The 53,418-nt window shown below is 62.2% G+C and carries 44 protein-coding genes, 1 tRNA gene and 1 pseudogene (1 of these 46 cut by a window edge); 24 read left to right on the top strand and 22 right to left on the bottom strand.

The features are described 5' to 3' along the window. Positions 1-113: 113 nt before the first annotated feature. Positions 114-1,568: a glutamate synthase subunit beta gene (locus FJ934_RS11390; RefSeq protein WP_140609735.1), complete on the bottom strand. Its 1,455-nt coding sequence runs from the start codon at positions 1,566-1,568 to the stop codon at positions 114-116. A gap of 141 nt (positions 1,569-1,709) precedes the next feature. Beyond that, entirely contained in the window at positions 1,710-6,446 is a 4,737-nt protein-coding gene (gltB, locus tag FJ934_RS11385) for a glutamate synthase large subunit (protein WP_140609734.1), read from the bottom strand. Positions 6,447-6,910: 464 nt separating this feature from the next. Between gltB and FJ934_RS11380 the strand changes: the two genes are divergently transcribed. Then, positions 6,911-7,963 carry a low specificity L-threonine aldolase gene (locus tag FJ934_RS11380; RefSeq protein ID WP_140609733.1) on the top strand — a complete coding sequence of 351 codons (1,053 nt, stop codon included), beginning with the start codon at positions 6,911-6,913 and terminating at the stop codon, positions 7,961-7,963. A gap of 123 nt (positions 7,964-8,086) precedes the next feature. Here FJ934_RS11380 and FJ934_RS11375 read toward each other — a convergent pair whose 3' ends face one another. Beyond that, positions 8,087-8,554 (bottom strand): Hsp20 family protein, encoded by a 468-nt coding sequence (locus tag FJ934_RS11375; RefSeq protein ID WP_140609732.1) that lies wholly within the window; start codon positions 8,552-8,554, stop codon positions 8,087-8,089. A gap of 480 nt (positions 8,555-9,034) precedes the next feature. Between FJ934_RS11375 and FJ934_RS11370 the strand changes: the two genes are divergently transcribed. Beyond that, on the top strand, positions 9,035-10,012 hold the full coding sequence (locus FJ934_RS11370) for an alpha/beta hydrolase (protein ID WP_140609731.1): 978 nt from the start codon (positions 9,035-9,037) through the stop codon (positions 10,010-10,012). A gap of 84 nt (positions 10,013-10,096) precedes the next feature. On the opposite strand, the gene hisN is transcribed toward FJ934_RS11370, so the two are convergent. Further along, positions 10,097-10,870, bottom strand: coding sequence for a histidinol-phosphatase (gene hisN, locus FJ934_RS11365; RefSeq protein ID WP_140609730.1), 774 nt, complete (start codon positions 10,868-10,870; stop codon positions 10,097-10,099). 311 nt (positions 10,871-11,181) lie between these two features. Continuing rightward, entirely contained in the window at positions 11,182-12,123 is a 942-nt protein-coding gene (locus FJ934_RS11360; RefSeq protein WP_140609729.1) for an N-formylglutamate amidohydrolase, read from the bottom strand. A 163-nt stretch (positions 12,124-12,286) separates the two neighbouring features. Between FJ934_RS11360 and FJ934_RS11355 the strand changes: the two genes are divergently transcribed. From FJ934_RS11355 to FJ934_RS28215, 3 genes are all read left to right on the top strand, one after another. Next, complete coding sequence (locus FJ934_RS11355) at positions 12,287-12,649, top strand: response regulator (RefSeq protein WP_006199474.1); 363 nt, start codon at positions 12,287-12,289, stop codon at positions 12,647-12,649. Between the two features lie 116 nt (positions 12,650-12,765). Further along, positions 12,766-12,840: transfer RNA gene (locus tag FJ934_RS11350), tRNA-Val, on the top strand. A gap of 213 nt (positions 12,841-13,053) precedes the next feature. Beyond that, the gene (locus tag FJ934_RS28215; RefSeq protein WP_140609728.1) at positions 13,054-13,254 is read left to right on the top strand and encodes a hypothetical protein; all 201 of its coding nucleotides are present in this window, start codon (positions 13,054-13,056) and stop codon (positions 13,252-13,254) included. Positions 13,255-13,299: 45 nt separating this feature from the next. Here the strand turns inward: FJ934_RS28215 and FJ934_RS11340 are convergent. Together FJ934_RS11340 and FJ934_RS11335 are read right to left on the bottom strand one after the other, a co-directional pair. Continuing rightward, positions 13,300-13,467: pseudogene (locus FJ934_RS11340) on the bottom strand (helix-turn-helix transcriptional regulator); the annotation flags it as partial. Between the two features lie 177 nt (positions 13,468-13,644). Continuing rightward, positions 13,645-15,537 carry a tetratricopeptide repeat protein gene (locus FJ934_RS11335; RefSeq protein WP_140609726.1) on the bottom strand — a complete coding sequence of 631 codons (1,893 nt, stop codon included), beginning with the start codon at positions 15,535-15,537 and terminating at the stop codon, positions 13,645-13,647. 791 nt (positions 15,538-16,328) lie between these two features. Between FJ934_RS11335 and FJ934_RS11330 the strand changes: the two genes are divergently transcribed. The 3 genes from FJ934_RS11330 to FJ934_RS11320 all read left to right on the top strand — a co-directional run bounded on the left by FJ934_RS11330 (position 16,329) and on the right by FJ934_RS11320 (position 18,414). Next, entirely contained in the window at positions 16,329-16,526 is a 198-nt protein-coding gene (locus tag FJ934_RS11330) for a hypothetical protein (protein WP_140609725.1), read from the top strand. A 78-nt stretch (positions 16,527-16,604) separates the two neighbouring features. Continuing rightward, positions 16,605-17,423, top strand: coding sequence for a sterol desaturase family protein (locus FJ934_RS11325; RefSeq protein WP_140609724.1), 819 nt, complete (start codon positions 16,605-16,607; stop codon positions 17,421-17,423). Between the two features lie 643 nt (positions 17,424-18,066). After that, positions 18,067-18,414 carry a hypothetical protein gene (locus tag FJ934_RS11320; protein ID WP_140609723.1) on the top strand — a complete coding sequence of 116 codons (348 nt, stop codon included), beginning with the start codon at positions 18,067-18,069 and terminating at the stop codon, positions 18,412-18,414. Between the two features lie 453 nt (positions 18,415-18,867). Here FJ934_RS11320 and FJ934_RS11315 read toward each other — a convergent pair whose 3' ends face one another. Then, the gene (locus FJ934_RS11315) at positions 18,868-20,025 is read right to left on the bottom strand and encodes a dihydrodipicolinate synthase family protein (protein ID WP_140609722.1); all 1,158 of its coding nucleotides are present in this window, start codon (positions 20,023-20,025) and stop codon (positions 18,868-18,870) included. A 237-nt stretch (positions 20,026-20,262) separates the two neighbouring features. Here FJ934_RS11315 and FJ934_RS11310 point away from each other — a divergent pair, with 237 nt between their 5' ends. The 14 genes from FJ934_RS11310 (at position 20,263) to FJ934_RS11245 (ending at position 36,458) form a co-directional block, all read left to right on the top strand. Further along, complete coding sequence (locus tag FJ934_RS11310) at positions 20,263-21,321, top strand: LacI family DNA-binding transcriptional regulator (RefSeq protein WP_140609721.1); 1,059 nt, start codon at positions 20,263-20,265, stop codon at positions 21,319-21,321. Beyond that, entirely contained in the window at positions 21,318-22,334 is a 1,017-nt protein-coding gene (locus tag FJ934_RS11305) for a Gfo/Idh/MocA family oxidoreductase (RefSeq protein WP_140609720.1), read from the top strand. Before FJ934_RS11310 ends, FJ934_RS11305 begins: the two co-directional genes overlap by 4 nt. Continuing rightward, positions 22,331-23,932 (top strand): acyl CoA:acetate/3-ketoacid CoA transferase, encoded by a 1,602-nt coding sequence (locus FJ934_RS11300; RefSeq protein WP_140609718.1) that lies wholly within the window; start codon positions 22,331-22,333, stop codon positions 23,930-23,932. The genes FJ934_RS11305 and FJ934_RS11300 overlap by 4 nt, the downstream gene beginning before the upstream one ends. Then, a complete protein-coding gene (locus tag FJ934_RS11295) occupies positions 23,925-24,701 on the top strand; it encodes an enoyl-CoA hydratase/isomerase family protein (protein ID WP_140609716.1) in 777 nt (258 codons plus the stop codon). The genes FJ934_RS11300 and FJ934_RS11295 overlap by 8 nt, the downstream gene beginning before the upstream one ends. 15 nt (positions 24,702-24,716) lie before the next feature. Continuing rightward, positions 24,717-26,228 (top strand): aldehyde dehydrogenase family protein, encoded by a 1,512-nt coding sequence (locus tag FJ934_RS11290; protein WP_140609714.1) that lies wholly within the window; start codon positions 24,717-24,719, stop codon positions 26,226-26,228. Positions 26,229-26,287: 59 nt separating this feature from the next. Beyond that, a complete protein-coding gene (locus tag FJ934_RS11285) occupies positions 26,288-27,541 on the top strand; it encodes an ABC transporter substrate-binding protein (RefSeq protein ID WP_140609712.1) in 1,254 nt (417 codons plus the stop codon). Positions 27,542-27,615: 74 nt separating this feature from the next. Continuing rightward, positions 27,616-28,572: a sugar ABC transporter permease gene (locus tag FJ934_RS11280; protein ID WP_140609710.1), complete on the top strand. Its 957-nt coding sequence runs from the start codon at positions 27,616-27,618 to the stop codon at positions 28,570-28,572. Next, positions 28,569-29,513: a carbohydrate ABC transporter permease gene (locus tag FJ934_RS11275; RefSeq protein WP_140609708.1), complete on the top strand. Its 945-nt coding sequence runs from the start codon at positions 28,569-28,571 to the stop codon at positions 29,511-29,513. The genes FJ934_RS11280 and FJ934_RS11275 overlap by 4 nt, the downstream gene beginning before the upstream one ends. A 4-nt stretch (positions 29,514-29,517) precedes the next feature. Continuing rightward, complete coding sequence (locus FJ934_RS11270) at positions 29,518-30,633, top strand: ABC transporter ATP-binding protein (protein ID WP_140609706.1); 1,116 nt, start codon at positions 29,518-29,520, stop codon at positions 30,631-30,633. A 4-nt stretch (positions 30,634-30,637) separates the two neighbouring features. Continuing rightward, positions 30,638-32,149 carry a GMC family oxidoreductase gene (locus tag FJ934_RS11265; RefSeq protein ID WP_140609704.1) on the top strand — a complete coding sequence of 504 codons (1,512 nt, stop codon included), beginning with the start codon at positions 30,638-30,640 and terminating at the stop codon, positions 32,147-32,149. 268 nt (positions 32,150-32,417) lie between these two features. Then, positions 32,418-33,179: a 3-ketoacyl-ACP reductase gene (locus tag FJ934_RS11260; RefSeq protein ID WP_140609702.1), complete on the top strand. Its 762-nt coding sequence runs from the start codon at positions 32,418-32,420 to the stop codon at positions 33,177-33,179. Positions 33,180-33,191: 12 nt separating this feature from the next. After that, entirely contained in the window at positions 33,192-34,820 is a 1,629-nt protein-coding gene (locus tag FJ934_RS11255) for a choline dehydrogenase (RefSeq protein ID WP_140609700.1), read from the top strand. A 12-nt stretch (positions 34,821-34,832) separates the two neighbouring features. Next, on the top strand, positions 34,833-35,150 hold the full coding sequence (locus FJ934_RS11250; protein WP_140609698.1) for a Dabb family protein: 318 nt from the start codon (positions 34,833-34,835) through the stop codon (positions 35,148-35,150). A gap of 90 nt (positions 35,151-35,240) precedes the next feature. Next, positions 35,241-36,458: an MFS transporter gene (locus FJ934_RS11245; protein ID WP_181165584.1), complete on the top strand. Its 1,218-nt coding sequence runs from the start codon at positions 35,241-35,243 to the stop codon at positions 36,456-36,458. Positions 36,459-36,465: 7 nt separating this feature from the next. On the opposite strand, the gene FJ934_RS11240 is transcribed toward FJ934_RS11245, so the two are convergent. From FJ934_RS11240 to FJ934_RS11175, 14 genes are all read right to left on the bottom strand, one after another. After that, complete coding sequence (locus FJ934_RS11240) at positions 36,466-37,311, bottom strand: EamA family transporter (protein ID WP_140609695.1); 846 nt, start codon at positions 37,309-37,311, stop codon at positions 36,466-36,468. Position 37,312: 1 nt separating this feature from the next. After that, positions 37,313-38,227, bottom strand: a complete 915-nt coding sequence (locus FJ934_RS11235; RefSeq protein ID WP_140609693.1) for an endonuclease/exonuclease/phosphatase family protein — start codon at positions 38,225-38,227, stop codon at positions 37,313-37,315. Between the two features lie 188 nt (positions 38,228-38,415). Next, positions 38,416-39,969 (bottom strand): sodium:proton antiporter, encoded by a 1,554-nt coding sequence (locus FJ934_RS11230; protein ID WP_140609691.1) that lies wholly within the window; start codon positions 39,967-39,969, stop codon positions 38,416-38,418. Between the two features lie 342 nt (positions 39,970-40,311). Further along, complete coding sequence (locus tag FJ934_RS11225) at positions 40,312-41,376, bottom strand: ABC transporter ATP-binding protein (RefSeq protein WP_140609689.1); 1,065 nt, start codon at positions 41,374-41,376, stop codon at positions 40,312-40,314. Positions 41,377-41,406: 30 nt separating this feature from the next. Beyond that, positions 41,407-42,198 carry an ABC transporter permease gene (locus FJ934_RS11220; protein WP_140609687.1) on the bottom strand — a complete coding sequence of 264 codons (792 nt, stop codon included), beginning with the start codon at positions 42,196-42,198 and terminating at the stop codon, positions 41,407-41,409. After that, on the bottom strand, positions 42,195-42,989 hold the full coding sequence (locus FJ934_RS11215) for an ABC transporter permease subunit (RefSeq protein WP_226890706.1): 795 nt from the start codon (positions 42,987-42,989) through the stop codon (positions 42,195-42,197). The genes FJ934_RS11220 and FJ934_RS11215 overlap by 4 nt, the downstream gene beginning before the upstream one ends. Before the next feature lie 187 nt (positions 42,990-43,176). Beyond that, positions 43,177-44,283, bottom strand: a complete 1,107-nt coding sequence (locus tag FJ934_RS11210) for an ABC transporter substrate-binding protein (protein WP_140609683.1) — start codon at positions 44,281-44,283, stop codon at positions 43,177-43,179. 243 nt (positions 44,284-44,526) lie between these two features. Beyond that, positions 44,527-45,699 (bottom strand): iron-containing alcohol dehydrogenase, encoded by a 1,173-nt coding sequence (locus FJ934_RS11205; protein ID WP_140609681.1) that lies wholly within the window; start codon positions 45,697-45,699, stop codon positions 44,527-44,529. Between the two features lie 18 nt (positions 45,700-45,717). After that, positions 45,718-47,103: an aldehyde dehydrogenase family protein gene (locus FJ934_RS11200; protein WP_140609679.1), complete on the bottom strand. Its 1,386-nt coding sequence runs from the start codon at positions 47,101-47,103 to the stop codon at positions 45,718-45,720. 13 nt (positions 47,104-47,116) lie between these two features. Beyond that, positions 47,117-47,536: a type II toxin-antitoxin system VapC family toxin gene (locus FJ934_RS11195; protein ID WP_140609677.1), complete on the bottom strand. Its 420-nt coding sequence runs from the start codon at positions 47,534-47,536 to the stop codon at positions 47,117-47,119. After that, a complete protein-coding gene (locus FJ934_RS11190; protein WP_140609675.1) occupies positions 47,533-47,985 on the bottom strand; it encodes a hypothetical protein in 453 nt (150 codons plus the stop codon). The genes FJ934_RS11195 and FJ934_RS11190 overlap by 4 nt, the downstream gene beginning before the upstream one ends. Positions 47,986-48,076: 91 nt before the next feature. Then, positions 48,077-49,447 carry a glutamine synthetase family protein gene (locus FJ934_RS11185; RefSeq protein ID WP_140609673.1) on the bottom strand — a complete coding sequence of 457 codons (1,371 nt, stop codon included), beginning with the start codon at positions 49,445-49,447 and terminating at the stop codon, positions 48,077-48,079. Between the two features lie 88 nt (positions 49,448-49,535). Next, positions 49,536-51,077 (bottom strand): amino acid permease, encoded by a 1,542-nt coding sequence (locus FJ934_RS11180; RefSeq protein ID WP_140609671.1) that lies wholly within the window; start codon positions 51,075-51,077, stop codon positions 49,536-49,538. A 20-nt stretch (positions 51,078-51,097) separates the two neighbouring features. Next, a complete protein-coding gene (locus FJ934_RS11175; RefSeq protein WP_140609669.1) occupies positions 51,098-51,916 on the bottom strand; it encodes an N-formylglutamate amidohydrolase in 819 nt (272 codons plus the stop codon). Positions 51,917-52,052: 136 nt separating this feature from the next. Between FJ934_RS11175 and FJ934_RS11170 the strand changes: the two genes are divergently transcribed. Together FJ934_RS11170 and FJ934_RS11165 are read left to right on the top strand one after the other, a co-directional pair. Next, a complete protein-coding gene (locus FJ934_RS11170; RefSeq protein WP_140609667.1) occupies positions 52,053-52,880 on the top strand; it encodes a MurR/RpiR family transcriptional regulator in 828 nt (275 codons plus the stop codon). 272 nt (positions 52,881-53,152) lie between these two features. Next, on the top strand, positions 53,153-53,418 hold the 5' portion of the coding sequence (locus tag FJ934_RS11165; protein ID WP_140609738.1) for an efflux RND transporter periplasmic adaptor subunit. The gene runs 895 nt beyond the window's last position; the window shows 266 of its 1,161 coding nt (coding positions 1-266); its start codon is at positions 53,153-53,155; the stop codon falls past the right edge of the window.

Here is a 53,418-nt window from a genome sequence, read left to right as displayed (position 1 = left end):
ACCAATTTACAAAGCTCAATCAACGCGCAAAACAAAACCCCGCCGAAAATCGACGGGGTTCGTCAGCAGTCTGAGGCGCCGGATCGGCGCCTTTTCCATTCGAAGCAGACGCCTCAGCGAGGCAGGACGCTCGACCCCATCAGCGCTTCGTCGATCGAGCGCGCCGCCTGACGGCCTTCGCGGATTGCCCAGACGACCAGCGACTGGCCACGGCGCACGTCGCCCGCCGCGTAGAGCCGGTCGACACTGGTCCTGTAGTCGCGGTCATTGGCTTCGACATTCCTGGAGCGGCGGCTGTCGGTGACGATCTTCATCTCACCCTCCAGTTCCTTCGCCACGCCGGCCGCCGCCGGGCCGGCAAAGCCGATGGCGATGAAGGCGAGATCAGCGCGGATGACGAATTCGGTGCCGGGGATCGGCTTGCGCTTCTCGTCGACCTCGCAGCACTTGACGCCCGTGAGTTGGCCTTCCTCACCGATGAATTCGAGCGTTGCCACCTGGAACTCGCGCTCGGCGCCCTCCGCCTGCGAAGACGAGGTGCGCATCTTGGTCGCCCAGTAGGGCCAGACCGCGAGCTTGTCTTCCTTCTCGGGCGGCTGTGGGCGGATGTCGAGCTGGGTGACGCGCACCGCGCCCTGGCGGAAAGCGGTGCCGACGCAGTCGGAGGCGGTATCGCCGCCACCGACGACAACGACATGCTGACCGCCGGCGATGATCGGATGCGACGGCCACGCAACCGACTGGATCGGCTCGCCGCCGACGCGGCGGTTCTGCTGCACCAGATAGGGCATCGCGTCGTGCACGCCGCCGAGATCGTCGCCCGGAATATTGGCCGCGCGCGGCGTTTCCGATCCGCCGCAATAGAGCACGGCGTCATGCTCGGCCAGCAGTTCGGCGACGGGCTTGTCGACACCGACATTGACACCGCAATGGAAGGTCACGCCCTCGCCCTGCATCTGTTCGATACGCCGGTCGATATAGTGCTTCTCGATCTTGAAGTCGGGAATGCCATAGCGCATCAGCCCGCCCGGCCGGCTCTCGCGCTCATAGACATGCACGTCGTGGCCGGCCCGGCCCAACTGCTGGGCGGCCGCCATGCCGGCGGGGCCGGAGCCGATGATGGCGACCCGCTTGCCGGTCTTTTTTTCCGGCGGATAGGGCCTGATATGGCCGGTCTCATAGGCCTTGTCGGCGATCGCCTGTTCCACCGTCTTGATGGCGACCGGAATGTCCTCGAGGTTCAGCGTGCAGGCTTCCTCGCAGGGCGCAGGGCAGATGCGGCCGGTGAACTCGGGGAAATTGTTCGTCGAATGCAGGTTGCGGATCGCGTTGTCCCAATCCCTGTTATAGACGAGATCGTTCCAATCGGGGATCTGGTTGTGGATCGGGCAGCCGGTCGGTCCGTGACAGTACGGAATGCCGCAATCCATGCAGCGCGCGGCCTGTTTCTCGACCTCCTTGTCCGACATCGGCAGCGTGAATTCACGGAAATGCCGGATGCGGTCGGAGGCAGGCTGGTACTTGTGCACCTGCCGGTCGATTTCGAGAAAGCCTGTTACCTTGCCCATAGTCCAGTTCCTGCTGTCCAGATGGTGCGGTTTTCGCCGCACCCGTTAACCTCTTGAGGCAGCCATGGCAACCTTGCGCCAGAGGTCAAACTGTCGATGAAGGTGGCCGGGAAGCCTGAGCTCCCCGGCAATTGCAAAAGTCTATTCCGCCGCGACGCCCATGCGCATGCGTTCCATCTCGATCAGCGCGCGGCGGTATTCGACCGGCATGATCTTGCGGAATTTCGGCCGGAACGTCGCCCAGTCGTCGAGGATCTCACGGCCGCGCACCGAACCCGTAAAGTGGACGTGGTTCGAGATCAGCTGATAGAGCCGCTCCTCGTCATGGCTGGTCATGTCGCCGGAGACGTCGACGCGCCCCTTGTGGTCGAGGTCGCCGCCATGGTGCAGCAGCTTCTCCATCAGGTCGTCTTCTTCCGGAACCGGCTCCAGCTCGACCATCGCCATGTTGCAGCGCTCGGCGAAATCGCCTGCCTCGTCCAGCACATAGGCGACGCCGCCCGACATGCCAGCGGCGAAGTTGCGGCCGGTCTTGCCGATGACGACGACGACACCGCCGGTCATGTATTCGCAGCCATGGTCGCCGACGCCCTCAACGACGGCGGCGACGCCCGAATTGCGCACCGCGAAACGCTCGCCTGCGACGCCGGCGAAATAGGCCTCACCCTCGGTCGCGCCATAGAGCACCGTATTGCCGACGATAATGGAGTCCGCCGCGACGATCTTGGCCTCTTCGGGCGGGCGGATGACGATGCGTCCACCCGACAGGCCCTTGCCGACATAGTCGTTGCCGGCGCCGACGAGCTCGAACGAGATGCCGCGCGCCAGGAAGGCGCCGAACGACTGGCCGGCGGTGCCGGTCAGCTTCACCTGGATCGTGTCCTCGCGCAGGCCCTTGTGCTTGAAACGCTTGGCGACTTCACCCGACAGCATGGCGCCAGTCGAACGGTCGACATTGCGGATGTCCACCTCGATCTTGACCGGCTGCTTGGCCTCCAGCGCCGGCTTGGCGAGTTCGATCAGCTTGCGGTCGAGCACGTCATGGATCGGGTGCTTCTGCCGTTCGGTCCAATGCACCGCCTCATGCGGCGCATCGGGCTTGTAGAACATCTTCGAGAAGTCGAGCCCGCGCGCCTTCCAATGCTGGATCACGTCGCGCTTTTCCAGAAGGTCGCTGTCGCCGATGATCTGGTCGAGATGGGTGTAGCCCATTTCGGCGAGCAGCCCCCTCACCTCTTCCGCCACATAGAAGAAGAAGTTGATGACGTGCTCTGGCGTGCCCTTGAAGCGCTTGCGCAGCACCGGGTCCTGCGTCGCCACGCCCACCGGGCAGGTGTTGAGATGGCACTTGCGCATCATGATGCAGCCCGCCGCGATCAAAGGCGCAGTCGAGAAGCCGAACTCGTCGGCGCCGAGCAGCGCGCCGATGATGACGTCGCGCCCGGTGCGCAGGCCACCGTCGACCTGCAGGGCCACGCGCGAACGCAGACCGTTCAGCACCAGCGTCTGGTGCGTCTCGGCCAGGCCCATTTCCCACGGGCTGCCGGCATGCTTGAGCGAGGTCAGTGGCGACGCTCCCGTGCCGCCATCATAGCCGGAGATGGTGATGTGATCGGCACGCGCCTTGGCGACGCCCGCCGCGACCGTGCCGACGCCGACTTCCGACACCAGCTTGACCGACACGTCAGCCGCCGGATTGACGTTCTTCAGATCGTAGATCAGCTGCGCCAGGTCCTCGATCGAATAGATGTCGTGATGCGGCGGCGGCGAGATCAGGCCGACGCCCGGCGTCGAATGCCGGACCTTGGCGATGGTCGCGTCGACCTTGTGGCCGGGCAATTGCCCGCCCTCGCCGGGCTTGGCGCCCTGTGCGACCTTGATCTGCATCACATCCGAGTTGACCAGATACTCCGCGGTCACGCCGAACCGGCCGGAAGCGACCTGCTTGATCGCCGAGCGCTCCGGGTTCTTGCCGCCGCCGGGCAGCGGCAGGTAGCGATCCGCCTCTTCTCCGCCCTCGCCGGTGTTCGACTTGCCGCCAATCTGGTTCATGGCGCGCGCCAGGGTGGTGTGCGCTTCCCTGGAAATCGAGCCGAACGACATCGCTCCGGTGGAGAAGCGCTTGACGATCTCGGCCGCCGGCATGACGTAGTCGAGCGCGGGCTTCTTGCGCCCCGTCTCGTCGGCCAGCTTGATCTTGAACAGGCCACGGATGGTCTGCGCGCGCGCCGTCTCGCTGTCGATCTGCGCCGAATAGTCCTTGAACGTCTCCCATGAACCCTGGCGCACGGCATGCTGCAGGGTGGCCACCGCGTCGGGCGACCACATATGCGCCTCGCCGCGCATGCGGAACATATATTCGCCGCCGACCTCCAGGCTGTTGCGCAGCACCGGATCGTTGCCGAAACCATCGGCGTGACGGCTGAGCGTCTCGGCCGAAATCTCGTCCAGCCCGACGCCTTCGATCAGGGTCGCCGTACCGGTGAAATACTGCCGCACGAAGTCCGACTTCAGCCCGATGGCGTCGAAGATCTGCGCGCCGCAATAGGACTGGTAGGTCGAAATGCCCATCTTGGACATCACCTTGAGGATGCCCTTGCCGATCGACTTGATGTAGCGCGACACGACCTCGTATTCGTCGACTTCTTCCGGCAGCTCGCCGCGCTTGTGCATGTCGAGCAGTGTGTCGAAGGCGAGATAGGGATTGATCGCCTCGGCGCCATAGCCGGCGAGACAGCAGAAATGATGCACTTCGCGCGGTTCGCCGGATTCCACGACGAGACCGACCGCGGTACGCAGCCCCTTGCGGATCAGGTGGTGGTGCACCGCGGCCGTCGCCAGCAATGCCGGAATGGCGATGCGGTCCGGCCCGACCTGGCGGTCGGACAGGATGATGATGTTGTAGCCGCCGGCGACAGCCGCTTCCGCCCGTTCGCACAGGCGGTCGATGGCGCCCTGCATGCCGGCCGCGCCTTCGCTCGACCCGTAGGTGATGTCGATCGTCTTGGTGTCGAAACGGTCCTCGGTGTGGCCGATGGAACGGATCTTTTCCAGATCGCCATTGGTCAGGATCGGCTGGCGCACTTCGAGCCGCTTGCGGCGCGAATTGCCGACCAGGTCGAAGATGTTCGGCCGTGGCCCGATGAAGGACACCAGGCTCATCACCAGTTCCTCGCGGATCGGGTCGATCGGCGGATTGGTCACCTGGGCGAAGTTCTGCTTGAAATAGGTGTAGAGCAGCTTCGACTTGTCCGACATCGCCGAGATCGGCGTGTCCGTGCCCATCGATCCCACCGCTTCCTGGCCGGTGGTGGCCATCGGCGACATCAGCAGCTTGGTGTCTTCCTGGGTGTAACCGAACGCCTGCTGGCGATCGAGCAGGCTGACATCCTTGCGCAGCGCGCGCGGCTCGACCGGCTTCAAATCTTCCAGGATGAGCTGCGTGTTGGCGAGCCAGGTCTTGTAGGGGTGCTTGGTCGCGATCTCGGACTTGATCTCCTCGTCGGGGACGATGCGGCCCTTGGCAAGGTCGATCAAAAGCATGCGGCCGGGCTGCAGCCGCCACTTCTGGACGATCTTCTCCTCCGGCACCGGCAGCACGCCGGCTTCCGAGGCCATGATGACGCGGTCATCGTCGGTGACGATGTAGCGTGCGGGGCGCAATCCGTTACGGTCGAGCGTGGCGCCGATCTGGCGGCCATCGGTGAAGGCCACCGCCGCCGGCCCGTCCCATGGCTCCATCAATGCGGCATGGTATTCGTAGAAAGCCTTGCGGTCGGCGTCCATGAGCTTGTTGCCGGCCCAGGCCTCGGGGATCAGCATCATCATGGCGTGGCTGAGGCTATAGCCGCCCTGGAACAGAAACTCGAGCGCATTGTCGAAGCACGCGGTGTCCGACTGGCCTTCATAGGAGATCGGCCAGAGCTTCGAGATGTTGTTGCCGAACAGTTCGGAATCGACCGATGCCTGTCTGGCCGCCATCCAATTGTTGTTGCCGCGCACCGTGTTGATCTCGCCATTGTGCGCGACCATGCGGTAGGGATGTGCCAGCTTCCACGACGGGAAGGTGTTGGTCGAAAAACGCTGGTGAACGAGGATCAGCGCCGTTTCGAAGCGCGGATCGGTCAGGTCCCTGTAGTAGGCGCCGACCTGATAGGCCAGGAACATGCCCTTGTAGACGATGGTGCGTGCCGACAGCGACACGCAATAGGCGCCAATATCCTTATTGTCGTTCTCGGCGTAGATGCGGCCCGAAATGACCTTGCGCAGCAGGTAAAGCCGGGCCTCGTATTCCTCGTCGTCGGGAATGTCCGCTGTACGGCCGATGAAGACTTGCCTATGGAATGGCTCGGACGCCGCGATGTCGGGCGCCTTCGACAGCGATGAGTTGTCGACGGGCACATCGCGGAAGCCGATGAGCGGCAGCCCTTCCGACTGCGCCGATTCCGCGATGATGTCCTCGATATGGGCGCGAAGGGCCGGGTCCTGCGGCATGAACCAGTGTCCGACGCCGTACTGACCGGCCGGCGGCAGTTCGATGCCTTGGGCCGCCATCTCCTCGCGGAAGAACTGGTCAGGCAGTTGCACCAGCACGCCGGCGCCGTCGCCGACCAGAGGATCGGCGCCGACGGCGCCGCGATGCGTCAGGTTCTCGAGCACGGCAAGCCCGTCCTCGACGATCTGGTGCGACTTCACGCCCTTCATGTTGACGATGAATCCGACGCCACAGGCGTCATGCTCGTTGCGCGGATCGTAAAGACCCTGGGCGGCAAGACCGTTGGTGGTTCGGCCAATGTCGGTTCGGGAGATATTTTTGACGGCAGCCGCTTTCGTCTGCGCGGCCTGGCCGTTCGTCGCAGAGAGCGTCATATCCGTCATCGTCCTGTCTCCATTTCAGCCCTGCAGGCGCTGGTTTGCCTCGGCAAGCGCTTGGCTCACCCTGATCCTTGCGGCACGTCTTGCGAAATCCTTGCCGAACCAGACGGCATGCCGCATGGTTCGCATTCGTACAGGCCAGCGTCCGGCCGTCCACCTGTCGCGGCAACAGCCGGAGAGGCCAATATGTTACGCCAATCCGGCCAGTTTTGTGCGACAAAATAAGACAGCACTACTGTCCTAAATTTTTATGGCAGAATTCCCCGATGCACACAAGACCGATTCACAAAAAACTTGGAGCTTCCACGACATAAAATTACGTGAAGCCGGAAGGAAACGTAAGCTTCAGTCGCCAATCCCCGCCAGTCGGCCTGGCTGGGTTTAATGGTTTTCCAGCCTCTGGCCCCTTGCGGTCGGCTCCCGAAACCGGTCAACTCGACGCTGATTTCCCCAACACAGGCAGATGCATGTTCTTCGCTTCCGACAATTGGGCAGGCGCCCATCCCGATATCGCTGCCGGCCTGTCGGCCGCTTCAGGCGGCTTCGCCACGGCCTATGGCGACGGCGCGCTCGACCAGGCGGTCTACCAGCGTTTTAGCGAGATTTTCGAACGCGAGGTCGCCGTGTTCTTCGTGGCGACCGGCACGGCCGCCAATTCGTTGTCGCTGACCACCTTCAACAAGCCCGGCGGCATTTCTTTCGCCCACCGCGAATCGCATGTCATCGAAGACGAGTGCGGCGCGCCGGAATATTTTTCGGGCGGTTCGCGGCTGCATGCCGTCGATGGCTCCCTGGGTAGGATGGACCCGCACAATCTGGAAAGGGCGATCGGCCGTTTCGCCGGCGAGGTGGTCCATTGGGGCCGGCCGATGGCTGTTTCGATCACCCAGTCGACGGAGGTCGGCACTGTTTATGGCCTGAACGATATCGCCGCGATCTCATCCATCGCCAGGCAGCATTCCGTGCCGCTGCATATGGACGGCGCCCGCTTTGCCAATGCGCTGGCCGCGCTCGACACCACGCCGGCCGGGATGACCTGGAAGCGCGGCGTCGACATCCTGTCCTTCGGCGGCACCAAGAATGGCTGCTGGTGCGCCGAGGCGATCGTGCTGTTCGATCTCGACCGCGCCAAGGAACTGTCCTTTCTGCGCAAGCGTGCCGCGCAGCTGTTTTCGAAGTCGCGTTTCATCGCGGCGCAGTTCGAAGCCTATTTCAAGGACGGACTGTGGCTCGACACCGCCAGGCATGCCAACGCCATGGCGGCGCGCCTGGCCGCGGCGATCGAGGATTCGCAGACGGCGAAGTTGGCCTGGCTGCCGCAAGCCAACGAGGTGTTCGCCGTGATCAAGAAGGCCGAGGCCGACAAATTGCAGGCGGCGGGCGCGGTCTTCTACGACTGGCATAAGCCGCACGGCTTCGACGGCCATATCGGCGAGGACGAGCTGCTCTATCGCTTCGTGACCAGCTTTGCCACGACTTCAGAGGAAGTCGATCGCTTCGGCCAGTTGATCGCCGGATAAATCAATCTCCCGGAATAAAAAAGCGGCGCCTTTCGGCGCCGCTCCGTCTCGGGAGGAGAGTTCGGAGCAATTCCAGGAAAAGTGTGAAGCGGTTTTCCGTCCGGAATTGCGTTACCACCGATATTAGGCAGCAGTCTTGGCCTCGATCTGCTTGGCGTTGGCCGGAGCCGAAGTGATCGCGATCTTGCGCGGCTTCAACTCCTCCGGAATATTGCGCTTCAGCTCCACGAAGAGAAGGCCGTTCTTCAGCGTGGCGCCGACGACGTCGACATGGTCGGCAAGCTGGAAGCGGCGCTCGAAGGCCCTGGAGGCAATGCCGCGATAAAGCAGTTCGGATCCTTCACCGGTACCCTCGTCCTTGCGCTCGCCTTTCACGGTCAGCACGTTGCGGTGAGCCTCGATCGAGATTTCCTCATCCGAGAATCCGGCAACAGCCATCGAAATCCGGTAGGAATCCTCGCCGGTGCGCTCGATGTTGTAGGGCGGATAAGTCTGCGCGCCATCGGGCTGCGCAAGCGAATCGAGCATCGTGAAGAGACGGTCGAAGCCGACGGTCGAACGGTAAAGCGGGGAAAAGTCAACGTGACGCATGATGTGTTCTCCTGTTGAGCAACATGGTTTGCGTATGGCCGGTACGGAACCCTTGGTTTTGGCGTCCCGGATGGACCAGCGGTCCCAATCTTGGCGACCGCTCCAGACATTTGGGAAGCGTCCCAAGGCATTTCAAGATTTTTGCCGGTCGGAAAAAAGCGGGCCTTTGCGCTTGATGAACGGCAGATGAACCGGCGCTTCGGCGCGCGTTCAGACAGCCGCCGCTAAGGTGATTTCAAGATCGAGGACTGGCGGCGCCGAATTTGAATGGCAGATACCGCAACGAAGCCGAACCGGGTGTCAACGTCCCTTCCTCCCGGATCGACAGGGGCCGGAAGCACGCTCTGAGCGGCTTCCGGCCTTCCCCATTGGGGTCCTGCATAACCTGGATTTGCTTTGCTTTTGATGTATTGGCGTCTATCACCTTGACGAGGCCAGCCGTGACAGGCTGGCGCGAAGACGCCGAGCACAAAGCGCCGCATGACGGACATTTTCGACGACACCCCCCTCTTTCACGCAACGCCGGACAATCCGCGGCCGGAAAACGCCACCGGTGGCTTCTTCACCACGCGCGATCGCAAGAAGATACGCTACGGCCTGTTCGCGGCGGTGGCGCGTCCGATGCGGGGCACCGTGGTGCTGCTGTCCGGCCGCAACGAATGCATTGAGAAATATTTCGAGACCATCCGCGACCTTGCGGCGCGAGGCTTTGGCGTCGCCACCTTCGATTGGCGCGGCCAAGGCGGTTCCGACCGGCTGATCCGTGATCGCCAGCGCGGCTATGTCAGATCCTTCCGCAACTATACGGCCGATCTGGAGCAGTTCTTCGAGGAGATCGTGCTACCCGATTGCCGCGGGCCGTATTACATCCTCGCCCATTCCGCGGGCGCCGTGATCACGCTGCTTGCGGCGCCGTCCATGGTGAACCGCGTGCGCCGCATGGTGCTGATCGCGCCGTTCCTGACACTGCCGGATCTGCCGGTCTCGATATCGACCGTCCGCCGCGTCTGTTCGTTCTTTTGTTTGCTGGGTCTTGGCCGGCTCTACGCCGCCTGGGGTCCGCGGCCCAAGGTAACGGCGCCCTTCGAAACCAACAAGGTGACGTCCGATCCAAAGCGCTATCGCCGCAACACGGGGATCTACGAGGCGTTCCCGCAACTGGCGCTTGGCGGCCCGACGATCCGCTGGCTGCAGGCAGCTGCGAAGGCATCGGAAGCCATCAGCGACCCCGACTTCATGGCCCGCATTCAGGTGCCCCTGCTGATCATCGCCGCCGGCGCCGACCAGGTCGTTTCGACCAAGGCGGTGGAGGCATACGCCAGAAGTCTGAGGCTCGGTTCGCTGCTGATGATCGACGGCGCCAAGCACGAAATCCTGCAGGAAGTCGATCTGTACCGCGAACAATTCCTCGCCGTCTTCGACGCCTTCATTCCCGGCTCGGACGACCCCACGGCCTGAGCGGCACCGCGGCTCGGTGGCCAACTCCGCGAGGGCTGAGCGATGCGCCCCGGCTCAGCCAGCGGGCACCAACAAGGAAGCCAATCAGCCGTGCAAGGCGGCCATGGCGGCGGCGTGAAGCTCCGGCGTCGCCGCCGCCAGCACATCGCCGCCCTTTTCCGCCGGCCTGCCGTCGAAAGTGGTGACGACGCCGCCCGCCTTTTCGATGATCGGGATCAGCGCCACGATGTCGTAGGGCTTCAATCCGGGATCGGCAACGATGTCGACGCTTCCCGAGGCGATCATGGCGAAGGCATAGCAATCGGTGCCGTAGCGGGCGAGTTGCACCTGCTTCTCGAATGCGTCATAGCGCGTGCGCGCCTCGCCCGTGAACAGCGCCGGCGTGGTGGTGAACAGCGTTGCATCCGCCAGGCTGGTCGTCTTGCGGGTCGAAAGCTTGCGCGGCCCGCCCGGCCCCTCATAGTGCGAGCCGGCGGCATTGGCGTAGAACAGTTCGCCGGTGAAGGGCTGCGACATCATGCCGGCCACGGCGTCGCCGTCGACCGTCAGCCCGACCAGCGTCCCCCATACCGGGAGGCCGGAGATGAAGGCCCGTGTCCCGTCGATCGGATCGATCACCCAGACGTGCCTGCTGGCGGTGTTCTCGCTGCCGTGCTCCTCGCCAAGAATGCCATGGTCGGGATACTGCGCCGAGATCAGCGCCCGGATGGCGCGCTCGGCCTCGCGGTCGGCTTCCGTGACCGGATCGAAACTGCCCGTTTCCTTGTTGGCGACCGCACCCTGGCTGCGGAACCTCGGCAAAGTCTCGGCCGCTGCAGCTTGCGCGATACGGCGCATGAAATCGATGCTGATGTCCAACTGATTCTCCCGCCTTGCGGCATGCCCTAACCCGGCTCTGCCGCGACTTTTCCGCCAAAACAAGGGTGTTTATCGATTATTCCTGCGTTCACTGTTGCCCAAATGTCACATGGGCATCATCGAAACGCAATTTCCACATCACTCTGAATTAAAAAAGCCTGAAGGTCGCTTGACATTTGTGCACCGCACAATACCCTTGATGATGGATAGGTTTTCCTGTCCATGCCCTCCTTGGGCGTTTCCTCCCTAGACTTCGACCGTATCGTGAAAACGATGCGGTCTTTTTTTAAGCCGCGATCCGGCTGCGAGTCTCATTCCGCGGCCAGCGGCAGGTCGATAAAGTGATGGTCGGGCATCGCCATCAGATCCGCTGAAAATCGCGTCAGATCGTCGGCCAGCGCGTCAAAGCCGGCGACCTTCTCGAATGTCCGCTCATTCATGTAGAGCCCGCGATTGATCTCGATCTGCAGCGCATGCAGATGACGCGCCGGGCGGCCATAATGTTCCGTGATGAAGCCGCCGGCATAAGGCTTGTTGTGGGCGACGGTATAGCCCATGGCGGTCAGCAGGCCGATCGCGGTTTCGGTCAGGGCGGCGGTGGCCGAGATACCGAAACGGTCGCCGATGATGAAGTCGGGCCGCACGCCGCTCTCGCCGACACGGATGCTCGCCGGCATCGAATGGCAATCGATCAGCACGGCAAAGCCGAACCGGGCATGGGTCCTGGTCAAAAGCCGCTTCAGCGTTTCGTGATAAGGCTTGTAGACGGCCTCGATGCGGGCAACGGCTTCGGCCAGCGGCAGGCGGCCCGAATAGATATCGAGGCCCTCGCCGACCAGCTTCGGCACGGTGCCAAGTCCGCCCGCGACCCGCGCCGACCGGATGTTGCAGAAGGACGGCACCGGCTCGGCGAACATGCGCGGGTCGAGTTCCCATGGCTCGCGATTGACGTCGAGATAGGCGCGCGGGAAATTCGCCGCCAGCATCGGCGCGCCCAGCGCCACGGCGCCGCCGAACAACTCGTCGACATAGCAATCCTCCGAACGGCGGATGGCGTTGCGATCGAGCTTTGCCATGGCAAGGAAGCGTTCCGGGTAGTAGCGGCCGCTATGCGGTGAGTTGAAGAGGAAAGGGACGCGCTGCTCGGCGCCCGACCGGATTTCGAAGGGTGGAAAGACCGAAAAATCCTCGGCTGCCGTCTTCAATTTGAATGTACCCGAAAACACCAGTGCATCATGACACGAAACTGCCACCTTGCAGGCCGCGTGTCCAGCATTTCAGCGGTCGCGCCGCCCGGCAAATATGGGGTCATCCCTCTGCGCGTTCACTTGATGTTTACCCTCGCCTCCTCATATAGAGGATGGTTAACGGGCCTGCCCCACGGCAGTCTCGGGCGGGTGATTCGGACGGGATATCATGGCACGCATTCTTCTGGCGGAAGACGACGACGATATGCGTCGTTTCCTCGTCAAGGCGCTGGAACGCGCCGGTTATCAGGTCAGCGATTTCGACAACGGCGCCAGCGCCTATGAGCGTCTGCGCGAGGAACCGTTCTCGCTGCTCTTGACCGATATCGTCATGCCGGAGATGGACGGTATCGAACTGGCACGCCGCGCCACGGAGATCGATCCCGACCTCAAGGTCATGTTCATCACCGGTTTCGCCGCCGTCGCGCTGAACCCGGATTCCAAGGCGCCGAAAGACGCCAAGGTGCTGTCGAAGCCCTTCCACCTGCGCGATCTCGTCAACGAGGTCGAGAAGATGCTGCAGGCGGCCTGAGCCGCCTTCCGCTGAGGCATCGGCACTTGTTTGCCGGTGCGGCGAGACGACGCCGTCTTTCCTTTTTCCTGCTATTGACGCGCCGGATCAAAAATGGTGTATGCGCGTCGTCGGATGGGCGTGTAGCTCAGCGGGAGAGCACTGCATTGACATTGCAGGGGTCACAAGTTCAATCCTTGTCACGCCCACCATCCAACCCCTTGGTTTCGTTGAATAAACAAGCCTAGGCTGTCCTCCGAAGAACCATCAATTGGCTACTGGCTCCACTCTGGCTCCAGGAAAGCGCTAATTATGGCTTCGATCCGCAAACACCGAGACAATATCAGGCCCGCATTCGCAGGCAGGGCTATTCCCTGACCAAGACGTTCCATCGCCTGTCTGACGCGAGGGAATGGGCAAGGCTGATGGAGACCCAGGCTGACAGGCAAGAGCTTGCACCAAGCCGAAAGGCATTACAGACAACTACCCTGTCCGATCTGGTCATCCATTACCGCAATGAAGTGGTGCCAACAAAGAAAGGGGGTGACGTCGAAACCATCGTGTTGAATGCCTTTCTGCGTCATCCGATCTGCAAACAGGCCCAAAACACATGCATAGAGCATTAGCTACGGGACCGCTTGGCTAGGCCGAGCTACAAGGCTTATCGGCCCTTACGAGGCCCTTTTCAGCTCGTCGATGATCGCGTGAACGTCAAAGCCGATGATCGCGGCCATATCGATCAGTTCTACTAGATCGACGCGCCGATCACCGTTTTCGATGTTTGCGACGAATGGCTGATGTCGTCCCATTGCCCTAGCCACTTCGGCTTGAGTCATGCCAGCGGCCTGGCGCCCTACATGCGGACGGAGTGTCGGCCTACCCCGTCATTGCAGGCGAAATGTTTGAGCGCCCAATCAGACGCGAAGAGCCATGACCCGACTTTGCCTTCAACCAACTCATTTTCTGGGTTTCATATTCCACGTGAATGCTTCATTGGCCTCGCAGCCTACTGATACTCAAGCCCCAGTCGCGGCTATTTGGGCCTCCATCCGATTGACGAGCGCGACATAACGGGGATGAGCGCGGAGCGAGTCGAGGTCGCTATCCTGACGCATCCAAGGCATGCGCAAAATGAGGTAGGCATGTGATGCAGTTAGCTGACGTTCCAGGCAATCGATAGCCTGTTCCGCCTTGCCCAGCCTCGCATAAAAACAGCCTATGTTGTACTGAACCGCAATGTTGTCTCCGGCGAACATTTCAGCACGGGAGACCCACGACAGCGCGCGTTCAATCTCGCCAATTTCCGCCAGCATTGAGGCGCCGTAACATAGCGCGGTGGCATTGTCGGGATGCGCTTTGACTTCCTTTTCCACTGCCAGCACACCTTGCCTTGCAGCTTCCTTGGCGTCGTCGCTGCGGCCAAGTGAAACATAGACCATATTTAGATTGGTCCAGACCCGATAGTCATCGGGTGACAACGATACGGCACGCTGGTACAGCGCGGCAGCTTTCTCGTATTGACCTTGAATGAAACAATTCCGGCCGTAAGAGAAATAGGTATCGGAAGAACTGGCGTCTAACTCTAAAGCTCGCTCGAACTCCACTTCCGCCTCGGCATACCGGCCATTTACGAACAAGGCTCCGCCACGTGATGCGTGGGCGTCGGCGAGACCTGGCTCAAGTTCCAGCGCCCGTGTGCTGTTGGAAAGGACTGCCTCGAAGCTGGCGTCGGGATCGTTGCAAGTCAACAGAAGCCACTCACAATCAGCCAAAGCGGCATAAGCGCGCGCATAATTTGGGTCAATTTCAACAGCTCTGGCAAACAGTCGCTGCGCTGTTTTGATAAACTTGGTCTCGACTCCCCTATTGAGGAACGACCTGCCCATCAACAGCGTCTCGTAAGCCTCTGGGTTGTCGGTCGAGCGGTTTGTAATTGTCGCCAGTTCTTCGGGCAGCAGCTTCACTTTGAGCACGTCGACAATGCTTTTGGATATCTCGTCCTGAAGGGCAAAGATATCGTCTAACGTCCGGTCATACCGCTCGGCCCAGATATGGTCACCGCCACGACCATTGATTAGCTGAGCCGTGATACGCACTCGCCCTCCAGCCTTGCGTACACTTCCTTCCAGGACGTAGGCGACGTTCAGCTTCTTCGCCACCTCCTCGATCAATACCGCCTTGCCCTTGAAGGTAAAGACTGTATTGCGCGCGACGACGGAGAGTCCGGACACTTGCGAAAGGTCGGTGATAATGTCCTCGGTGATGCCGTCGGAAAAATACTCCTGCTCGGGATCACCGCTCATATTGGCGAAGGGTAGGACGGCGATCGACGGTTTGTCGGGCAGAGTCACAGCCAAGTGTTCCCCACTTTTGCCGCTCACGTTCATTCCAACGCAGTAGACCCGCACTGGCTTCACGATGTTTTTGAGCGTGTGTTCGCCGAGATCGTCGAACGCCAATGCTAGCTTGCTGGTAACATGTTCGTGCACGGTGGAGGAGACGTAGATACCACCGGGCTCAGCCAAACCCTCCAACCGCGCTGCTACGTTTACGCCGTCGCCATAAATATCGGAGCCTTCGACGATCACATCGCCCAGATTGACACCTATTCGGAGGATGATGCGACTCGTCTCTGGTGCGCCCAGATTGGCATTATTGAAACCTTTCTGCAGTTCGACCGCACACTGTACGGCATCCACGGCACTGCCAAATTCTACCAGAACACCGTCCCCCATTACCTTGACGACGCGGCCATGGTGTTGGGCAACCGTGGGAGATAGCACCTCGTTCCGACGTGCCTTGAGTGCGGCCAATGTGCCCGCCTCGTCGTGTTCCATCAGGCGCGAATAACCCACGACATCGGCGGCCAGGATCGCGGCAAGGCGGCGTTGGGCGCGAATTTCGGCCATGTGGGGTGAATACCTTCAGGAAGCCGAGCGCATATAATTGTATAGGTACTCTGGCCGCGAGTCTATTCGGCCCGACTTCTGTTGTGGGTCAGGATCGACGGACTGGCCATGTCCCCGGCATGCCCGGTTATTGGGTAATTCTTGCGGACGGATCATAAGGCGATTGGCGCCGCGCGGGTCTTAGCGTCAGGTTTTCATCACTGCGGAGTCCGGTCTAAATCAGTCCGGGCATCTAATCGTTATGGTTGATGGGCAATACCGAGAATGTTGGCGTACGGGCAGCAGCATCAATCGCTTCTGATCCAAACAGTACGCTTTGAGTTCCTTCCTTTGGCCTTTGGGTTCCGGGAATTTCTGGTAGCGATTTGCGATGGGTCCCGCTCCGCGTCTCCAAGGTGCCCCCTGTCAACCCCCTTGTAGGGGTGCATTGAACATTGCAGGGGTCACAAGTTCAATCCTTGTCACGCCCACCATCCTTTCAATAACTTAGCCGTTTCCCTTAGTCGGCTGGCACAGAAACGGCACAGAAATGCCGCTCGATGACGCGGCGTCGCGGGCGGGACGTGTAGCGCGCAAGATCGCTTGGCACCTGTGCGTAACTTCATTGGCAACAGATTGCATACCCTCTAATGGCCTTTTAACGTGCCTGGACGATCGCATCGACGAACGCCCGTCCAGCTCGAACACTGCGATCGTCCTTGGTCTCTACCGTGCCGCTGAGGCCATTCATCCTTTCTTGGCAGTATTAGATCATCGTCATAGGCAGACATGGCCGACAAAAGGGGAAGCCGATGGAACGGTTATCGTTCGCGCAAATCTGCGGATTGATGTCCGTCGCGCTGGTAGCTCTATGGGGCGCCCAGCAGGCACGTGACTACTTTTTACCAAAGCAAACCACGGTCGAAAATCCGGTGCTGGTCCCCGAGTATGAGCTGAGGCGGCAAAGAGACGAGGCGTGGACCAACAAGTACGCTTACGCGCTGGTCTAAATGCCGGTCCCCGGCCCTGCGCTTGCGTGCCGCGCGGCCCGGTGCTTCACTGGCGCCGGATTTACCGGGGAGTAGAAGGTGGACGTCTTTGGGCTCAAACCGCTGTTGATTTGGGCGCTGATCTTCATTCCACTGGAGAGGATCCTTGCCCTTCGACCGCAGCAAAAGATATTTCGAAAGGGGGTTTTCAACGACCTTTCCTATTACGTCTTCAATGGCATCGCGGTCAATTTCATCGGCGGCGTGCTCTTTGTGCCGGTCATCAGCGCCGCCGCTCTGCTCGTTCCGACAGGCCTGACGGAGGCCGTGGCCCAGCAGGCGACATGGCTTCAGGTCATCGAGATCGTCGTCATGACCGATCTTGGCGTGTATGCCGCACATCGTGCGTTTCACGCTGTGCCGATCCTCTGGCGCTTCCATTCCATCCATCATGGCGTCGAGGAGATGGACTACCTTGCTGCCTTTCACGTCCATCCGATCGATCAGATCCTCACAAAGGCAGCCGCGCTGGTGCCGGTGTTTCTCCTCGGCTTCGACGGCGAGGCGCTCGGCATCTATTTCCTCATCTATGCAGGGCACGCCATGCTGATCCATGCCAACCTTCGCATCAGCTTCGGCCCCCTCAAATGGCTGATCGCCAGTCCTCAGTTTCATCACTGGCACCACGCCGGCGAGCGATCAGCCTATGACAAGAATTTCGCCGGCCAGCTTTCAATCATCGACCTCATATTCGGCACGTTCCGCATTCCCGGCGCATCGATGCCGGCCAAGTACGGCGTTGACGACCCGATTCCCACGAACTTCTTTGGCCAGATCGGCTATCCGTTGACGCCGCACAAGGCGGGATCGCCTGCCAAGCCGGTTACGACCTCGGATAGGCCGCAGTCGGAACTGTGAAGCCGCCATCCGACCCGTAGCGCGCCACACCGTTGGTGAAGCGGATTTCGTCTACCCAACCATTGAGATCGTAGCCGCCAAAAATAGGGATTGAGGCTGCCGTTTTTCAGCAGGCTGCTGGCAAAAGTTCGCGTTATACGCCCAACAGGTCCATATGCCCTCAATGTTTTAGTGCCATCCGATCTTGCGCGGGCTCAGCCAGCCGGCCGGTTTGGTGCCAAATGAAGTTGCGCGGCCGGTTTCTGGCTTTCTGGCTTTCCGGCCCCGCCGTCTCCCGTCAAACCCCTTGGTTTCCGGGCTTCTGGCGGCTCTTCCCGCCGATTATCACCTTTTCCCGGCTATCCCCGGCTGATGCCATCCGATCTTGCGCGGTACACGTCGCGGGCGGGGCGCCGGTTCACGCTATGCCCATCAGCGGCACCCACAATGAGATTGATGGCACATGGGGAATGGGGCGTATTATCCGCACACTCCTCCCTCGCCCGGGGAGGGATAAAGCAAATGCTCGTCTGCCCGGCGATCGTATCTTTCCGGCTTAGCTTTGTACCAAACCGACGTTTGAATCCCTTGGATATCCCCCGCTGAAGGAGTAAATACTTCCTTAGGCATAAGGGAGGTGGCGGTGTCTCTAGGCGATACAGACATGGCGCGGGTGACGATCGACGCCATCTTTCTGTCGCAGCACCGCGCTAGGGCTGACATTGCCTCGCTACGCGCCGATATAGCTCAAACCCGGCGTGCAATCGCGGCATCACGCGAGCTTCTCAAGCGGTTTCGCCAACGCAAGATAGACGAGGCGCGATGGGAGGTTGAGCACCCCTCGGTATCAGCGTTCGATGCAGACATTCTCCGGTCTGTTTTTCGAGATTTGGTCTTGGAAATGAAGGCACCGGAGTGTCAATGGCGTAATCTAGCTCAGAGCCTGGTTTACGAGTTTTGCCACTGCGAGCGGGTTGAGCCCGGCTTGGTGGATTGGATCATCGGTAAGTAAATCCGCCTCTCAGATTTGAAATCTGATGGACCACCCCTACTTTCATAGTCCATATCGGAAATGTCGCATGATTCGTGACATGGGCAGGAAGGCAAAGCGCAAGGCAAAGCAGGCGATTATTGCACTACCGTTGGATGACGGGATTCAACCTACTAGGCCCGCAAGTGCGGAATTACCACAGAAGAAGCCTTGCGCATCATCGAAGCGGCCAACCGTCCAAAGTCGACAAGGGCGCTACGGCAGAGGCCCGGTTCCGTTCCACCGGACGAATAGCGCAAGGTCGCGGCGTGCCTGAATCACCAAGCGTCTTTGGGCGACATGCGCGAAACCGGGACGGTCCGGCAATTGTCGCGGGGCGGATGCATGGGTACAGACGTGCTCAGCCGGCCCCAACGCCGCTCCATCTCGCAAATCCCCCACTTGGGGGATTCTTATTGCCCGATTTCGTTCAGCTCAGACGCCTGCGACGGCGCACAGGCTCTTCATCCTGGATATGGCAAGGTCCGGATCGGCCAGCAATCCTGCCTGGTCGGCAAGGCGGAAAATATCGGCATAGTGGCGGATGCCGCGCGCCGACTGCATGCCGCCGACCATCGTGAAATGATCCTGGTGGCCGTTCAGCCAGGCCATGAAGACGATGCCGGCCTTGTAGTATTCGGTCGGCGCCTCGAAGATTTTTTGCGATAGCGGCACCGTCGGCGCCATCAGCGCGTCATAGCCGGCACGGTCGCCATCCGCCAGTTTCGCCAAGGCCGCGTTGGCGACCGGCGCGATGGCATCGAAAATGCCAAGCAGCGCGTGCGAGTGCCTCTTGCCGTCGCCGGCGATCAGTTCGGGATAGTTGAAGTCGTCGCCGGTGAACATCACGACGTCGTCCGGCAGCCGGTCGCGCAGTGCAACCTCCTTGCCTGCATCGAGCAACGATATCTTGATGCCTTCGACCTTGCCGGCATGGCGTTCGATGATGGCCACCACCGTATCGAGCGCGGTCTCGAAATCGTCGCAGCCCCAATAGCCCTTCAAGGCCGGGTCGAACATCTCACCCAGCCAGTGCAGAATGACCTTGCCGGAGGCCTGGCTCAGAATACGGTCATAGACGGCGGCGTAGTCGTCCGGCCCCTTCGCTACTGCCGCCAGGGCGCGGCTGGCCATCATGATCGCCTTGCCGCCCTGCCCTTCGATGAAGGCGAACTGCTCCTCATAGGCGCCGATCACGTCGTCCAGCGTCTTGGCCGACCCCGGCGCCAGATGGTCGGTACCGGCACCCGAGGCGAGATCGGCGCCGTCGACGGTGCGTGCCTCGGCGATAGAGCGGCGGATCAATTCCTGCGCGCTTGCCCAATCGAAGCCCATGCCGCGCTGCGACGTGTCCATCGCCTCGGCGATGCGGAAGCCGAGCCGCCACAAATGATGACGAAACGCCATCGTCCTGTCCCAGTCGACCACGGGCCGGGACCACGGATCGGTCACTCCAAGGGGATCGGCGACGACATGCGCGGCGGCATAGGCGACGCGCGGAAACCGCGCGCCCATCACCGGCTGCACCGGCTGGCCGACAAGCGCGTAACGGGTGCTGCGGCCACCACTCTCACCAGGCAAGGCAATATCCATCGATTTCTCCCTTTATTGCGCCTATAAATGGAACGTTCCAATAAATCAAGAACCTTTAGGAATTTCCAGGCGACTTCCCTAAAATGCTGCGTCGCAGCACGCAATGCCTTCCGGCGCACGTCCTGCAGCATCGAATTACCGATTTTTCGCGCCTGGAAGAATTCCCGATTGACTCTCGGCTGGAGCAATGATTAGAACGTTCCAATAAACTTGACCTGAACCGGAGGAGACATCTGAATGGCCAGCCGGGCCAAGGTGACGATCTTCGACATCGCCCGCGAGGCGGGCGTGTCCAAATCGACGGTGTCGCTCGTGCTCCAGGGCAGCGGGCTGATCCGGCCTGAGACCGCGGTCAAGGTTCGCAAGGCGATCGAGGATGTCGGCTATGTCTACAACCGAGGCGCCGCCAATCTACGCAAGGCCCATTCCAATGTCATCGGCATGGTCATTAACGACCTCACCAATCCGTTCTTCGCCGAACTGGCGGTCGGCATGGAGCGCGTCTTCCAGTCGGCCGGCATCGTGCCCTTCATCGCCAACACCGCGGAGAATCCGGTGCGTCAGGAAGAGGTGCTCAAGTCGCTGATGGAACAAGGCGTCGCCGGCCTCATCGTGTCGCCGGCGCGCGGCACCACGCCGGGCGCGTTCCGGCGGCTGGAGACGGCGGGCGTGCCGATCGTCTTCGCCATGCGCCGCTTGCCAGAAAGCCGTATCCCGGTGATCGCTCCGGACAATCATCGCGGCGCCTACCTGGCCACGGCCCATCTTATCGGCAAGGGGCATCGCCGGCTGGTCTTCTTCGGCGGCTCGCCCGACCTGGTGGTCTACCATGAGCGCCTGGGCGGCTTTCGCGAGGCCTGCGAGACGCTTGGCATAGGCGCCCGTGATATCCTTGTCATCGAGGGCGAGACGAGCCGTCGTGGCGGTATTGCCTGCCTGGAGACTGCCCTTGCGATGGCTGAATCGCCGACCGCCGCACTCTGCTTCAATGATGCTGTCGCCTTTGGTGCCCTGCTGGCGCTGCGCAAGCGCGGCCTTGAACCCGGCGCGGATTTCGCCGTCGTCGGCTTCGACGACGTGGCCGAGGCAGAACATTATATGCCGGCGCTGACCAGCGTCGCGGTGGACTCAGCCGGTCTCGGCGAACGCGCCGCCCATGTCATGATCAAGATGATCCAGTCGCGCACCACCCGTGCGGAGGATCATATAGGCGCGGTCAATCTCGTGGTCAGGGAAAGCTGCGGCCCGGATCGTCGCACGCGAAACAGGCCGGCAGGGACAGGAGTGACCGTATGAGCGTCAAATGGGGACTGATCGGCGCCAGCACGATCGCCAGGCAATTCATGATCAATGCCATTCGCGCGCAAGCCGATGGCGAGATCGTCGCGGTGATGAGTTCCAACCCGGAACGCGCCACGTCCTATGCCGGGGAAAATGACATTCCAGCCGCCATGTCGAGCCTCGATGCCCTGCTCGGATCCGGCATCGACGCGGTCTATATCTCGACCACCAACGAACTGCATCTCGAGCAGGCCCTCGCCGCCATCCAGGCGGGAAAGCATGTGCTGTGCGAAAAGCCGATGGCGCTGACCAGCGCCGACGCGCGCAACATGGTCGCTGCGGCCAAGGCAGCGGGTGTCGTGCTCGCCACCAACCATCATCTGCGCAACGCAGGGGCCCATCGCGCCATGCGTGAGGCGATCGCCGCCGGCCGCATCGGCAAGCCCATCGCCGCGCGGGTCTTCCATTCCGTCTATCTGCCGGAGACCCTGCAGGGCTGGCGCATCACCAAACCCGAGGCCGGCGGTGGGGTGGTGCTCGACATCACCGTGCATGATGCCGACACGCTGCGCTTCGTGCTTGGCGACGATCCGGCCGAGGTCTCGGCCTTCACCCAGTCGGCCGGCATGGCCGGCGGCGGATTGGAAGACGGCGCCATGTGCATCTGGCGCTTCAGCTCGGGCCTTATCGCCCAGTCGCATGAAGGCTTCACCACCAGGTTCGCCGGCACCGGCTTTGAGGTACACGGCTCGCAAGGTTCGCTGATCGCCAGCAATGTGATGACCCAGAAGCCGGACGGCTCGGTGCTGCTGCGCACCGCCAAGGGGGAGGAGCAACTGAGCTTCGACCGCGAGGATCTCTACGTCAGGTCTGTGCGTCAGTTCCATGCCGCGATCCGCGGCAAGGGCCAGCCTGCCGCCACCGGAGAGGACGGCGTCTGGTCGCTGGCATCAGCCGAGGCGGCACTTCAATCGGCCAGCTCCGGAAAGGCCGTCAAGATCGACCCCAAACTCGGGAGCATGAATTGAGCAAGGTCGTTTCAGCGGCGCAGGCAGCCAGCCTGATCAAGGACGGCATGGTCGTCTCGGTGTCCTCGTCGAGCGGTCTCGGCTGCCCGGACGCCGTGCTCGCCGCGATCGGTGAGCGCTTCGACGCCGAGGGTCATCCGAAGGAGATCACCACGCTGCATCCGATCGCCGCCGGCGACATGTATGGCATCAAGGGCATCGATCATCTGGCCAAGCCGGGCCTGTTGAAGCGCACGCTGTGCGGCTCCTATCCGTCCGGCCCCTCCTCCGCCGAGCCGCCGCGGATCTGGAAGATGATCGGCGACAATTCGGTCGCCGCCTACAACGTGCCGTCCGGCATCCTGTTCGACATGCACCGCGAAGCCGCCGCCAAGCGGCCGGGCGTGCTGACCAAGGTTGGCCTCGACACCTTCGCCGACCCGCGCCACCAGGGCTGCGCCATGAACGCGGCGGCAAACGAGCCGATTGTTTCGGTACAGCAGTTCGACGGCGAGGAATGGCTCTATTTCCGTTCGATCGTGCCCAACATTTCGATCATTCGCGCCACCACGGCGGACGAGCGCGGCAACCTCACCTACGAGCATGAGGGCGCCTATCTCGGCGGGCTCGAACAGGCGCTCGCCGCCCGCAACAATGGCGGCATCGTCATCGCGCAGGTCAAGCGCGTCGTCGAGAACGGCACGCTGAAGCCGCACGACGTCCGCGTGCCGGGCGTGCTGGTCGACCACATCGTCGTGGCGCCGGACCAGTTGCAGACCACGCTGACGCCTTACGATCCGGCGATCTCCGGCGAGATCTTCCGGCCGCTGTCCACCTTCCGCAATGCCGAGATGAACGTCCAGAAGGTGATCGCGCGCCGCGTCGCCATGGAGTTGCGCGACGGCATGGCCGTCAACATCGGCTTTGGCATCTCCGCCAACGTGCCGCGCATCCTTCTGGAAGAAGGCCAGCACGGCAAGGTCACCTGGGTGATCGAACAGGGCGCGGTCGGCGGCGTGCCGCTGCTCGATTTCAAGTTCGGCTGCGCCTCCAACGCCGAGGCGATCATGCCCTCGCCGCACCAGTTCATCTATTTCCAGGCCGGCGGTTTCGACGCCTCGCTGCTCTCCTTCCTGCAGATCGACCGCCACGGCTCGGTCAACGTATCGAAGCTGTCGGCTCGGCCGCATGTCACCGCCGGCGCCGGTGGTTTTGTCGACATCACGTCGCGGGCGAAGAAGATCGTCTTCTCCGGCTTCTTCAATGCCGGCGCCAAACTCTCATTGGCCGAGGGCGGCATCCGCATCGACCAGGAGGGCAAGGTCAAGAAAATCGTCAGCGAGGTCGAGCATATCTCCTTCTCGGGCAAGCGGGCGGTCGCTCAAGGGCAGGACATCACCTATGTTACCGAGCGCTGCGTGATGAAGCTGACGCCGGACGGCTTGATGGTGACGGAACTGGCGCCGGGCATCGACCTAGAGCGCGACGTGCTGGCGCAGGCCGAAATTCCGCTCGGTGTCGCCAACGACCTCAAGGTGACGCCATCCGCGCTCTATCACGACCAGCCGATCGGCCTGTCGCTTAACGGCGGCGCCTCGCTCGGAGGCGCGCATGGCTGAACGCCTCGTCACCTTCGAGCCGGAAGGCGCCATCGGCATCGTCACCTTGCGCCGGCCTGAAAAATTCAACGCGCTTGATATTCCGATGCTGCGGGCGCTGGAAACCGCGTTTGATGAGGCGGAGATCGCCGAAGGCGTGCGCGTGGTGCTCATCCGCGGCGAAGGCAAGGGCTTTTGCGCCGGCGGCGATATCGAGGCCTGGGGCGCCATGGGCGCCGCCGATTTCCAGGTGCAATGGGTCCGCTACGGACATCGTGTGTTCGACCGGCTGGCGCGGCTCAGGCAACCGACCATCGCCGTGCTGTCCGGCCACGCGCTGGGCGGCGGGCTGGAACTGGCTGTCGCTTGCGATTTCCGCGTCGCCGAGACGCATGTGAAACTGGGCTTCCCAGAAACCTCGATCGGTGTCGTGCCCGGCTGGTCCGGCACGCAACGCGCCGTGCGCCGCTTCGGCGCACAGACGGTGCGTCGCATGGCCCTTGGTGGCGAGATCGTTCTTGCGCCCGAAGCGCTCGCCCTTGGCGTCGTCGACAGGATGGTCGAAACCGGCAAGGCGCTCGCGGAGGCCAAAGCCTGGGCCGGAAAGATCGCCGAGCGCGGCCCCTTGGCGACGGAAGCGGCCAAGCTGATGATCGCGGTCGCCGAAGGCGAGGAAAGTGCTGCCGCCGTCGAAGCACTGGCCAGCGGCTTCATCGCGCTCACCGGCGACCTCAAGGCTGGTGTCGGTGCTTTCAAGACCAAGCAGAAGCCGGCATTTTCAAGATCATAGAGAAAAGTGAAGCTGATGAACGCCCCCCTCAACATCGCCATGCCCGCCGAGGCGTCCGCAGCGCCAAGAACCTATCGGCTGCTGATCGATGGCAAACATGTCGATGCCCGTGATGGCCGCATGCTGGAACGCAAGAGCCCTGGCCACGGCTTCACCGTCTCGCGCTATGCGCAAGCCGGCGCGGCCGAAGTGGAAGCAGCGATGCAGGCCGCGCACCAGGCGTTCGAGACCGGTCCCTGGCCGCGCATGAAGGCAGCCGAACGCGCCGCGATCCTGCTCAAGGCGGCAGACCTGATCGAGGCGCGGCTGGAAGACATCGCCCGGCTCGATGCCCTGGAATCCGGCAAGCCGGTCGCCCAGGCGCGCGGCGAGATCGGCGGCGCAGTCGACATCTGGCGCTATGCCGCCTCGCTTGCCCGCACGCTGCATGGCGAATCCTATGCCAATCTCGGCGACGCCATGCTGGGCGTTGTGGTGCGTGAACCGATCGGCGTCGTCTCGATCATCACCCCATGGAATTTCCCGTTCCTGATCGTCAGCCAGAAACTTCCTTTCGCGCTGGCCGCCGGTTGCACCGCCGTGGTCAAGCCGAGCGAAATGACATCGGCCTCCACCTTCGTCCTCGGCGATATCCTGCTGGAAGCCGGCCTGCCCGCCGGCGTCGTCAACATCCTCGCCGGTCTGGGCGCCGATGTCGGCGCGCCGATGGTTAGCCACCCCCTCGTCGAGATGGTGTCGTTCACCGGCTCGACCCGCGTTGGCAAGATGACCATGGCTTCCGCCGCGCAGTCGCTGAAGAAGGTCTCGATGGAACTCGGCGGCAAGAACGGCCAGATCGTCTTCCCCGACGCCGATCTCGAAGCCGCGGCTGACGCGGCGGTGTTCGGCGGCTTCTTCAATGCCGGCGAATGCTGCAATGCCGGCAGCCGGCTGATCGTGCATGAGGCGATCGCCGACGATTTTCTTGCCGCCGTGAAGGCCCTTGCGTCCAGGGTGACCGTCGGCGACCCGCTCGATGACCGGACCAAGGTCGGCGCGATGATCTCGTCCGACCATCTGGCCAAGGTTACGGATTACGTTACGGCAGCGGCAAGCGTGGGCAGCACTGTCTATAGCGGCGGCCAGCAACTGGCTTCGAATGCCGGTCAATATCTCGATCCCACCATCATCCGCGGCGTCACCGAGGACATGGCCATCGCACGCGAGGAAGTCTTCGGCCCCGTGCTCTCGGTGCTGACTTTTGAAACGATTGAAAAGGCGTTGCACATCGCCAACAACACGCCCTATGGTCTGTCGGCAGGCGTGTGGAGCGCCAACATCGACACATGCATGTCGGTGGCGCGTGGGGTGCGTTCGGGAACCGTTTGGGTGAACACATTCATGGAAGGTTATCCCGAGCTGCCTTTTGGAGGCTATAAACAGTCCGGCCTTGGACGCGAACTCGGCAAACGCGCCGTCGAGGACTATACCGAGGAAAAGACAATCCAGTTTCATCGCGGCCAGCGCACCGGATGGTGGGTCGGCTGAGTTTGGAAGAACCCGGCGGGTTTCCGTCGGTCCTATGACTGCAACAAGGGAGGAAGTACATGTTGCGCAAACTGCTTATCGGAACGGCTCTTGCGACGAGCTTTGCGTTTTCGGCGCATGCCGCGGACGTCAAGGAAGTGCAGATGCTGCATTGGTGGACGTCGGGCGGCGAAGCGGCTGCTCTGAACGTGCTCAAGCAGGACCTGGCCAAGGAAGGCTATGCCTGGAAGGACGTGCCGGTGGCCGGCGGCGGCGGCGACGCCGCAATGACCGCGCTGAAGGCGATGGTCGCGGCCGGCAATTACCCGACCGCTTCGCAGATGCTCGGCTACACCGTGCTCGACTATGCCGCAGCCGGCGTCATGGGCGACCTGACCGAGACGGCCAAGAAGGAAGGCTGGGACAAATCAGTTCCGGCGGCGCTGCAGAAATTCTCGGTCTATGAAGGCAAGTGGGTCGCGGCTCCGGTCAACGTCCACTCGGTCAACTGGCTGTGGATCAACAAGGCGGTGATGGACAAGATCGGCGGCACCGAGCCGAAGACCTTCGACGACTTCGTCGCCCTGCTCGACAAGGCCAAGGCTGCCGGTGTCATCCCGCTCGCGCTGGGCGGCCAGAACTGGCAGGAAGCAACCATGTTCGACTCGGTCGTGCTCTCGACCGGCGGACCTGACTTCTACAAGAAGGCCTTCAACGACCTCGACGACGCTTCGCTCAAGTCCGACACGATGAAGAAGTCGTTCGACAACCTCGCCAAACTGGTCACCTATGTCGACCCGAACTTCTCGGGCCGCGATTGGAACCTTGCCACCGCCATGGTCATCAAGGGCGATGCCCTTGTGCAGGTCATGGGTGACTGGGCCAAGGGTGAGTTCCACGCCGCCAAGAAGACCCCGGGCACCGACTTCCTGTGCTATCGCTTCCCGGGCACCGACGGCTCGGTGATCTACAACTCCGACATGTTCGGCATGTTCAATGTTCCGGAAGACCGCAAGGCCGCCCAGGTCGCATTGGCCACCGCCACCCTGTCGAAGAGCTTCCAGTCGGCCTTCAATGTGGTGAAGGGTTCGGTTCCCGCACGCACCGACGTGCCGGACACCGACTTCGACGCCTGCGGCAAGAAGGGCATCGCCGACCTGAAGAAGGCCAATGAAGGCGGCACGCTGTTCGGCTCGCTGGCCCAGGGCTATGGCGCGCCTCCAGCCGTCGCCAATGCCTACAAGGATGTCGTCTCGAAATTCGTCCACGGCCAGATCAAGACCTCGGACGAGGCCGTGACCGAGTTGGTCAAGGCGATCGACGACGCCAAGTAAGCGTTACGCGCCAAAACACCTTCCCCGCTTCGGTGGGGAAGGTTCCCCGGCCGAACGCTGACGGGAGGAACCTCATGAGCACAGTTGCGACAAGCCAGATCAAGCTGACGCCGGAGCATGCCCGACCGCGTGCCTCAGTGCGCTCGCGCCTGCAGGATGCCTTGCCGAAGATCGTGCTGGCGCCGAGCTTCGCCATCACTGTCATCTTTGTCTACGGCTTCATCCTGTGGACGATCTATCTGTCCTTCACCAATTCCAAGACCTTCCCGTCCTACGCCATAACAGGGCCTCGCGCCTATCAGCGGCTGTGGGGCTGGACCTTCGACACCGACCCGCCATCAAGCTGGTACACCTCGATCACCAACATGGGCATATTCGGCTTTCTCTATATCCTGATCTGCCTGGCGCTCGGCCTGTTCCTGGCCATCCTGCTCGACCAGAAGATCCGTGGCGAAGGCGTGTTGCGCCCGATCTACCTCTATCCGATGGCGCTGTCCTTCATCGTCACCGGCGTCGCCTGGAAATGGTTCCTCGATCCGGGCCTCGGCCTTGAGCAGACCTTGCATCAATGGGGCTGGACGAGCTTCCATTTCGACTGGATCAAGAACAAGGATTTCGTCATCTACACCGTGGTCATCGCCGGCGTCTGGCAGGCCTCGGGCTTCATCATGGCGATGTTCCTGGCCGGCCTGCGCGGCATCGACGGCGAGATCATGAAGGCGGCGCAGATCGATGGCGCCACAACCTTCCAGCTCTACCGCCGCATCGTGATTCCGCTGCTGCGGCCGATCTTCCTGTCGGCGTTCATCGTGCTCGCCCACCTCGCCATCAAGTCCTACGATCTTGTGGTGGCGCTGACCAGCGGTGGCCCCGGCGGCTCGGCGTGGCTGCCGTCCAACTTCATGTATGAGTACACCTTCAAGCGCAACGAGATGGCGGTCGGCTCGGCCAGTGCGGTGATCATGCTGATGACCATCGTCGCCATCATCGTGCCCTATCTCTATTCGGAACTCAGGGAGAAGTCGCGATGAGCACCGTGGCCACCCCCGCCCGCCTGCCGTCCAGCGGGGTCAACGTCAAGATCGTCAACCGCGTCGTCATCTACGGGCTTCTGGCGCTGTTCGCGCTGTTCTACCTGATGCCGCTGTTCGTCATGCTGGTCACCTCGTTCAAGACCATGGACGAGATCCAGAACGGCAACATGCTTTCGCTGCCCAAGGCGCCGACCTTCGATCCCTGGCTGAAGGCTTGGGGCGAGACTTGCGTCGGCCTCACCTGCGCCGGCATCAAGGGCTATTTCTGGAACTCCATCAAGATGGTGGTCCCCGCGGTCATCATCTCGACCTTGCTCGGCGCCTTGAATGGCTACGTGCTGACCAAATGGCGCTTCCGCGGTCACACGCTGGTGTTCGGGCTGATGCTGTTTGCCTGCTTCATCCCGTTCCAGTCGGTGCTGCTGCCGATGGCGACGATCCTCGGCAGCGTCGGCCGTTTCGGCGCGTCGCTGCAGAACTCGGTCGGAACCAGTTTCGGCCTCGGCAATTCGACGGTCAACCTCGTCTTCGTCCACGTCGTCTACGGCATCGGCTTCACCACGCTGTTCTTCCGCAACTATTATGAGGCCTTCCCGACCGAACTGGTGAGAGCCGCCCAGGTCGACGGCGCATCGTTCTTCCAGATATTCCGGCGCATCATGCTGCCCAACTCGATGCCGATCTTCGTCGTCACCGTGATCTACCAGTTCACCAACATCTGGAACGACTTTCTGTTCGCTTCCGCTTATGCCGGCACGGGTGACTCCATGCCGATGACGGTGGCGCTCAACAATGTCGTCAACACCTCGACCGGCGTCGTCGAATACAACGTCAACATGGCGGCCGCGATGATCGCGGCCCTCCCCACCCTTCTCGTCTATGTGCTCGCCGGCCGCTATTTCGTGCGTGGCCTGATGGCGGGCGCGGTCAAAGGATAATCCAATGGCTTTTCTTGAAATTGATGGTCTGAGGAAGCGTTTCGGCCAGGTCGAGATCCTGAAAGGGATCAATCTGGAACTGGAAAAAGGCGGCTTCCTGGTGCTGGTCGGCCCGTCCGGCTGCGGCAAGTCCACGCTGCTCAACACCATTGCCGGACTCGAGACGATCACCTCGGGCGAGATCCGCGTCGACGGTCGGGCAATCAACGATCTGCATCCCTCCAAGCGCGATATCGCCATGGTCTTCCAGAGCTATGCGCTGTATCCGAATATGACGGTGGCCGGGAACATCTCCTTCGGCATGGAAATGCGCGGCGTGCCGGCGGACGAACGCCAGAAGGCGATCGACAAGGTGGCCAAGGTGCTGCAGATCGGCCATCTCCTGAAGCGCAAGCCAAGCCAGCTTTCGGGCGGCCAGCGCCAGCGCGTTGCCATGGGCCGGGCGCTGGTGCGCGACCCCAAACTGTTCCTGTTCGACGAGCCGCTGTCCAATCTCGACGCCAAGCTGCGCGTCGACATGCGCATCGAGATCAAGCGCCTTCACGCCACCACCGGCACCACCATCGTCTACGTCACCCATGACCAGATCGAGGCGATGACACTGGCGACCAAGATTGCCGTGATGCGCGACGGCGAGGTGCAGCAATTCGGCACGCCGGCCGAAATCTATAACAACCCCGCCAACGTCTTCGTCGCCGACTTCATGGGCTCGCCGGCGATGAACCTGATCCCGGCGACCATTGGCGACAATGGCAGCGGGCTGGCTGTCATGCTCGACCGCGAAGCGCGGCAGCCGATTGCTCTGCCGATGGCCAATGCGCCGGTCGGGCTGGCGGCCTTCAAGGGCAAGCCTGTCATCTTTGGTGTCCGCCCCGAGGCGCTCACCGATCCGGAAGGTGCCGAGCGCAACGCTTCACAGATTGCCACCGCCGATTGCCATATCGAGGTGGTGGAGCCGGCCGGCTCCGATACCTTCGCCGTCACCAACCTCGGCGGCAAGGGCGTCGTGGCGCGGCTGCGGGCCGACGCCAACATCCAGCCGGGCACCAGCACGCCGCTCGCCTTCAACCTTACCAAGGCAGTGTTCTTCGATCCGGCGACCGAGAACCGCATCCGCTGACACCATGACAAATCCGGACATCGTCATCATCGGCTCCGGCATCGGCGGTGCCACGATCGCCTCCGGCCTGGCCGGCAGCGGCGCCTCGATCCTGATTCTGGAGCGCGGCGAGCCGCTGCCGGCAACGCCGCATGCACGCGACACGCGCGCCATCTTCCTCGACGGCCATTACCGGCCAAAGGAGATGTGGCGCGAGGCCGGCGGCGCCGCTTTCAACCCCGGCAACTACTACTATGTCGGCGGCAATTCGAAATTCTTCGGCGCGGTGCTGATCCGCTACCGCAAGGAAGACTTTTCCGCCATGGAGCACTTCGGCGGCGTCTCGCCGGCATGGCCGTTCTCCTATGACGAATTCGAGCCCTGGTATTCCAAGGCCGAGCAATTGTTTCGCGTGCGCGGCACGCTCGGCGAGGACCCGACCGAACCCTTCCACTCGATCCCCTATGCCTTCAAGCCGGTGCCCGACGAGGCGCCGATCGCGCGCGCCCGCGCCGAACTCAAGAGCCTCGGCCTGCACCCGGCGTCGCTGCCGCTCGGCGTCGATATCGAGACATGGCTGAAGGAGGGCAGGACCGGCTGGGACGCTTTCCCGAACACCGGCCAGGGCAAGATGGACGCCCAGACGGCACCACTGGCCGCCGCACTCGAGGACAGCAACATCCGGCTTGAGACCGGTGCCTACGTCGAATATCTCGAAACAGCCCCTGACGGCAAAACCATATCGGCCGTTCACTACCAGCAGAATGGCGAGGCAAGGAAGGTCACGCCGAAGCTGGTCATCCTCTCCGCCGGCGCGGTCAACTCCGCGGTCATCCTGCTGCGCTCGCCCTCGCCCAATAACGGCAATGGGAGCGGGAAGGGCCTCGCCAACAGTTCGGACCAGGTCGGCCGCAATTTCATGAACCACAATTCCAGCGCCATGCTGGCGATCGACCCGCGCCGCCGCAACGATGCCGTCTACCAGAAGACGTTGATGCTCAACGACTACTACCTGTCCGACGGCAAGGGCGGCAAACCGCTCGGCAATGTGCAACTGCTCGGCAAGATCGACGGCAACATGCTGAGAGCCAACGTCAAGCTCGCGCCGAAATTCGCGCTCGATTTCATGGCCGGCCACGCCGTCGACTGGTACCTGATGTGCGAGGACCTGCCCGATCCGGAAAGCCGCATCATGGTCGACGGCAAGGATATCGTCATGAAGTGGCGGCGTTCCAACATGCAGTCTCTCGACGGCCTGACCAAAGTGATGCGCGAAAACTTCCGCGCCTGCGGTTATCCGATCGTGCTGTCGCGCCCCTTCGACAAGCGCACCCCCTCGCATCAGTGCGGCACGGTGAAGATGGGTGACAACCCGGCGACCTCGCCGCTCGATCCGTTCTGCCGGTCGTTCGATCATCGCAACCTGTTCGTCGTCGATGGCAGTTTCTTGCCGAACTCGGCGGCGGTGAACCCGGCGCTGTCGATCGCGGCGCAGGCGCTGCGGGTGGCGGAGCATATTCGCACGAGCGAGCAATGACAGGTTTGCGCCGCCCCTCATCCGCCTGCCGGCACCTTCTCCCCGTAAGGAACGGGGAGAAGGGACTTGGCCGCAACCCCGGCGCTCTTTCTGCAGCGATTGCCATTGGCGAAAGCGGCGGCGACGGCCTCCTTCTCCCCGTCGCTATACGGGGAGGTGAGGAGTGGTCCGCGCAGCGGACGAAAAAGCCAATTGCTTGGCTTTTCGAAAGACGAACGCCCGGCAGGGCGATGAGGGGCAGCACCAACCTTCTTAGTATAAGGCTCACATGACCCGCCCGGCCGCCATAGTCACCGGCGGTGCGCGTGGCATTGGCCTCGCGTGCGCCGAGGCGCTTGCGGACGCAGGCTTCGACATTCTCGTTGCGGATTTGGCCGACAGCCCGGCTGACGGACTTTCGGAAAATATCACCGCACGCGGGGCGAAATTCGCCTATGTCAGCTGTGACATAGCCAACCTTTCCGCCCATACGGCGTTGGTCGATGCCGCGTTGCAGAGCTTCGGCCGCATCGATTGCCTGGTCAACAATGCCGGCGTCGGTGCCGTCGTGCGCGGCGATCTTCTCGAGCTGAAGCCGGAGAATTTCGACCGCGCACTGGGCATCAATCTGCGCGGCACCGTGTTTCTGAGCCAGGCCGTGGCCAAGGCGATGCTGGCCACACCGGGCCACCTCCCAAAATCGATCATCACCATCACCTCGGTCAGCGCCGACATGGCCTCGCCGGAGCGCGCCGACTACTGCATCTCGAAGGCCGGCCTTTCCATGTGGGTGAAAAACCTGGCGCTCAGGCTTGCCCCGGAAAATATCGGCGTGTTCGAGGTCCGGCCGGGCATCATCCGCACCGATATGACGGCAGGTGTGACCGCCAAATACGACGCCTTGATCGACGGCGGGCTGGTGCCGTCAAGGCGTTGGGGCGAGGCCTCCGACATCGGCGCCGTGGTGGCGACGCTAGCCGCCGGCACGCTCGGCTTTTCGACCGGCTCGATCATCAATGTCGACGGCGCGCTCTCCGTTCCGCGGCTGTAAGTGGATAGTGTCATGACCGACTACATCATCGTGGGCGCCGGCCCGGCCGGCTGCGTTCTGGCCAACCGGTTGAGCGAGGATCCCTCCAATTCGGTGCTGCTGCTCGAGGCCGGCGGCAAGGACTGGCATCCCTATATCCATATGCCGGCTGGCTTTGCCAAGATGACCAAGGGCATCGCCTCCTGGGGCTGGTCGACCGTGCCGCAGAGGCACATGAACGGCCGTGTGTTCTGGTACACGCAGGCCAAGGTGGTCGGCGGCGGCTCCTCCATCAATGCCCAGATCTACACGCGCGGCAACGCCCGCGACTACGACGCCTGGGAGAAGGAAGATGGCCTTGCCGGCTGGGCCTATCGAGACGTGCTGCCCTATTTCAAGCGCGCCGAGAACAACCAGCGCTACGCCAACGATTTCCACGGCGACCAAGGCCCGCTCGGCGTGTCGAACCCGATTTCGCCGCTGCCGATCTGCGAGGCCTATTTCCGCGCCGGCCAGCAGATGGGCATTCCCTTCAACCCGGACTTCAACGGCGCTGCCCAAGAAGGCGTCGGTTACTACCAGCTGACCCAGAAGGACGCCCGGCGCTCCTCGGCCTCCGTCGCCTATCTCAAGCCAATCCGCAACCGCAAGAATCTGACCGTAAAGACCGATGTGCTCGTCACCCGCATCGTCGTCGAGAAACATCGCGCCGTCGGCGTCGAGATCGTCGACAGACCGGGTGGCCAGAAGACAATCCTGCGCGCCGACCGCGAGGTCATCGTCTCGTCCGGCGCTATCGGCTCGCCGAAGCTCCTGATGCAATCCGGCATCGGACCGGCCGACCACCTCAAATCGGTCGGCGTCACGCCGGTGCATGACCTGCCCGGCGTCGGCTCCAACATGCAGGACCATCTCGACCTGTTCGTCATCGCCGAATGCACCGGCGACCACACCTACGACAACTACGCCAAGCTGCACCGCACGGCATGGGCCGGCCTTCAATATCTGCTCTTGAAGAAGGGGCCGGTGGCCTCAAGCCTCTTCGAGACCGGCGGCTTCTGGTACGCCGACCCGACCGCCGCCTCGCCCGACATCCAGTTCCATCTGGGCTTGGGATCCGGCATCGAGGCCGGCGTCGAAAAACTGAATAACCCCGGCGTCACCTTGAACTCGGCCTTCCTGCGGCCGCGCTCGCGCGGCACGGTGCGGCTGAAGAGCGACGACCCGGCCGACCATCCGCTGATCGACCCGAACTACTGGTCCGATCCCTACGACCGCGCCATGTCGCTCAAGGGGCTGAGGCTGGCGCGCGAGATCATGCGGCAGAAGGCACTTCAGCACTACGTGCTGCGCGAAGTGCTGCCCGGTCCATCGCTCGCCAGCGACGACGAGCTTATCGACTATGCCTGCCGCAGCTCCAAGACCGACCATCACCCGGTCGGCACCTGCCGCATGGGCCATGACGAGATGGCCGTGGTGACGCCGGACCTGTGTCTGCGCGGCATCGAAGGCCTGCGGGTCTGCGACGCTTCGGTGATGCCGCGTGTGCCCTCCTCCAACACCAATGCGCCGACCATCATGGTCGGCGAAAAGGGCGCCGATCTGGTCCTTGGCCGCGAGCCGCTGCCGCCAGCTGTATTCTCCGGAAATCGCGCTGCTTGAAGGAAAGAGAAAATGATCAGGCACTGTGTCTTCGCCAGATTTCGCGACGATGTCCCCGACGGTGAACGCAGGGGAATCCATGCCGACCTGGAGGCACTGCGCCAGGTGATCGACGGCATGGACACGGTGCACTTCAGCGCCAATGTCAGCCCGGAGCCTTTCGCGCGCGGCTTCACCCATGGCTTCACCATCGATTTTCGCGACGCCTCCGCGCGTGACGCCTATCTGGTGCATGAAGCGCATCAGCGCGCCGGCGCCCGGCTGGTGGCTGCCCTTGAGGGCAGCACCGACGGATTGATGGTCTTCGACCTCGATCTTACGAAAAAGTGACCGCCGGCTCTTCGAAAGCCGGCCGATCGCTGTTCTCTTTTTCTTACTAGGCGACATATCGTTCCTTTGGGGGAACCAAAGGAGGACGCCTTGAATCTCAATGCCGAGCAGAAGAAAACCGTCCTGGCTTCATTCCTGGGCTGGACGTTGGATGCTTTTGATTTCTTCCTTTTGACATTCCTGCTCACCGATATTGCAAGTGAATTCCACACAGACGTCCCGGCGGTCTCAAAGGCACTGTTCCTGACTTTAGCGACGCGCTTCATCGGCGCGTTCTTCTTCGGCATGCTCGCCGACAAATACGGGCGCAAGCCCATCCTCATGCTCAACATCGTCAGCTACTCGGTGATCGGCGCGCTGGCCGCCTTCTCGCCCAATCTCGGCATCTTCCTGGCCCTGCGCGCTCTGTTCGGCATCGCCATGGGCGGTGAATGGGGGCTCGGCAGTTCGCTTGCCATGGAGTCCATCCCACCCAGCGCGCGCGGCATGGTCTCGGGCATCCTGCAATGCGGCTATCCGGCAGGCTACCTTCTGGCGGCGGTAGTCTATGGCCTGCTCTATCAGCAGACGATCGGTGGCTACACGATCGGCTGGCGTGCCATGTTCCTGCTCTCCTTTGCCCCGGCGCTGATTGTCCTGTTCATCCGCTCGCATGTGCCGGAATCGCCGGCCTTCGTCGAGGCGCAGAAGACCGTAAGGCCCGGCATGCTGGAAACGCTGCAGAAGCATTGGGGCGTCGCGCTCTATGCCGTCGTGCTGATGATGTTCTTCAACTTCTTCAGCCATGGCACACAGGATCTCTACCCGACCTTTCTGAAGAAGCAGCATGGCTTCGATCCGCACACGGTGAGTTGGATCACCATCGTCGCCAATATCGGCGCCATCGTTGGCGGCCTGGCTTTTGGCGCGCTGTCCGAGAGGATCGGCCGCGTCAACGCCATCACCCTGGCCTGCCTGATCGCCCTGCCGGCGATTCCACTATGGGCCTATAGCTCCACGCCGTTCATGCTCGCCATGGGCGCCTTCGTCATGCAGATCGCAGTCCAGGGCGCCTGGGGCGTCATCCCGGTGCACCTCAATGAACTTTCGCCGGGCGCCGTACGCGCCACCTTGCCCGGCTTCATCTATCAGGCCGGCAATCTCGCGGCGTCCTATGGCGGTCCGTATCAGGCGGGAATCGCGGAGGCACCGGGGAGCAGCTATGGCTACGCGCTGGCGCTTTTTGCCGGCGTGGTCGCCGTCTGCATCATCGTCGTCATCCGCTTCAGTCCGGAACGGCGCGGCCAGGTGATGACCGTGCTAGGTTGAGTGAGGCTTAACCCAGCCGGAGTGCGATGACCCCGGCAACAATGCTGAGCGCGGCCGCCCCGCGCCAGCCCGTCATCTTCTCGCCGAGCGCGTAGACCGAGATCAGCATGGCGAACAGGATCGAGGTCTCGCGCAGCGACGCGACCGAGGCGATCGGCGCCTTGGTCATGGCCCACATCACGATCCAGTAGGCCACACCGCTGAGCACGCCGGTGAACAGCCCGGTCTTCCAGTCGCGCGCCAGAACGGGAAGCGCCTTGGGCCCGCGGAAGACGAGGCACAGCACCAGGGCTCCCAGCGCATCGCAGATGAACAGCCAGGCGGCGTAGCTTTGCGCGGTTGCCGCCAGCCGTGCGCCGCTGCCGTCGGACAGCGTGTAGCTGGCGATGAACAGCGAAGTGCCGAATGCAAAGCCGACCGCGCGCAAATTGAGCTTTTCCAGATGCGCGCCGCCGCGAAACGACATCACAAGCGTACCGGCCGACAAGAGCAGGATGCCGACAATGGCGAGCGGTGCCGGCACTTCGGCAACGACGAACATGCCGCCGATCGCGGCCAGCAAAGGTGCCGTGCCGCGCGCCAGCGGGTAGGTCTGGGCGAAATCCCCGGCCTGGTAGGCGCCGATCAGGAAGGTGCGGTAGCCCATGTGGAAGATCACCGACGCGATGATGTATGGCCAGACGTCCGCCTTTGGCACCTCGACGAAGGGCAACACCACGAGCGCGGCCGCACCCATGCCGAGCGTCATCAGCGTGATCGACAGAAAGCGATCAAGATGGACCTTGACCAGCGCATTCCAGATGGCGTGCATGGCAGCCGCGGCAAGCACCGCGAAGAAGACGAAAAACGTCATTTCAGGCTTGTCGACCTCCCAAGCCAAGCGGCGTTTCGAGATCGATGTCGACGCGGACGGGGAAATGATCGGATGCCACCTCGCCTATATCGGATTCGACCGAACGCACCCGCTCGGCGAACATGCCGCCGATGAAACAATGGTCGAGCCGGCGCTTTGCCAGCCTGCCGTCGATGATCTTCTCATGCGTGTGGAAATTAGCCGCCGCTTCGATCGCCACGGCGGCGGCATCGACGAAACCATCGAGATAGGCGGCACCCCGATGGTAGGGCGTGGCGCCGACGATGCGGCGATATTCGGCGCTGCCCGGCTCCATGTTGAAATCGCCCATCCAGATCGCCGCCGGCGGATTTTCCGGCTCGGCTTCGCCGCTGGTCCAGTTGCGCGAAGGCTCGTCATCGACGCCGCTCCACGGCCCGCCGTCGGTGGGCGCCCGGCGATGTTCGGCGAGCAGGTGGTCGATCTGCTCCAGCCGTTCTTCAGCCGCGATGTGCGCGAGATGCAAGGACAGCACGCGCACCGGGCCGGCCGGCGTACGGATCATGCATTCCAGCGCGGCATTGCGGGTGTTGAGCGGCCGCAGCGTGCGGCGCATCGGCAGCACATGCAGCCGCGACCACACGATCGGCAGCTTCGACAGCACCATGGTGCCGAACTGCCGCCGCCGGTTGACCAGGCGCCCCTCGCGCCGCTCGCTGGCATCCATGTCGAAGGCCGGCCCGTAGACCCAGTAATAGTCTGGCAGCAGGCGTGAAAGCAGTTCCGGCTGGTCGTCGAAATTGCTGCGTTGCCAGTGCCGCTCCACCTCCTGCAGGGCAATGATGTCGGCGCCGTCGACGATGCGTGCCGCGCGCGAAAGATCGTAGCGCTCGTCGCTGCCGAATCCGTACTGGATGTTGTAACTGACCAGCTTCATTGCTTATCCGGCTTATTTTCCATCATGGCAGTAGCGGTTCGGCGGATTGGTTGCAATGTGCAGGAGAATGGATGCGGCTTGTGCCAGAAGCCTCCCCGCCCGTTGTGCGATCATGCACCGATTCCGGACCGTTCCGATATCCTCCACACGCCGGAAACGGCGTGTGACACCTCTGGCGATGAACCGTCCTAATCCGTCGTCAACGGCTGGAAACGGCCAGCCGGAGACGCCGCCAGTTCCGACCAGTCGATCTCTTCTTCCAGGCGATGATAGGCTTCGTCGCCGATCGTGCCGTTGCTGCGCAATTCCTCCAGCGTGTCGCGTTGGCGGTCGATGGCGTAGAGGCGCAGCCGGTCGTATTCGGTTGCCGCCTGTGCGTCATCAGGGTTTTGCGCGATCACGCGTTGGGCCTCATACTGCTCGCGCACCACGGCCGCCGCGACCGATGTCTTGCGGCTCAACACATCTAGCGCGGCCTGCATGACGGCGACGCGAGCCTGGGCCACTTCGCGGTCTATTGTCGTGTCCCGTTCGAAGTCGAGTATCCGCAGCAGGGGCTTCAGGCTCATCCCTTGCAATACCAGCGTGCCCAGGACCACCGCGAAGGCGGCAAGCACGATCGGATCGCGGCCGGGAAAGCCGGCGGGCAGCGCAATGGCCACCACCAGCGTCACCAGCCCCCGCATGCCGCACCAGCCGACGAGCACGGAGCCGCGAAACGTCGGCGCATCGCTCCTCCGCTCTTCGCCGCCGAAGCGGGCAAACCATCGGATGATCGCAACGTAACTCGCCACCCAGAAAAGGCGTGCCACGATGACAACGGCCAGCACCGTTGCTGCAAAGAGAAAAGCTTCGCCTTGCCCATCGCCGGAGAGACGGCCGACGATCGATCGTGCCTGCAGGCCCATCAGCACGAAAGCCAGCACGTTGAGCACGAACACCGCCGACTCCCAGACCGAATAGGTGCTGACGCGGCGTCTCGCCGACATATGGCGCGGCGCCCTGCGCGCGATGGTGATGGCGTAGACGACGATGGTGATGATGGCGGACAGCCCGAGCCTGTCCGCCAGGATCCACACCCCGAACGTCCCGGCGAACTGCACCACGGTGCTGCTTGCCGCATCCTCGATCCGGGACAGCGTCAACAGCGAGAAGCGGCCAAGCAGATAACCCGCCACGAGGCTGCCGATGGTCGACAGCAGGATCGTTGGAACGGCGTTGCTCAGCGTGATCGAGCCGAGCGCCGCCGAAACCGCCAGCCGGTAGATCAGCAGCGCGGTGGCGTCGTTGAGCAGGCTCTCGCCCTGGAGAATGGCGGTGATGCGGTGCGGCACCTTGAATTGTCCGAGAACCGCGCTTGCCGCCACCGCATCCGGCGGAGCAACGATGGCGCCGAGCGCGATCGCCGCCGCGATCGGCAGACCGGCCATCTTCCAGCCGACAAAGGCAACGACGGCGGTGGTGAAGACGACAGCGCCGAGCGCCAGCATCACCAACGACAGCCTGTAGCGCTTCAGGTCGCGCAGCGAGGTGTCATAGGCGGAATCCAGAAGCACCGGCGCGATGAACAGCGCAAGCGCCAGTTCCGGATCGATTTCGATGGTCGGTGTGCCAGGCACGAAGGCAATAGCAACCCCAGCCAGGGCCAGCAGGGACGGATAGGGGATCTCCAGCCGTCGCGACAGCGCCGTCAATGCAACGGCCGTCAAAAGCAGGACTAGCGTCAGTTCGAAAAGAGCCATGGGCTGTTACATCCGTGGGATTGCTGGCGCAGATATGCATGCAGCATGCGGTGGATTGGCCATCAAACTCAAGCCCTCCAGCAATGCGCCTGAAATCGCCGCGGATGGAGCCTTGCCCGCTGTCCAGGAGATTATCCCAGCCGGTTCATCGCATCGGCTTGACGCCGCTTGCCGGATGCCGCTTGCCGACGCCTGAGAGGGGCGGGAATAATGAATGCGTCCAACCATGTGTTGGCATCGTTGCCGCCGTAATCCCGGCTGGATTGAACAGCATCGCAAATCCGACGACGCTGCCGCCGAAATCTGGGGCTAACCCCGTTCGCTTAGGCTCATACCATCGAGCTAATGCAACACCAGCATATCGCCCGACGAGAACGAAATCTCAGCCTTCTCGCCAACGGTGGGCGGCGGCGTCGCCGAGTTGTTGAACGTGTCGAGCGACACCGTGTTGCCGCCGATACCGACGCGGACCCGGATTACCGAACCGAGGAAATGCACTTCGGAAATCTCGCCGGACAGGCTGGAATCGCGGCCGGGCTGACGGCCGAGCGAAATTGCCTCTGGCCGCAGCGCCAGCGCCAGCGTATCGCCGGACTTCGAGCCGTTGAGCTTGCCCTTCAACTCGACTTCCTGCGTGTTGACCTGCACCTTGCCTGACGCTGCATCGGTAACCTTGCCCTCGAGAACGTTGAGCGTGCCGACGAAGTTGGCGACGAACTTGGTCGCCGGCCGGTTGTAGATCTCGAACGGCGTGGCAACCTGCTCGGCCTTGCCGCCATACATGACCGCGATGCGGTCGGAGATCGACAGCGCTTCTTCCTGGTCGTGCGTGACGAAAATGGTGGTGATGCCGAGCTTCTTCTGGATCGAGCGGATTTCCTCGCGCAGCGAAACGCGCACCTTGGCGTCCAGCGCCGACAGCGGTTCGTCGAGCAGCAGCAGCTTCGGCTTCGGCGCGATCGCACGCGCCAGCGCGATACGCTGCTGCTGGCCGCCCGAGAGCTGGTAGGGATAACGGTCGGCCATCTGCGGCAGCTTGATCATGTCGAGCATCTCGGCGACGCGCTTGTCGGCGTCGGCCTTGGGCATGCCGGCAACCTTCAGTCCGAAGGCGATGTTCTGGGCCACGGTCAGGTTCGGGAACAGCGCGTAGGCCTGGAACACCATGCCGACATTGCGCTGATTGGGCTTCAGCCGGGTGATGTCCTTGCCGGCGACGACGATCTTACCGGCCGACGGCTCCTCGAAGCCGGCAACCATGCGCAGCACCGTGGTCTTGCCGCAACCGGACGGTCCGAGGAACGAGACGAATTCGCCCGGCTCGACGTCGAGGCTGAAATCCTGGACCACGGTGTTGGAACCGTAGGATTTTCGCACATGCTGGATGGACAGGAATGGCTCGGCCATGGCTTTTTCTCTCAGGTCAGTGCTTTTCGGTCAATTCGGACGGTTCGCCGATTTCGGCGCGAAGCGGGACAGGATCTGGATGAGCGACATGCAGCCCCAGGTGATGGCAAAAGCGATGATGGCAAGGGCTGCCGGCTCATAGGCGCGGTTGGCGCCAATGTTCTGCAGATAAGGGCCGAAGGCCGGCCGGTTGAGCAGGCTCGCCATGGTGAACTCGCCAATAACGATCGCGAAGGTCAGGAACGCCCCTGACAACACCGCGATCAGCACATTGGGCAGAATAACCCGGCCGATGATCGTCGACCAGCCCGCGCCCAGGATCTGTGCTGCTTCCGTCAATGTCCGCACGTCGATTGTGCGCAGCCCGGTGTCGACTGCGCGATACATGTAAGGCAGCGACAACGTCGCATAGCCGATCACCAGCAAGGCGTTCGCACCCATATTGCTTCCCAGGAACGGCAGCGGCGAATTCGAACCGTACATCCTGATGTAGCCGAAGACGATGACGATGGCCGGTATGACCAGCGGCAACAATGTGATGAATTCGACGATCGGCCTGAGCTGAGGCAGACGCAGCCGGATCCAGTATGCAGCCGGCACCACGATCAGGATTCCGAGGATGATGGTGAAGATGGCAGCGATCACCGAATACAGGAAGGTCGACTGGAAGCGCGCATCGCCCAACACGATCTGATAGGCGTCGAAGGAATGGACGCCGCGCCGCATGCGCAGCGAGAACTCGACCGTCGCCATAAGCGGAATGAAGAAATAGGCAGCGCCGACGATAAAGACGACCCAGGCCCAGAATTTGCCCGACTTCATTTGAGCCACCTCTCGGAGCGAGTCCGGAACCAGATGTAGAAGACGTTGGCCAAGCCCGTGATGACAATCATGCCGAAGGCGATGGCATAGCCGAGCTGCGGGTTGTGCAGCACATCGCCGTTGATCTGCGAATAGAGCTTGATGGGAACGATGTTGAGTGCCGGGCCGGCAAACGCATAGGCGGTGGCAATGGCGCCGAAGGCATTGGCGAACAGAAGGATGACGGTGCCGAGGAAACTCGGCCATATCACCGGTATGACCACCATGCGCCAATATTGCGACTGCGTGGCGCCGAGCGTGGCCGCCGCCTCCCCCCATTCTTTCTTCAAGCCGTCGATGGCCGGCACGATGATGACCACCATCAGGGGAATCTGGAAGAACAGATAGACGGCGATCAGCCCCGACGTGGTGAGGAAATTGAAGCCCATCGCATAGATGTTGATATTGAGGACATCACGCAGCAGCGTCGTGACGATGCCGACACGGCCGAGTGTCGCCAGGAAGGCGAAGGCCAGCGGCAGACCGGCGAAATTCGACGCGACGCCCGAAAAGGTCAGGGTCGCGGAGCGCGTCCAGCTTGGAAGTCCGCCGCGCACGATGGCGATGGCTATCGCAAGCCCGGCAAAGGCGCCGATGATGGACGACCAGAAACTGATCTTGATCGAAACCCAGTAGGAAGCGCTGATCGACGGGTCACTGACCAGCTGCAGGATGTTATCCAGCGTAAATCGGCCGTCGCCGGTCTGGAACGCCCCCACGACGAGATAGATCGTCGGCAGGATCAGGAACATCAGGGCGAAGATAAAGAAGGGCGCCACGCCGATCCATTGCGTCGGCAAGCGGAAAGCAGTCGCCTCGTTCGGCGGCGCGGGCCTGGTGGCAAGCGACTGATTTGAAAGCGTAAGATCGGTCATGCGCCGGCTACCGTCTTCGAGGAAAAGCCGGGCGGCCTCACGGCCGCCCGGTCAATTTCAAACCTTACTTGACGTTGGCGCCGACAACGGCGTCCCAGTTCTTGCTGATGGCTTCCTTGGCCTTGCCCTGCTCGTCGAGCGTCGGGAAGGCAGCGGAAGCGTAGGCTTCAGCCGGAGGCAGCTTGGCCAGCACGTCAGCCGGGATCTTGCCGTTCTTGGCGAGATCGTTGAAGCGGATCGGGTGGCAATAGCCCTTCAGCCAGCCGACCTGGCCTTCGTCGGAATAGAGGTATTCCATCCAGAGCTTGGCCGCATTCGGATGCGGAGCGAAAGCGCTGATCGCCTGCACGTAGACACCGGCGACAACGCCGCTCTTCGGCACGACGACGTCGACGGGCGGGTTGCCCTTCAGCGTGTCGCGGCCAGCAAGGGCGTTATAATCCCAGTTGATCAGGATCGGGGTCTGGCCCTGTGCCAGCGTCGCAGGCTTGCCGACGACCGGGACGAAATTGCCAGCGGCGTTGAGCTTCTTGAAGAAGTCGAGGCCAGCGGTGCCGGCGGCTTGACCAGCAGCGGCACCCGACGACAGGCCAGCGGCATACACTGCCTGGATGGCCTGGTTCGAGGCGCGCGGGTCACCGGCAACGGCTACCGCATTGGCGAACTCCGGCTTCAGGAGATCGGCCCAGTCCTTCGGCGATTCCTTGATCAGATCCTTGTTCACCATGAACGACAGAACGCCGTAATAGTCGCCGTACCAGGCGCCATCGGCATCTTTGGCGCTGTCCGGGATCGAGTCCCAGGTCGATACCTTGTAAGGCATCAACAGGCCATCGGCCTTGGCGGTCGGACCGAAGGACAGGCCAACGTCGATGACGTCGGGAGCCTGCGGGCCCTTGTTATCCTTGTTGGCCTTGATCGCCTCGACTTCGTCGCCGGAGCCGGCGTCGGGATTGAGTTCGTTGATGGTGATTCCCGGATACTTCGCCTTGAAGCCGGCGATGACGTCGCCATAGCCACACCAGTCATGCGGCAGGGCGATGGTCGTGAGCTGGCCTTCAGCCTTTGCAGCCTTGACGAGATCGTCCAGCGAAGCCGCGGACGAAATCACCGACGACACCATGAGGGTCGCGGCCGAAAGGGAAAGCACCTTCCCCGTGAATTTGAACATGTGTTCTCTCCGTTGAACTGACGCCGTTGGACGCCTGCGATGCGGTATCGTTTTCATGTGACAGCCAGATGAAAGCTTTGTGAAACAGGCAGCCCGCAGCACGAAAAAGTAAACTCTTTTTAACCTGATGTAGCAATTGGCCGGCGTATCTTTTTCCGGCTAACTAGTTTCTGCCTTGTCCTGCATCGCCTCTCCTTGTTTTCCTGCCCCGTTTCCAGATCAAATCGATATGCGAAAAGTGCTTCAGACGGTGCCCGCGATGGCGTTTTCGAGCAAGGTCAGCGCCGCCTTTTTGGTCAGCTTGACCGGGTTGCCCCCGGCCGTTGGATCGACCACCGCCATGTCGGCGATCAGCGCCTTGCGCTTCTTGTCCATGTCGAGCCCCTTGATCAGGCCCGGCAGGGCGTGCGGCACCTTCAGGTCCTTGCGCAGCCTGATGATCGCCTTGGCGAAGCCGTCGAAGCCGCCCTTGATGCCGCAATAGGCGGCGAGGCGGGCAATGCGCTCCTCGATGGAGTCGCGATTGAAGGCGAGCACATAAGGCATGAACACGGCGTTGGTCATGCCATGATGGGTGTCGTAGAGCGCGCCGATCGGATGCGACAGCGAGTGGATGGCGCCCAGCCCCTTCTGGAAGGCCGTGGCGCCCATGGCGGCGGCGCTCATCATATGGGCGCGCGCAACCAGGTCCTTGCCGTTGGCAAAGGCTTTTGGCAGGTTCTCGAACACCAGGCGCACACCCTCGACCGCGATGCCGTCAGCCATCGGATGGTAGCCCGGCGCGCAATAGGCTTCCAGGCAATGGGCGAGCGCGTCCATGCCGGTGCCGGCGGTGATGAAGGCCGGCATGCCGACCGACAATTCCGGATCGGCGATCACGATCGCCGGCAGCAGCTTGGGATGGAAGATGACCTTCTTGGTGTGCGTCGCCTCATTGGTGATGACACCGGCACGGCCGACTTCCGAGCCGGTGCCAGCGGTGGTCGGTACTGCGACGATCGGAGCGATAGCGTCCGAATTGGCGCGCGTCCACCAGTCGCCGACATCCTCGAAATCCCACACCGGCCGCGTTTGGCCGGCCTGGAAGGCGATCAGCTTGCCGAGGTCGAGCGCCGAACCGCCGCCAAAGGCGATGATGCCGTCATGCTTGCCCTTCTTGAACACTTCGATACCGGCGGTCAGATTGGATTCCACCGGGTTCGGCCTCACCTCGGAGAAGACGCCGTAGGGAACCTTGGCATCGTCGAGGATCTTCAGCGTCGAGGCGACGACAGGCAGTTTCGCCAGGCCCGGATCGGTGACGAACAAGGGCCGCTTGATGCCGGTTGCCGCCAGCACCTCGGGCAGTTCCTTGATGCGTCCGGCGCCGAAGCGGACAGTGGTGGGGTAGTTCCATTTGGAGGTCAGCTTGGTCATTGCTTGTCTTTCGAAAAATCAGATGGCTTCGCGCAGGTGGAAGGATTTCGGCCGGGTCAGATTGTCGTAGCCGATGGCTGACAGTGCCGCGCCCTTGCCGGTGTCCTTGACGCCGGTCCAGACCAGCGCCGGATCGAGATAGTCGCAGCGGTTCATGAACACCGTGCCGGTCTCGACGCGGTTGCCGATCACCACCGCGTGCTCGATGTCGCGGGTCCAGATCGAGGCCGTCAGCCCATAGGGACTGTCGTTCATCAGCGCGATCGCTTCCTCGTCGTTGCGCACCTTCATGATGCCGACGATCGGGCCAAAGCTTTCCTCGCGCATGACGCTCATCTGATGGTCGACCTCGGTCAGCACCTCCGGGGCCAGATAGGGTGAGCCGGCCTTGTCGTTAGCCACCTTCATGTTGATGTGCGCCTTGGCGCCCTTGCGCAGCGCTTCGGCCTTCTGCTCGCGGATCAGGTCGGCGAAGCGCGCCTGCGCCATCGGTCCCATCGTCGTCGCCTGCTCCAGAGGATTGCCGACGACATAGTTCCTGGTCTCGGCGATAAAGCCTTCGACGAATTCGTCATAGACCTTTTCGTGCACATAGACGCGCTCGATGCCGCAGCAGCACTGGCCGGAATTGTAGAAAGCGCCATCGACCAGATTGGCCACCGCATGGTCCATCTTGGCGTCGGGCAGCACATAGGCGGGATCCTTGCCGCCGAGTTCGAGGCCGAGCGTCATGAAGGTGCCTGCAGCCGCCCTTTCGATGGCACGGCCGCCGCCGACCGAGCCGGTGAAGTTGACATGATCGATCTTGCCGGAGCCGAGCAGCTTTTCCGTCTGAGCATGGTTCAGCACGATATTCTGGAACACACCCTTTGGCAGGCCGGCCTTGTCGAACGCCTGCTGGAAGCGTTCACCGACCAGCAGCGTCTGCGCCGCGTGCTTCAAGATGACGGCGTTGCCGGCCATCAGCGCCGGCACGATGGTGTTCACGGCGGTCAGATAAGGGTAGTTCCACGGCGCGATCACCATGACCACGCCGAGCGGACCTTTCTTCACATAGCGGCGGAACCCGTCCTTGGGATTAGAGGCCGGCACCGGTCTCAGCGCCGCCTCGGCGATCTCGACCATATGGTTGGTGCGTTCCTTGACACCGCCGAACTCGCCGCCATAGCGGACAGGCCGCCCCATCTGCCAGGCGATCTCCGGCACGATCTCGTCGGTCATCGAGACCAGCGCTTCGAGCATGGCGAGCATGTATTTGCCGCGCTCGACGATCGGCGTCTCGGCCCACTTCTCCTGCGCCGCCTTGGCGCGCTCGACCGCGGCATTGATCGCCTGGTCCGTCGCCACGGGCCGCTCGGCATAGATCGAGCCATCGATGGGGGATTTGAGTCTTACCGTTTCCAAAGGATGCTCCAAGTTAGCAGGCTAGTGTACGCAGATGGCCATTGCGGCCATAGCGAAGGATGGGCTCGTCTCGCGTCACCAGAACCATGTCCAAGGCTCTCGCACTTGCCATCAGTATCCGATCCATGGGATCGCCATGAGGCGGGCCAGGCAAGTTGGAAGACGCAATCAGAATGGCTGGTGAAATAACGCTGAGCTTTGCTGACATTCGCTCGATGAATCGCTCCACGAAATCAAGTGGCGCCAATGGCAGGTTGAGCCGGCCCTTGGCCACACCGATTCCGATCTCCCATGCCGACATCGGGGAAAGATAGAGACGACCGTCATAGGCCGCCTCCGAAATCTCCCGGCTTGCGTGCGGATCAATTTGACTGTCGTTCGCGATAAAGATCATCGCGCATGTATCCAGAAGCAGGCTCGGCTCTTCACTCATTTACGCACCGCGCGTTTGCCATCGCGTGCCTGAGCTTCGCCGCCCAGATAGCCCCGGTCCCAGGGCTCATCGTCGAAAGGTTTGGTAACATCAAATCCGGCTTCAATTGTTATCAAGCCCTTCATGAAACCAAAACCGGGGTGGCGGTCCGGACGCGCCTCCTTTGGCGCAGCCGCGCTACCGCTGGGCGGCGTCGAAATGGGCGCTTTGCGAACGCGGCGAAAGACCAGTTTCCCACTGCCTACGTTGACGGATTCGGTCTCGAACCCGGCTTCAAGCCATTCCCTTGTCATGGGATTGTTGCTCGGATTGTTGCTCCACCATGCAGGGTATTGCTTCGATGCGGGCAGTGGCAGATTGAGCACTTTCTCGATTTCAGCAAACGACATCGGCACACGATCTACATCTTGGGCAACGAGAAAGTCCTTGAGCGGCGCATATTTCGACATTGCAAACTCCTCAATGCAGCACATTGCAATTTTACAGGTCTCATATGGCCTCAGTCTCACTACATTGTCAACGTTAAAGCTGTATAAAGTTTTAATATCGCTCGAACCCTCTGTGCAGTTCCCAATCTGTAATCCGGCGGTCGTATTCGAACTGTTCCCATTTCGCGGTATGCACGTAGTGTTCGAGCACATCCTCGCCGAGCGCCTGCTTCAGCATCTTCGACTTCGCCAGCGTCTCGGTGGCATCGCGCAGGGTTTTCGGGATCTCCGGCAAACGAGATGCCTGATAGGCATCGCCGACGAACGGTTTTTGCAGCTCCAGTTTCTCATCTATGCCGGCAAGGCCTGACGCGATCAGCGCCGCGAAGGCGAGATAGGGGTTGAGATCGGCGCCGCCGATGCGGCACTCCATGCGGATGCCCTTGGTGCCCTCGCCGCACAGGCGGAAGCCGGCGGTGCGGTTGTCCTCGCTCCACATGATCTTGGTCGGAGCGAAGGTGCCGGCCTGGAAGCGCTTGTAGGAATTGATGTAGGGCGCCAGGAACCAGGTGAACTCCTTGGCATATTTGAGCTGCCCCGCCGCCCATTGCTGGCCGAGCGTCGATAGCGTCCAGTCGGCCTTTTTATCGAAGAACAGCGGCGTCTTGCCGTCGGCGCTCCAGAGCGAATTGTGGATGTGGCTGGAATTGCCGGCGAGCCCGTAATTGTACTTGGACATGAACGAGATGGCCTTGCCCTCGGACTCGGCGATCTCCTTGGCGCCGTTCTTCAGGATGACGTGGCGGTCGGCCATGTCGAGCGCCTCGGCGTAGCGCACGTTGATCTCTTCCTGGCCGGGACCCCATTCGCCCTTGGAATTCTCGATCGGAATGCCGGCCGCTTCCATCTCATTGCGAAGCCGGCGCATGACGCCTTCTTCCTTGGTAGTGATGCCGATCTGGTAGTCGCCGATATAGGGCGAGGCGGTGTCGAGACCCTGCCAGTGCTTCTTGCGGGCGGAATCGTAGGTCTCGTTGAAAAGGTAGAATTCGAGCTCGGAGGCGAAATAGCCGATATAGCCGCGCTCCGTCAGCCGCTTGACCTGCTTCTTCAGGATCGCACGCGGCGAATGCGGCAGGTCGTCATGGGTGTGGTGGTCGAGCACATCGCAGATCACCAGGGCGGTCTTGTCCAGCCATGGAATGCGCCGCAGCGTCGCAAGGTCCGGCTTCATGACGAAGTCGCCATAACCCTTCGACCAGCTTGCCGCTTTGTAGCCTGGCACCGGCTCCATATCGATGTCGGCGGCGAGCAGATAATTGCAGCCATGCGTTTCGTCATGCGCGGAATCGACGAAGTACTGCGCCAGGAACCGCTTTCCCGCCAGCCGGCCCTGCATGTCGACGATGCAAGCCAGCACCGTGTCGATCTCCCAGTTTGAGACCGCTTTCTTCAACTGATCGAACGAGAAATTTCCGGCCATTCCTGCGGCACTCCAAATGCTTTTCGGTTGAAAGGGATAAACGCAGTCATGGCCGGCGCGAGGCCGGCCATGAGCTTGAGGCGAAGTGTCAGTGGCCGGTTTCGCCGACCGCTACTTCGGCCGCCGCGATTTCCGCCTGGCGGCGGGCGATGTCGGCGCCGACCGGCGGACCCTTGAAGCGCCGGGATTCTATGCCGAACCACAACACGACCAGCAGGATGATCAAGCCGATGGCATAGTTGATCAGGATGTCGAATGGCGGCTGGATGCCAGCATACATCAGGACCAGAACGCCAAGGACGGTAATGACAGCGAACGGCTTGGACCATATGCCGAGACGGAACGGACCGAATTCGGTCCAGCTCTTGCCTTCCGCAAGCAGGCCAGCCGCTACCGGCATTGCATAGGACACGTAGAGGAACAGGGCGCAGCCAGCTGCCAAAGCGGCGAAGGCCGGCGAGTACAGTGTTGCCGCGATCGAGAGCACGGCTCCGAGCCAGATGGCCGGGACGGGCGTGCGCCAGGTCGGCGAAACCTGCTTCCACAGAGATGACCCCGGCAGACCCCCGTCGCGCGAAAAGGCGAAGATCATACGCGAGGTCGAAGTGAGCCCGGCCAGCGCGCACAGATAGTTCGACAGCACGATGCAGATGCCAAGCAGATCCTTGAGCCACGTTGGCGCGGGCAGGTTGTTGAACAGGTTGAACCAAGCATTGCCGCCGTCCTTGGCAGTCGCCACGAGGTCGGGGCTGGCGAGGACGAAGGAGACCGCCATGACGAAGCCAAAGACGAGAGACCACAGGACTGCGTGGATCATGCCCCTAGGCACTGCGGTGCGCGCATTGTGCGTCTCCTCGGCGGTGTGTGCCGAGGCGTCAAAGCCCGTGATCGTATAGAGCGGGTAGAGAAGGCCGATCAGGAAGGCCACCAGCGCCGTCCGGGCCGTCGGAACATAGCCGCCGCCAGGATCGCCGGTAGTGTTGACGAATGTCGTCAACCGCGAAAGATCGAAACTATGCGAGCCCCATATCAGGAAGGTCAGCGTCAGCACGACCGCGACAACGAGGATGAGATATCCCGAAAAATCGGTCAACCTGGTCGTTGTCTTGATGCCCAGATGATTGAAAAGGCCTTGGGTGACGGTAATGATGACGACTGCCGCCGTTTGCTGCCAGAAGCCCCATGCCGATGTGTCCAAGCCCAGGATCGGCCCCGCGACAAGCCCGGAAAACAGCAAATAAACGCCGACATTCACCGAAGCGACGACGAAGATCAGGCCGAGCAGATTGATCCAGGCCGTTGCCCAGCCCCAGCCGCGCCCGCCAAGAATAGAGGACCAGTGGTAGAGGCCCCCAGCGGTAGGGTAGGCCGAGCCGATCTGACCGAGCGAGGCGGCGACGACAAGGGCAAAGAGGCCGCCGACGACCCAGCCGATTGTCGCCTCGAAACCGCTTCCGGTGCCGATGGCCAGCGGGAATGAGGTGATGCCGCCGGCCAGGATGCAAATGATCGAGAAGGAAATGGCGAAGTTGGAAAAACCGCTCATGCGGCGAGCCAATTCCTGGGCGTAGCCCATACTGTGAAGGATCTTTACATCCTCCGACTTGTCTGTGTGATCCGGTGCTGCCATTTGAAGTCCCCTATGGTTTCTTAGCTGGCCGTTTGTACTGATTTTCCCATTGCGCCTTGTCGGGAGCCCCTGGCCTCCTCGGGCTCCAGATTCGAAAAAATGCCTGTGAGCAGATCCGCCCATTTCCGCTGCCCGGTCTCGCCGGAGATTTCATCGTTGCGGATTTCGATCATCGCGCAGGGCAGCCCACGCGAGCGCGCATGCCGTTCCAGCGTGAAATAGACGCGGTCGGCAGGCGAATAGGGTTCGTTGACGCCGACGGTGACGCCGGCAAGCCGCCGCAGCGCCAATATCAGCGGCGACGCCAGCCGTCGGTCGTCGTCATGGATGATGCCGATATGCCATGGCCGGCTGCGGCCGTTGTAGACCGGCGTGAAGGAATGCACGGAAACCAGACGCGTCTCCTGTCCGCGCGCCAGCCGGTCCTCGACAATGCACTCGATGGCACCATGAAAAGGCTGCCATGACAGGGCGACCCGCGCCGCGCGCTGTTTTTCCGACAGGCCGGTATTGCCTGGGATGGCTGTCGTCTCGCTGACCGGCGGCACAAGGTCCGGCGCATCGAGCGGCCGGTTGCAGTCGATGACGAGGCGCGAGATGCGGGTTTCAACCAGCGTCGCATCCAGCGCCTGCGCCATGCGCAATGCAACCGGCAGCGCGCCGGGATCCCAGGCGATGTGGCGGGACAGGTCCTCGGCGGCGAGGCCGAGCGTGCCGAATTCGGCAGGCAGGAAATTGGAAGCGTGATCGCAGGTCAGCACGAAAGGGCTTGATCCGCCGGGATTGGTCACCCTCACGGTATCAGACGATGCAAGGCTGGCGGGCCGTGCTTGCTCCATAGTCTGCCGTCCCCGGGGAGCGCTGTATCGTATGTTACGTATTTTGTCTCATTGCGTCCCTGTGAATGATTTCATACAGTTTATCCGGCTTTGTCAAATGCGATCTCATTAGCGAGGCCATTGCGTGGGGGAAAAGATGATTTCCAGCATTGCCGAACTGATCGCCGACCGCGTCGGCACGATGCCGGCGGGCGAACGGCGCGCCGCCCAGACGCTGATCGCCAGCTATCCGATGATCGGCCTGAAGACGGTCGCCGAATTCTCGGCCGCCGCCGGCGTCTCCTCGCCGACGATCCTGCGCTTCGTTGCCCGGCTTGGTTTCCAGAACTACCCGGAATTCCAGTCGAGCCTGCAGGACGAACTGGCCGCGCAACTTCAATCGCCGGCGATACGGACGCTCAACCCGCCCTTGCCCGGCGGCAGCGCCGTATCCCCGATGCTGGAAGCGACGCTCGACAACATGCGCGAGACCTTCCGGCACCTCTCCGACAGGCAGCTCGACGATATCGCGGCGCGGCTTGCCGATCGGCGTGGCAAGACCTTCCTGATCGGCGGTCGCTTCACCGACCCGCTGGCACGCTACATGGCGGCCCACCTCGCCGTCATCCAGCCCGATGTCTTTCACCTTGCCGGACAGGAGAGCATGTGGCGCGACCGGTTGATCGACATGGGCAAGCGCGACGTGCTGGTGATCTTCGACATCAGGCGCTACCAGGACAGCCTCGTCCGCTTCGCCGAAAAGGCGCATCAGCGCGGCGTTCAGATTGTGCTCTTCACCGACCAGTGGCTGTCGCCGATCGCCCGTTTTGCCCGCCACGTCATCGCCGGACGGACGGCGGTGCCTTCCGCATGGGATTCCTCGGCCGCGCTTTTCGTCGTCGCCGAAACGCTGATCGGCGCCGTCACGAGACAGCTCGAGGCCGACGGCGCCCGGCGCATCCGCGAGATGGAAGGTCTGCGCTAGCCCGATCCCGGGAAAACCTGTGAAACGGTTTCCCGTCCGGAATTGCGCCAAACAAAGGGAAGCGGACCCAGGCGCCGATCCCGGGCAAATCGCAGCCGTGCCGAAGACCGCCCCGCCTTCACGTTACCGAGATTTAATGTGCACGATTGCGTGATAATTGCCATAAACCAGTGATACCGGGATGTGGCTTGGCCGGTTTCGCCGCCAGCCCGTATCGTCGCCGCGTCCGCTTCCACCTGGAACCGGCCGACATCCTTGCCGCTGGAGTATCGATGCCGAGCTGGAAACAGATTGCCCTTGCATTTGTGATCGTGGTCGCCGCCGTGGCTGCCTGGGCTCGCTTCTATCCCGGCGCTCCCGAAGTGCTGGCGCGCTGGGGCATCGACTGGGCCTATGGCGCGACACCCCCGACAAAGGATGCGGCAGCTGGCGGCTCCCGAGCGACGGGGCGCAGCGGCACCCGGATTGCCACCATCGTTGCATCGCCGGCCGCCGCCGCGATCATCAACGACCGCCTGCAGGCAATCGGCACCGGCCG

The organism is Mesorhizobium sp. B2-4-12, from assembly GCF_006441575.1.
Classification (GTDB): domain Bacteria; phylum Pseudomonadota; class Alphaproteobacteria; order Rhizobiales; family Rhizobiaceae; genus Mesorhizobium.
Note: the sequence above shows the minus strand (reverse complement) of the source record. Positions and strands in the feature narration are given on the sequence as shown.

Bases quoted from the DNA above. Each gene is read 5' to 3' on its own strand.
- FJ934_RS11285 (WP_140609712.1), top strand. From the start codon at position 26,288: ATGTTGCGCAAACTGCTTATCGGAACGGCTCTTGCGACGAGCTTTGCG.
- FJ934_RS11265 (WP_140609704.1), top strand. From the start codon at position 30,638: ATGACAAATCCGGACATCGTCATCATCGGCTCCGGCATCGGCGGTGCC.
- FJ934_RS11205 (WP_140609681.1), bottom strand. From the start codon at position 45,699: ATGACCAAGCTGACCTCCAAATGGAACTACCCCACCACTGTCCGCTTC.
- FJ934_RS11210 (WP_140609683.1), bottom strand. From the start codon at position 44,283: ATGTTCAAATTCACGGGGAAGGTGCTTTCCCTTTCGGCCGCGACCCTC.
- FJ934_RS11320 (WP_140609723.1), top strand. From the start codon at position 18,067: ATGGCGCGGGTGACGATCGACGCCATCTTTCTGTCGCAGCACCGCGCT.
- FJ934_RS11180 (WP_140609671.1), bottom strand. From the start codon at position 51,077: ATGGCAGCACCGGATCACACAGACAAGTCGGAGGATGTAAAGATCCTT.
- FJ934_RS11190 (WP_140609675.1), bottom strand. From the start codon at position 47,985: ATGTCGAAATATGCGCCGCTCAAGGACTTTCTCGTTGCCCAAGATGTA.
- FJ934_RS11370 (WP_140609731.1), top strand. From the start codon at position 9,035: ATGACGGACATTTTCGACGACACCCCCCTCTTTCACGCAACGCCGGAC.
- FJ934_RS11375 (WP_140609732.1), bottom strand. From the start codon at position 8,554: ATGCGTCACGTTGACTTTTCCCCGCTTTACCGTTCGACCGTCGGCTTC.
- FJ934_RS11335 (WP_140609726.1), bottom strand. From the start codon at position 15,537: ATGGCCGAAATTCGCGCCCAACGCCGCCTTGCCGCGATCCTGGCCGCC.
- FJ934_RS11195 (WP_140609677.1), bottom strand. From the start codon at position 47,536: ATGAGTGAAGAGCCGAGCCTGCTTCTGGATACATGCGCGATGATCTTT.
- FJ934_RS11230 (WP_140609691.1), bottom strand. From the start codon at position 39,969: ATGGCTCTTTTCGAACTGACGCTAGTCCTGCTTTTGACGGCCGTTGCA.
- FJ934_RS11390 (WP_140609735.1), bottom strand. From the start codon at position 1,568: ATGGGCAAGGTAACAGGCTTTCTCGAAATCGACCGGCAGGTGCACAAG.
- FJ934_RS11175 (WP_140609669.1), bottom strand. From the start codon at position 51,916: ATGGAGCAAGCACGGCCCGCCAGCCTTGCATCGTCTGATACCGTGAGG.
- FJ934_RS11330 (WP_140609725.1), top strand. From the start codon at position 16,329: ATGGAACGGTTATCGTTCGCGCAAATCTGCGGATTGATGTCCGTCGCG.
- FJ934_RS11280 (WP_140609710.1), top strand. From the start codon at position 27,616: ATGAGCACAGTTGCGACAAGCCAGATCAAGCTGACGCCGGAGCATGCC.
- FJ934_RS11225 (WP_140609689.1), bottom strand. From the start codon at position 41,376: ATGGCCGAGCCATTCCTGTCCATCCAGCATGTGCGAAAATCCTACGGT.
- gltB (WP_140609734.1), bottom strand. From the start codon at position 6,446: ATGACGGATATGACGCTCTCTGCGACGAACGGCCAGGCCGCGCAGACG.
- FJ934_RS11235 (WP_140609693.1), bottom strand. From the start codon at position 38,227: ATGAAGCTGGTCAGTTACAACATCCAGTACGGATTCGGCAGCGACGAG.
- FJ934_RS11215 (WP_226890706.1), bottom strand. From the start codon at position 42,989: ATGTTCCTGATCCTGCCGACGATCTATCTCGTCGTGGGGGCGTTCCAG.
- FJ934_RS11310 (WP_140609721.1), top strand. From the start codon at position 20,263: ATGGCCAGCCGGGCCAAGGTGACGATCTTCGACATCGCCCGCGAGGCG.
- FJ934_RS11305 (WP_140609720.1), top strand. From the start codon at position 21,318: ATGAGCGTCAAATGGGGACTGATCGGCGCCAGCACGATCGCCAGGCAA.
- FJ934_RS11250 (WP_140609698.1), top strand. From the start codon at position 34,833: ATGATCAGGCACTGTGTCTTCGCCAGATTTCGCGACGATGTCCCCGAC.
- FJ934_RS11290 (WP_140609714.1), top strand. From the start codon at position 24,717: ATGAACGCCCCCCTCAACATCGCCATGCCCGCCGAGGCGTCCGCAGCG.
- FJ934_RS11185 (WP_140609673.1), bottom strand. From the start codon at position 49,447: ATGGCCGGAAATTTCTCGTTCGATCAGTTGAAGAAAGCGGTCTCAAAC.
- FJ934_RS11240 (WP_140609695.1), bottom strand. From the start codon at position 37,311: ATGACGTTTTTCGTCTTCTTCGCGGTGCTTGCCGCGGCTGCCATGCAC.
- FJ934_RS11270 (WP_140609706.1), top strand. From the start codon at position 29,518: ATGGCTTTTCTTGAAATTGATGGTCTGAGGAAGCGTTTCGGCCAGGTC.
- FJ934_RS11315 (WP_140609722.1), bottom strand. From the start codon at position 20,025: ATGGATATTGCCTTGCCTGGTGAGAGTGGTGGCCGCAGCACCCGTTAC.
- FJ934_RS11220 (WP_140609687.1), bottom strand. From the start codon at position 42,198: ATGAAGTCGGGCAAATTCTGGGCCTGGGTCGTCTTTATCGTCGGCGCT.
- FJ934_RS11260 (WP_140609702.1), top strand. From the start codon at position 32,418: ATGACCCGCCCGGCCGCCATAGTCACCGGCGGTGCGCGTGGCATTGGC.
- FJ934_RS11275 (WP_140609708.1), top strand. From the start codon at position 28,569: ATGAGCACCGTGGCCACCCCCGCCCGCCTGCCGTCCAGCGGGGTCAAC.
- FJ934_RS11355 (WP_006199474.1), top strand. From the start codon at position 12,287: ATGGCACGCATTCTTCTGGCGGAAGACGACGACGATATGCGTCGTTTC.
- FJ934_RS11170 (WP_140609667.1), top strand. From the start codon at position 52,053: ATGATTTCCAGCATTGCCGAACTGATCGCCGACCGCGTCGGCACGATG.
- FJ934_RS28215 (WP_140609728.1), top strand. From the start codon at position 13,054: ATGGAGACCCAGGCTGACAGGCAAGAGCTTGCACCAAGCCGAAAGGCA.
- FJ934_RS11255 (WP_140609700.1), top strand. From the start codon at position 33,192: ATGACCGACTACATCATCGTGGGCGCCGGCCCGGCCGGCTGCGTTCTG.
- FJ934_RS11295 (WP_140609716.1), top strand. From the start codon at position 23,925: ATGGCTGAACGCCTCGTCACCTTCGAGCCGGAAGGCGCCATCGGCATC.
- FJ934_RS11380 (WP_140609733.1), top strand. From the start codon at position 6,911: ATGTTCTTCGCTTCCGACAATTGGGCAGGCGCCCATCCCGATATCGCT.